Origin of the sequence: Blautia sp. HCP28S3_G10 (assembly GCF_052065235.1) — a bacterium.
GTDB lineage: Bacteria > Bacillota > Clostridia > Lachnospirales > Lachnospiraceae > Blautia_A.
In genome coordinates, this window is the sequence record NZ_JBQHUL010000014.1 from 1 (window position 1) to 57,671 (window position 57,671).

Sequence of the window (57,671 nt, forward strand, 5' to 3'; positions counted from 1 at the left end):
CAATATTCCCCACTGCTGCCTCCCGTAGGAGTCTGGGCCGTGTCTCAGTCCCAATGTGGCCGTTCACCCTCTCAGGCCGGCTATGGATCGTCGCCTTGGTGAGCCGTTACCTCACCAACTAGCTAATCCAACGCGGGTCCATCTTATACCACCGGAGTTTTTCACACCGGGCCATGCGGCCCTGTGCGCTTATGCGGTATTAGCAATCATTTCTGGTTGTTATCCCCCTGTATAAGGCAGGTTACCCACGCGTTACTCACCCGTCCGCCACTAGAAACAAATTAAATCGACCGAAGTTTCAATAATAGGTTTCCCGTTCGACTTGCATGTGTTAAGCACGCCGCCAGCGTTCATCCTGAGCCAGGATCAAACTCTCTGATAAAATGTTTGATTCCGGTCAGACAACACTTGGCTATCTTCCCGTTTTACTGTTTTAAGGTTTGTTCTTAAAAATTTAATTTAAAGAAATTTTCGAGAATCGTATGTGTTTCACTATTTAATTATCAAAGTTGTTTCTGTCTTATGACAGCTTATTTATTTTATCACAGTGTTTTTCATTTGTCAAGAACTTTTTTGAAGTTTTTTAAATGTTTTTCTGTGATTTGTTATCTCGCCGACAACTCGTTTACTTTATCACATTTACAAGTTGTTGTCAAGAACTTTTTTGAAGTTTTTTAAACTTCAAACGGAGAAGGAGGGATTTGAACCCTCGCGCCGGTTACCCGACCTATACCCTTAGCAGGGGCACCTCTTCGGCCTCTTGAGTACTTCTCCTGACTCCGAATTCATAATTCCTTATGCAATTTGAAGGCATTTCACTCCGAAACGCATTGTTAATTATACATAACGCTTTGCACATTGTCAACCACTTTTTTACAATTATTTAAATAAATTTCAGCCTGGGAGAAAATCCCCCAGGCTGTGTGTTTTTTATTACTTCCAACCACCATATTTCTGAATTGTTTCTTCAATTCTTTTCCTTACTTCTGCCGCAATTTCTGTAGATTTCATTTCTTTATACTCATCATACTGCAATGGTTCCAGGAAATGTACCTGTACAGTTAACGGATCTGCCGAACCAGTATCAAATGCCTTATAAGTATCTATCAGTGCAATCGGAACAATCGGGCATCTGGCTTTTATTGCTGCCTTGAAACTTCCCCCTTTGAATTCCTGAGGATGATTTCCATTTTTGCTTCTTGTTCCTTCTGCAAAAATAAGATAATTGCGTCCTTTTTTCACTTCTTTTGTTACATTAATGATCACTTGCATAGACTGCCGTATATCTTCTCTGTCAATTATATATGCTTTCATGCAGGCAAATACCTGTTTCAGAAACGGAACATTGCCAACCTCTTTCTTTGCTACTACAGAAAAAGGTGTCGGGCATACATCCAGAATTGCCAGCACATCATACAGACCCTGATGATTGGGATAAAACATAAATCCATCCTGATCCGGAATATTCTCTATGCCATAAGCTTTCACAGTAATATTACCGCCTTTGTTGGCACGCCGGTCTATTTTTTTCAGAAGAGCATAACGTTCTCCTTCCGTATATCTGTCTACATTTCTGGCATATTTGCACAGCATAAACCAGCCATAAGGAACAAACAGAATATTTCTCAACACCATCAAAATGATTCTTTTCACTCTGCCTACACTCCTTCTGCGCTGCTCATCAATTCAGGGCAGCTTCTTTAATTATTTCAGTTTAGATGCTATCTTCTCTTCATATCCCGGATTTTTCTTGATAAATTTGTCATAATCGGTTGCATACTGCTTATATGCATCTGTCTTCATAAACAATGCATACTTGGTTGCAGCCTGTTTACTCATATCATCTGTAATCTCAGATGTTGAAAGTACATAATACTTATTATTATCTTTTTTCTGTACCATATATGTACTTATGCACGGATAGCTCTGATTCTTATCCAGAACCAGATTATACGTAATATACATATAGGTATAGTTTCCATCTTTGTAGATAGAATCGCACTGACTGATTTCTATACTCTGCGGATTATGTGCCTGGAAATACTTAACCGTAGCATCAATTTCCTGCTGGAGATTATCATCAGCCTTTTTTACTCCATAGCAGTTCCTGATGCGGCTTTCTTTGCCTTTGTCATATGCTTCTATCAGATTCCTGACAACTCCATCTGGTGTTTTATGGTTAACCCCACAGCCTTTGACAGCAAAAATAATAACAATAAGTAAAATAATCAGCGCAACTCCCCCGGCGGCATATCTGCCAGGGATTCTGATATTTGGAAGTTTCAGGCGGGACCGGACTTTTCGCGATGTTTTTGAACTGTTTGTTCTGGAAACTCCTGTTCTTACTGTTCTTCCATTCTGAAGCTTTACATTTTTCATACCGGTTCTGGAATTAGACGGCCTTCTGCCGCCTGTTTCCAGAGCTGATCTTCTTACATTGGATTTTGAATGCCCGGTCTTACGTCTGCCGGCATCAGACCTGCGTCTGATATTTGTTGTGGCATTTTCCCTATCCATGATATTTTATTTTCCCCTTTATTCTTCTGTACTGTCCCCGTTTTCTTCTGTTTCTTCAGAAGAAGTTTCTTCTTCCGCCTGCTGATTGTCTTTATCTTCTTTTTTTTCACGGACTTTTGCAAAGCTTGCTACTGTAACACCATCAGACAGATTGATAAGTTTTACTCCTGATGTGATTCTGCCAAGAATTGAAATATCAGCACACTGCAGACGGATAATAATGCCTTCTGTAGTAATCATCATGATCTCATTTTCTTCGTTTACTGCTTTTGCACCGATAACATTACCTGTTTTTTCTGTTATCTTATAGCACTTGACACCTTTACCGCCTCTGTTCTGAGCAGTAAATTCGCTGATGGAAGTACGTTTACCCATACCGTTCTCAGATACAACCAGCAGATAATATCCCTGTGTATTCAACTGCATTGCAACAACTTCATCGCCATCTGCCAGATTGATTCCGCGAACACCCATAGAAACACGGCCTGTACTTCTGACATCACTCTCATTGAAGCGGATACACTGACCATATTTCGTTACAAGGATAATGTCTTTCTTATTATCTGTAGCTTTTACTTCGATCAGTTCATCATCATCCCGCAGGGAAATAGCTGCAAGCCCGATCTTACGCACATTTGCATAATCCTGAATCGGCGTTTTCTTGACAAGACCTTTTTTTGTAGCCATCATCAAATACTGGCCTTTTTCAAATTTATTGATCGGAATAACCGCTGTAATGCGTTCACCAGGCATAAGCTGAAGCAGATTTATGATTGCCGTACCTCTTGCAGTTCTTCCTGCTTCCGGAATCTCGTATGCTTTGAGTCTGTATACACGGCCGGTATTTGTAAAGAACATTACATAATGATGCGTTGTCGTCATCATCAGTTCTTCAATGTAATCATCATCCAGCGTCTGCATTCCCTTGATTCCTCTTCCGCCTCTGTTCTGGCTGCGGAAGTTATCAATAGTCATACGCTTAATATAGCCCAGTTTGGTCATTGTGATTACGGTATTTTCTCTCGGGATCATATCTTCCATGGAAATATCATAAGCATCAAAACCAATTGCTGTTCTTCTGTCATCGCCATATTTGTCGGCAATAGCAAGGATTTCTTCTCTGATAACACGAAGAAGGGTATTTCTGTCAGAAAGAATTGCTTTTAATTTGCGGATTTTTTCCATTAATTCCGCATATTCAGCTTCCAGTTTCTCTCTTTCCAAACCTGTCAGAGCACGAAGACGCATGTCAACGATTGCCTGTGCCTGCACATCTGTCAGTTCAAAACGATCCATTAATTCCTGTTTTGCAACCTGGACACTTCTTGATCCACGGATAATACGGATAACCTCGTCGATATTATCCAGAGCTTTCAGGAGACCTTCTAATATATGGGCACGCTCCTGTGCTTTATTGAGATCGTACTTTGTTCTTCTTGTAACTACATCTTCCTGATGCGCAAGATAATATTTCAGCATCTCCGGAAGTGAAAGAACCTTCGGCTCCAGATTTCCGTTTGTGGAAACAAGGCAGAGCATGATAACGCCAAAAGTATCCTGCAGCTGTGTATGTTTATAAAGCTGGTTCAGGACAACATTTGCGTTTGCGTCTTTGCGGAGATCAATACAGATACGCATACCTTCCCTGCTGGAATGGTCGTTCAGATCTGTAATTCCGTCAATTTTCTTGTCTCTTACCAGTTCGGCAATTTTTTCAATAAGACGGGCTTTATTTACCAGATATGGCAGTTCTGTAACAATAATACGTGACTTTCCGTTTGGAAGTGTTTCTATATTAGTCACTGCACGTACACGGATTTTGCCTCTTCCTGTACGATAAGCTTCCTCAATGCCTCTTGTACCGAGGATTGTTGCTCCTGTCGGGAAATCAGGTCCTTTTACGATCTCAAGAAGTTCTTCAATCGTAGTCTCTCTCTGTTCCTCAATCGTATTGTCAATAATCTTAACAACTGCATTGATAACCTCTCTCAGGTTATGAGGAGGAATGTTTGTGGCCATACCTACAGCAATACCTGAAGTTCCGTTTACCAGAAGGTTCGGATAACGTGAAGGCAGTACTACAGGCTCTCTTTCTGTTTCATCAAAGTTCGGCTGGAAATCTACAGTATCTTTGTTAATATCTGCAAGCATTTCCATGGAAATTTTGCTGAGTCGTGCTTCTGTATATCGCATGGCCGCAGCACCATCCCCATCCACTGAGCCAAAGTTTCCATGTCCGTCTACCAGTGGATATCTGGTTGACCAGTCCTGCGCCATATTGACCAGCGCACCATAAATAGAACTATCTCCATGCGGATGATATTTACCCATGGTATCACCAACGATACGGGCACATTTACGATGTGGCTTATCCGGACCGTTGTTCAGCTCGATCATGGAATACAGTACTCGTCTCTGTACCGGTTTCAGACCATCTCTTACATCCGGAAGGGCACGGGAAGCGATAACACTCATGGCGTAATCTATATAAGACTTCTCCATAGTCTTCTGGAGATCCACCTCGTGAATCTTGTCAAAAATATTGTCTTCCATTTATTTATTCTCCTAGATATCCAGATTTTCTACAAATTTCGCATTTTCTTCAATAAATTCACGCCTTGGCTCTACCTTATCTCCCATAAGAGTGGTAAATGTCAGATCGATTTCTGAAGTGGCAGCCTCATCCATGGTGACTTTCAGAAGAATACGTTTCTCAGGATCCATAGTTGTTTCCCAGAGCTGGTCCGCATCCATTTCACCAAGACCTTTGTAACGCTGGATTTTGTTATTATTATCTCGTCCGATTTCTTCAAGGATACGGTTCAGTTCCGCATCATCATATGCATACCAGACCTTTTTATTTTTTTCAACTTTGTACAGTGGCGGCTGAGCCAGATATACATATCCCTGTCTGATCAGCTCAGGCATGAATCTGTAAAGGAAAGTCAGCAGCAATGTTGCAATATGTGCGCCATCTACATCGGCATCTGTCATAATGATGATTTTGTGGTAACGAAGTTTGCTGATGTCAAAGTCTTCATGAATACCTGTACCAAATGCTGTGATCATTGCCTTGATCTCTGCATTTCCATAGATTCTGTCCAGACGGGCTTTCTCTACATTGAGGATTTTTCCTCTAAGAGGAAGGATTGCCTGTGTGGCACGATTTCGTGCAGTCTTGGCTGAACCACCGGCGGAATCACCCTCTACAATATAAATCTCACAGTTTTCCGGATTTTTGTCGGAGCAGTCTGCAAGTTTTCCCGGAAGTGACATTCCGTCCAGAGCTGATTTTCTTCTGGTAAGATCCCTCGCCTTACGTGCGGCTTCTCTCGCTCTCTGGGCAAGCACAGATTTCTCTACGGTTGCTTTTGCCACAGCAGGATTCTGTTCAAGGAAAATCTCCAGCTGTCTGCTTACAACAAAATCTACGGCACCTCTTGCCTCACTGTTTCCAAGTTTCTGCTTCGTCTGTCCCTCAAACTGAGGTTCCTCAATCTTGACACTGACAATTGCTGTAAGGCCCTCTCTGATATCGTCACCGCTCAAATTCGGCTCATTATCTTTCAGAAGCTTATTCTTTCTTGCATAGTCATTAAAAGTCTTTGTAAGGGCATTACGGAAACCCACGATATGTGTTCCACCCTCCGGTGTATTGATGTTATTTACAAATCCATAACTGTTTTCTGTATAGGAATCATTGTGCTGCATGGCAACTTCAACCATGACACCATCCTTTTCACCTTCACAGTAAATAATTTCTGGATATAACGCTTCTTTGCTTTTGTTCAGATAGGAAACAAACTCACGAATACCGCCCTCATAATGGAAAGTGGTTTCTTTCTTTGATTCTTCTCTTGTATCTTTCAGTATGATCTTGAGACCTTTTGTAAGAAAAGCCATCTCGCGGAGACGCTGTTTCAGAATATCATAATCATAAACTGTTTCTTCAAAAATTTCTTTGTCCGGAAGGAATGTTACTGTTGTACCGGATTTATCCGCCGCACATTCTCCGATTTCTTTAAGAGGATACATTGTATGTCCTCTTTCATATCTCTGTTTATATTCTTTACCATCACGATAAATCTGAACTTCCAGCCATTCTGATAATGCATTTACAACGGAAGCACCAACACCGTGGAGTCCACCTGATACCTTGTATCCTCCACCGCCGAATTTACCGCCGGCATGAAGAATCGTAAATACAACTTCTACTGCCGGAATTCCTGCTTTGTGGTTAATGCCTACCGGAATACCTCTTCCGTTATCAACAACAGTAATAGAATTATCTGGATTGATTATTACCTGGATTTCTGTACAATACCCTGCCAGAGCTTCATCTACTGCATTATCTACGATCTCGTATACAAGATGATGAAGGCCGCGGCTTGATGTACTTCCAATATACATACCCGGTCTTTTACGAACAGCTTCCAGACCTTCAAGAATCTGGATCTGATCTGCTCCGTACTCTGTATTTTCTCCGCCCATTTGTTTCCTCCTGTTATTCTATATTTGATGCAGCTTTTCTTTTATAACGGCTGCTATTTGATAAATATTATACCTGTTTTTGCGCATAATACGGCACAATAATACTAATTTATTATAGCACAAAAGCTGAGTTGTGTAAAACAAAAAGAAGGATCCGCAGTCAGATCCTTCTTTGTATTTATATGCATTTCTGATTATTTCTGTTTTTTGGTTCTGTAAACAAATACTCCTATCAGAAGCGCAGATCCGATAAGTAATAATCCCCAGAAAGCAGGATTGGAATTATCACCTGTCTTAACCGGTTTCTGTGATGTAGAACCGCTGTTGTCAGTCCGTGCCGGATTTCCGCCATTACCGCTGCCATTGTCACCGGATCCTCCCGGTTCTGTTGTCGGTGTTGCTGTAGCATTTTTATTCTTGCTGTTCGTGATCGTAATACTGCCTCTGTACTGCTTACTTTCTTCCAGTTTCACATCTCCTTCACCGCTGATCTGATATGGAAAATCATCAGCATTCAGGATATTACCATCTTTGTCGGTTTCTTTTACTACATAGGTCACGCTGTCCGGCATCTGATTTTCTTCAAACGGAATTGTTACAGTAACTGTATCATTCTGCTTCAGTTCCACATTCTGTACAAGCTTCATTGAGCCATTTTGGTTACTGAATACACCAGCATAGAATGTATCATCTGTAGTTGTTTCCTGTCCGTCTACGAGTACACGTTTCGTGATGCTGATACGTCCGCTCAGATAGTATCCATCCGGCAGATAGTAATAATTGTTATTTACATAGGAAACAGCCTGTGGTGAAGACTGATCAACTGATGCACTGTTGTTTTCAGTTTCTGATTTATCAGTAACTGTATAATAATAACTTTTTCCACCGGATACTTCCATTGCCTTGTTTATTTCCATCGGCTTGTTATTCTCATCCAGTTCAAAAATATAATATGTGCCATCCGGTACATTATTATAAGTTGCTGTACCTGAATTTGCATTTTTGATATTTATTGATTTGATATAATCACTGCCAAATGGAATCGTGCCCTCTTTATCAAGGAAAAGTCCGATTTTAAATGTCGCATCACTTGCATTCATTGGTATCTGACCAAAATTACTCATATCGATATAATACAGTCTCTTTGTTACTGTAATGCCTGTGCTGAATTTATTAATCTCAGCCTTCGGATAAGCCTGAACATTATAAACCCAACCTTCATCTGTGGCAAATGGAACAGAAAGCAACATAGGTGTTACAGTTGCTGTGCTGTTTGCATCTCCAACAATCAGATACATACCTTCTTCAAGATCAGCGTATGTTATTTTTCCCTGCAGATCTGATACCTTTTCTGTAGCAGTCTGTGATGTTGCAGAAACAGCAGAGACAAGCTTCTCAGCAGCTGAGTACCAGTCACTGGCACTTTTCAGTTTTTCAAAATCAACTCCTGACGATGATAATTCACTGTTGATAATGAAATGCACATTTCCATCAAATGATACACTTCCCACCTTATAAAGTTTCAGTTTTACACCTGCAATCGGTGCGCTGCCTGTTCCTTCAGAATTCTGCTCCTGGATGGTCAGATCAAAGCTGCCTTTTTTTCCCTGTTCATAAGAATCTGCCCGAACGATTCCTGCAAAACAGTTTACCAGTATAAGCATCATTCCCAGACAAGCCAGTATTCTGTTCAAATATTTTCCTTTCCTTTTGCGCTGTTTCACTACGATCGGCCTCCTTGCTGATTCTTATTCTTTATATTCTTCTTTATGTTCTGTATTCTTCTTTTTTCTGCTTTTCCGTCGAACCACCAGATAAATGATGATAATAAGGATTATCAGTACTGCCAGTCCCACAAGCATGATCTTCACCGGATCAATTTTTGCCAGTTTCTGCATGGTCGGTTCTTCTTCGGTTTCTTCTTCCACATAATCCGTACGGATTCCTCTTACAAGAAGTCTGTGTGAGTTTACACCATAAGGAGTACAGGTGACAAGCGTTACATGGTCTTCACCGGGAATCGTGTCCAGTTCACTGGTCTCTTCCGGCAAAACTGTCTTGATCTGATCAACTTTATAGGCAAGAGTCTTGTCCAGTACATGGATCAGGAAAATATCTCCCTCCTCCATCTGGTCAAGATCTGTAAAAATCTTTGCACTCGGAAGTCCTCTGTGACCGGCAAGTACTGCGTGAGTACTTTCTCCTCCGATCGGAAGACTTGTGCCTTCCACATGTCCCACACCTTTTTCCAGGACATCTTTTCCAAGTCCATGATAAATAGCAAGAACCACATCCAATTTCGGAATTTCAATACTTCCCATAAGTCCATCACCATTTGGATCAAGAACTTCATCATAAGGATGACTCAGTACATAATCATCTTCCTCTGAAAAAGCATCTACAATAACGTTTGTCGGATGTTCCGTATTATATTCTTCTGCATCCTGCCAGAGTTTGTCATACTGATCATTGGAAAGATTTTCGACTGATGAATTGTATTTACTGACAAGCAGTGCATTTCTGTACTGATTCCACAGATCACTGATCGTCGGATATGTAAAAATCCCCGCACCTACAAGAAACACCAGTGCAATAAATATATTAACAATCTTCGAACTTTTTTTCTTTGATTTTTTTTTCATACTTTATTTTCTGCGTGTCTTTTTATTTTTATGTTTTTTATTTTCCAGCCTTGATGCTGCTTTTACAATTATAACAGCAATTACTATTCCAATCACTATGCAGAGAAGAAGCATAAATTTGTTCGGATTTCCTGATAATACTGACTTCTGCTCATTCTTTTCGATTTCTTTTGCAGCTTCGTATGTAGTACGATGGCCACGAACCAGAATCCTGTGAGTATTCACTGCATATGGTGTACAGGTAACAAGTGTCACATAATCCTTACCTTCTTCAATTCCAAGAGAATCTGTCTCTTCCGGAAGAACGGTAAGTATCTGATCTACTTCATATGCAAGTGTCTGATCAAGTACATGGAGGTAAAAAACATCGCCTTCTTTGACCAGATTCAGGTCAGTGAATAATTTGGCACTTGGAAGTCCTCTGTGTGCTGACAGAATACAGTGAGTGTTTTCGCCTCCAACAGGAAGACTGCTGCCGAAGAGATGTCCTGCTCCCTTTTGCAGGGATTCTTCTGTTGTATAATGATAGATGGGGATTGTCTCGCCTATAACGGGGATCTCGACATAACCCATCATTCCGTCTCCGTTAAGATTCAGGAGTGACTCGTATTCTGGATCTGTCTGTCCGTCTCTTACGGAAAAAGCATCCGGTACACTTTCCTGTTTTATCTGTTCGTTGTATTTCTGTGCTGCCTCCCACATACTGTTCAGTGTATCTGAATTGTCCTCGGAAACAACACTGCTGCTGTATTTGCTGATCAGAAGTCTGTCTCTGTGTTTATTCCAGGCATCGCTGACCATCGGATACAGCAGTATGGACAGACCTATCAGAAACAGTAATACCAGTCCAATATATTTCCTTTTATTCTTTCTCATAGGGTTCTCCATACTGTTGTATTATTACCGTTTCCGGCCTCCGAAGAGGCCGGCCGGTAAATTGATTATTTATTATGGGGGAATGTTGTTACTGTAACTTATTATTCTTCAGAAGATTTTTTGCGGCTGATGATGAATGCACCTGCTGCGCAAGCCATAAGTACAACACCTGCGATTGTGAAGATGTATGTACCCATACCACCTGTAGAAGGAAGCTGACCTACTTTGGTGTTCTGGATTTCTACACGTTTATTAATGGTTGTAACTTCTTTTGTATAATCACCTATATCAGTTGTTTTTACTATATTTCCATCTTTATCCAGTTCGTCTATAGTGATTTTATAAGATTTAAGTACTTTTTTACCTGTTTCTGCTGCATCACTTTCATATGTAGGTGTAATAGTAATTCTGTATACCGTTGTATTCAGTGTATAAGATGCAGGTGCTTCTGTTTCTGTTAAATAATAAGTTCCTGCTGCAAGGCCTTTGAAAATAATCAGACCATCGCCTCTTGTTGCATCGCCTTTTGTTGTAACATCAGTTTTAATTGGGTTTCTTACTGTCTTGGTTGTTTTGTCATAATCTTTGTATAATGTAAATTTTGCGCCTGCTAATGGTTTTTCGCCAGTTTCATCAACTTTAAGGAACTGTCCGTTGATATCGAAAGTATATGTATTGGTTTTAGTCTCTTTATAAGTTGTAGAGCCATCCGGGTTATTTGTATAATCTACTTTAGCTTCATTCTTTGCAGGATTCCATGTTGTTGCAGCAGCTGTAACTGTTGCGGTATATGTTACTGTTACTGTTCTCTCTGCATCTGTCAGATCTGCAAGACCTTTAATATAAGCTGATTTAAATATGATATTAAATCCTGTTTCTGTTTTTTCAAAACTATATTTGTCTGTTCCAGAAATTTCAGTTTCTGCCAGTTTTACTACAGGAGTGCCTTTGAGTTCCAGATTTGTTAATGTATCTGTGATTTTATAAGTTACATCTGTTGTATATTGTGAGCTGTAAGAAGGAATCACGCCTGTGATTGTAAAGTTTACATCTTCACCATGTGCTGCTGTATCTTTATTTGCGACTTTGTCGATTGTGATGTCAGTTTCTTTTGCGTATGCTACTCCACCAACAAGATCCCATTTTTTATCACTAGCATTAAGAAGTCCACCTGTTACAGTTCCATCCTCAGTTGCATAATAAACACTGACTATCATCGGGTTGTAAACTTTTGTTCCACCGCTAACCAGTAATAACCATGTACCTACAGTTAATTCTTTATTATCTTCAACTTTAAATGTCTCATCAGCCGCAATATTGTTTTTATTAATATAACTAACAATATCAGTTAAATCAGTCTGACTGATATTCAATATATCTGTTCCATCCTTTTCTACAAATAACGGAGCATCTTTTTTACCTGACTTTTTTGCTAAATCAGTCCAGTCAAATCCTATGAATCCATTTCCAGGTTTGTAAACACCATCAACGACCTGATATGCCTTGATAGTTACTCCTGCCTCAAGGCCATTAATTGTTACCTGTGCCGAATCATCTTCGCTTGGTACATCACCAGTTGCTGCAAATACTGCTGTGCACATGGACAGTACCATAATTGCTGCCATTAATAATGCACTGATCTTTTTAAAATATTTTTTCATTATATTGTCCTCCTGACATTTTCTTTTTTGTTTCTCCTTCCGGCAGTCTTAAGTTGTTTCTTAAGACTGCCCTTCAATCAATGGGTGCTTCTGCAGGCTTCGTCCTCCTTTCGTTTATTTTTTATAAACAACAGGAGTGCAGCTGTCAAAATAGCCACGCCACTGATTGTAAACCCGTAAGTTCCTGATCCGCCGGAGCTTGGAAGGCTGTAAACCTTGGTATTTTCAATAGGAAATTCTCCGGTGTCATTTGCTGTTACATTTTTTCCATTAAATGTAATATTAATATCTTTATTATCTTTTACTTCTATCATCCAGTCTTTTGCTGCCAGTGTATATGTTGTTGGAGCTTTTGTCTCTCTTAAAATATACTTTCCTGGCGTAAGACCTGTGACAGTTGCCTGCCCGTTTGCATCTGTAGTGATATTTTCTTTTACCATACCACCCGGCTGGTCATCTCCGTCATTCTTGTAAAGAGTAAATACTGCATTCTGTAATTTAACATTGTGATTATTTGTGTCAACCTTCAGCAGTTTCAGATCAGCAGTAATTAATTCATTTGTTACTGTTACAAGAGCGTTTTTATTTAATTCAATTGTTCCTGAAATTCCCTCTGTATTGTTAGATATTAACGTTGCATTTTCCAGTGTATATTCAGGTGTTGTAACATATTTACTTGCATCAATGCCCGTTTCCTGAACCAGGAATTCCGTACCTGACAGGATCTGTGTAATGGAAGCAGTATAACCTGCAGGAACACCGGAAATAATTCCTTCTGCTGAAGTCTGTCCGCATGGTCCTTCACTTGTTTTTACTAATTTGCCAGAATTATTATAGCAATAATAATTATCATTTGAATCCTGTAAGTAATATGGTCCGACATAAGGTATCAGATTTCCATTTGCATCATTTAACATAACCTTGAAATTAAAGGTATCTGTTACTTCAACATTATTTTTGATTTTCTTTGTAATTCTCAGTTCACGTTGATTCGCTACCGAACAGTTATTTGTGAATAGGATATATGGTCTGTCGGAAACAGAAGCAGCTCCTGATGTTATGTTCCCATCCTGATTTGTAACTGTTGTACCATTAATAGTAACCTTATCATATTCTGCGGACTTTACTCCAATTTCCTCAACCTTGTACTTACGATTTTCCTGTAGTCCGGAGAAAACTGCCTTCTGTCCTGGCTTCAGTTTGAAGGTTCCATTATCTGAGAAAGTTAATGTACCTCCGTCACTTCCGTCCGCATTTACCAACTTTGCATTTGATGTTATAATATCGTAGCTATTCTCATAATATGTTTCATTGTTTGTTTCTGAATCCGTATTTTGAATTCTCTGTGCAGTTAATCTGAACTCAAATTCAACATTTGCATATTTTTCTTTGTCTGTATTGCTCAGCTGCTTCTCCACTGTGACTGATTTTGACGGGATTGTCGGCAGATTAAACTTTACTTTAAGATTAGATGCACCAGCTCCTCGTTCCATATAGAACATTGTCATTGTATGTGCCGTATAATCGTCAAAAATATTTCCGTTCCAACTGACTGAATTTCCTTTATTAGCCTTTTGAAACTGTTTTTTCAAAGTAGTGCTGAGATTTGCTACATTTTGGCCAAGATTTTCCACCCACACTTCACCGGTTGAAAAATCTATATAACCGCTTCGTGCATCGTGGCAGCCACCCATATCCAGCACGAGAACACCATCAATATATACCCACAGGTCATCATCACCTGTAAATTCATATCTCATAGCCTGTCCATTATTTATTCCATTTTTAGCCTGTACAAATTTTGTATCAAGCTGCATTGCAAAATAATAGTCTGGATTCTGATCCGGATAATACAATTTTTCATCATAGCGTGAATATGTTGATGCTAACTTATTTCCACTACTATCATAAAGATTTTTATTTTTACTCTCTACTTTTTTTTCAAATGTATTATATGGGAGGAAATTTCCTCTGTTATAATAAAATTCATCTTTTTTATCTTTTTCCGGAGTTGTTAATTCTGTAAAAACTTTGAAATTTCTATTTTCCTGTAGTGAAGCTCCCGTCTCTCCTGAATTATAATAGAAATATCCCTCTGAGTTATATACATCTTCCAGGAAAAGATGATTCACTGATGATGCATTTTTATAAAGATCTGCAAAATTAGCTCCATTCTTAAATGTAGGATATCCATTTCTTCCCAGTGTGTTACTCAGTATTCCCTGCTTTACATTACGTCCAGCTACACTAGCACTCCATGTATTTCCACTGAACTGCTGGCTTGAGTAATTAACCATTTTCATGGTTACACCTTTGTCTGTTGAATCAATAGTATTCACAGTATGAAGTTTATTGTTATCAGCTGCATATTCTGCTATCTCTTCATTTAACCATGCTACTGTAAATGTAGAAAAGCTGTCTGTTTCAAATTCAGCTTTCTGAACTTCTCCATTTTCATTAGTTTCAATGTTAGCAACTCCGTTCTGAGTCATATCTACGACTTTCTGAACCTGACCATCTGCATCTTCTACAAGATGCATTACAGCAATCTTGGAAGTTGTTGTTGTCTCAGTACCATCTGTTGTTTTTTCAGCAATACTTCCATCTGAAATTTCCTGCTCGTCATTTTCCTCAGCATTGATTTCATTAACTTCTTCCACCTGCTCTGCATTCTGTACTGACTCAGGTGCGGTTGCCTGCAGGTAGGAGATTGAAACTTTTACGGTTCCGTCTGCGGGTTCGATTTTCTCTCCGTCGCTGTTCTGGAAATAAATGTCATAAGCAAGGAATCCGGCAATTTCATAACCATCATTCTGTGCTTTTTCATTTAATCTTGTTTCTGTGTCGGAATACTGATCTGTTCCTTTTTCGATGGTATTTACCATCAGCTCTGCATCTTCCGGGATAACTCCGGCTTCTGTAGTTGCTGTTATTTCCACAAGGTCATTGATTTTCTTTGTGAATGTTAATGTACCAGCTTCTTCTACTTCAACTTCTTCGCTGCCTGTTTCCTTTGTCGTTAATTCTTCTTCCTCTTCTGTCGGTTCTTCTATGATCTCTTCTTCCTGATTTTCTCCAACAACTGCTGCCATATCACTTCTTACGTAAACAATTGTTCCGTCATATGTAACCTTGTACCAGTTACTTCCGTCTTCTGCTGTAACTGTTTCCAGAAGCGGGAGCTGTGTTCCTGTGTTTGCTGTTGCAATCACTTCGGCTTCTGTTGAAGGTGCTGTCCGAAGATTTACTTCGTCAGCTGTGATCTCGATTGTTCCGATCGGAGCCTGTTCCGGTATCTGCTCTGTATTCTGATCCGGTGTTTCGTCCGGCTGTGATTCCTGATTCTGATTTTCTCCGTTATTATCTTCTGCCTGAGCTGTTTCTTTGCTGTTCCATGCAAAAGCTACTGTCGCTGTATCTGCTGACTGAAATTCTGCTTTCTGGAGCTGTCTGCTTTCATTCATTTCAAATGCAAGTTTGTGATCTTCTGCATTCAGCTCAATGAATTCCATTTCAGATGTTTCAGTATTCTTACGGATCTTTACTGCTGTAACTGTTGTGTTTTCCGGATCTGCAAGTTCCGGTGAAACAGGTTCTGTATACTGGAAACTGTACTGAACTGTTCTGTTTGGTTCTACAGGATTTCCTTCACTGTCTGTAAAGGATACATTATAAGTAAGAAATCCGTCCAACTTCGTTTCTTTGTTCTGTGCCAGCGATGTGAGTACATTTTCTACTGCTGTATACTGTTCTGTTTCTTTTTCTACAGGAGTTACATTCAGTTCTGCTCCCTCAGGTAATGTACCGGCTTCTGCTTCTGCTTTGACCTCAACAGTGTCGTTATTGATAAGCTTCGTATAAGTCACTGTTTCCGGCTGAACTGTTTCTTCGTCATCACCCGCAGAAAAATCAGCAGCTTCTTCTGCTGCCTCAAGGTTTTCTTCCTGAACTGTTTCTGCCGGTGTGTCGGTGAAATCATCTTCAAAGTCTACATTAACTTCTGAACTGTCCTGCGATATTTCCTGTGGATATTCTTCTGTACTGCCAGTCTCTGCTGCATTTTCAACAGTATCAACGTTCTCTGTATCCAGCGATATTTCATCGTCAAAAGAATTCGCCCTTGATAAGCCTGTATCAAGAATAACTGTTGAACATACCAGAAGGATCACACACATAAGGCTTATTGCCCTGTACTGCCAACTGTGTTTCCGGCCTCCTGCTCCTTTTTTTACTTTTCTGTTTTTTTCTTTTTTCATATATACATCTCCCGCTTTCTTATAAGAGATTTTTTTCATTTAAATTTGATAAGTTTATTATATCAACCAAACTGTTTCGTAAACTCTTTCGTGACCTCTGTTTTAGATAAATTTAGTAAAATTTTTCTCAGTTCTCGCACTGTTATCAATAATTTTCATCAATTCCAATTCACTGTAAAAATTTTCCCTTTTTCCAGTGTCCACGTAATATACACTTCCCTGCCATGTTGCCTTCTGTCTGAACCTGACATAAACTACAAGTGTATCTTTTTTTCCTCTGTTTTTGAGAATTTTTTCTCTTTCATCTATTTCCGGAAGTTCTGTTTTACATTTTGAACATTTATTGTTTTCATCATTTTTACTATAGGATCTAAGTTTGACAGAATGCTGAGGATAATTAATTCCGTTCATCAGTTCTCCCATCAATCTAAACATCTCATGTACATTTCTGAATTCAATTGCCTCTTCCTTATAAAAGCAGTACATTCTTCCCTGTTTTTCATTTCCGTCTGCACTGTCAATACAGATATTAATCAGATTAGGAGCAGAAATATTAATTGTCTCCTGCATTATTTTTCCTCCATATTCAATGCGCTGTCTATCAGTTTTATCAGTTCCAGTGCGCTGCGAAACTGCTTTTTTCTATTTTCTTCTGCCCAGGTTACTTCTCCCTGCCATGTTGCATTCTCGCAATGTTTTACATGTACTACAAATGTCCCTGTCTGCTTTTTTTCTTTTTTATTATTTTCCAAGTCTGTCCCCCCAATTCAGCCTTCTCATCTATCTCTGTGTTGCTTATAATTCTTTCATAATATGTTATAAATTATAGCATTTACACTCTTTCTTTATCTCTTTCTTTATCTCTTTCTTCTGCGGTTTTCTGACAAAAAGGATTATTTTTTCAATATTACTTAATCCTTAAAAATAAAAAAGCACGCCGTGCTCCTTATTTAAAGAATACACGACATGCTTTCTATATTTATTTATTCAGTTGTTTCGCTCCATGCTACTCTGTTGTCCACAAAATTCTTTATTTCTCTTTCTTTATTTTCGTCACATACTTCTCCGACAGATGCAACGTAATAATTAATCTGAACATTTTTTCTGGAGCCAATTCTCTTTTTGAATCCTCTGTCAATTCTTTTCGAAACCAGCTGACAGTTTTCCTGGTTAATTCCAATCAGCATGATCAGATACTGACGCACATTATATCTTGTATAAAAATCTCCTTTACGTGCAGAATTCTGAATCGTTTCCCTGAGTGTATCTGACATTGACCGTTCTTCTTCTGATGTTGGAATCTGATCCTCAAAATCCAGTGTACACAACATCAGAAAAACAGAAATACCTGTTCTTTCCATCATTCGGCCGAACACATGATACACATCTACAAAACTTGGGAATGCACAGAAGTAAGCTCCCTGAACTGCCTCTTTTTCCTTCAGGCGGTACTTGATATCTTCAATTGCACCTGCTGCCTGAGAAGTTCTTTCACCCATAAGTTTGAATCTTTCCAGCATTTTTTCTGATGGAGATATTCCCATTTCATCAAACAGAAGTTTAGCTGTTCTTTTATATACTTCCATTCCTTCTTTGTATCTTGCCATGCCTATAAGACTGTCGATTTCCCATATCTGCCAGTCATCGAACGGATAAATATCTGCTGCTCGATGTGCAACCTGATGCAGTTCTTCATATTTTTCTTCTGCTTTCAGCCAGTGGCAAAGTTCTTCCACACACATGAAATACATATCTCTGCATCTGACATTTTCGACTGTTACCCAGTCTTCGCCTATCATGTTCGGAAGGAATTCGCCCCTGTATATTTTCCAGGCATTCAGCCAAATATTATTTCTTTCCTGCTCTCTGTTTTCTTTCTGACCAGCTTCTATTTTCTCTTTAAATTCACAAACATCCACACATACTTTTATTTCTGGATCCCACTGGCACATTCCTGCGCTGATATTTATGTAATTGCTTTCCGGAAGTCCTATTGCTTTCAACTGTTTTCTCAGACGAAAAAGCGTATTATTAAGGCTTCCGTTTTTGTTTTCCACTTCTGTTCTTCCATAAAGCTCTTCTATCAGTGCAGCCTTTGAAATGCCACTGCCTTTTGTGTGAAGAAGTATCAGCTGCAAAAGCTGTGTTGTTTTTGAATAGATATTTCTGTCCAGTACCAGTTCTTTACCTTTATATTCCAGAGTAAATCCTCCAAGCATTCTTACTTTCAGTATGTCATGATCCATCATTTCATCCTCACTCTCAGTCTACTTTATAAATTCTTTACTCTATCAGTCTCATATTATATGCCTTATATTTATCATACCCTGTCCTCATTTAAAATACTTCACGCATAAATAGTTAAATTAGCGTCATTCTTCGTCGTTTTTTACATATATATTTTTTTATCTTATATATTATAAAGGACAGTTTTTCGAATTCCTCTCACTTAAAATAAATGCCAGTCTGATTTTATTCAGGCCGGCACTTAAGATGTATTTCTATTCTTTTATTAAATACTGATAAATTTCTCTTTTGGACATACCGCGGTCCTTTGCCACCTGTTTCATCGCATCTTTGCGGGTAAATCCCTGTTTTTCATATATCTCCATGTGCTCTTCTATTGAAATTGTCTCCCAGGATGCTACAGCTTCTTCTTTCAGTTCCTGACGACTTTTTCCTTCTATTACAAGCACACACTCTCCAAGCGGTTTTTCTGACTCATATTTCTCTATAAGTTCGTCAAAAGTTGTATGAAAAGCTGTTTCATGTTTTTTGGTAAGTTCTCTGCACAGAGTCAGCCGTCTGTTTCCCAGCGTTTCTCTTAATTCTTTCAGTGTTCTTACCAGTTTATGTGGTGCTTCATAAATAATGATCGTCCTTGTTTCATTTATGAGTTCATTTAATATTTCTTTTCGTTCTTTCTTTTCCATCGGCAAAAAAGCTTCAAATGCAAACCTTCTTGTAGGAAGTCCTGACAGTGTCAGTGCTGTAATGCAGGCAGCAGGACCGGGAAGCGATGTTACCTCAATTCCTGCTTCATAACACATCGCAGCAAGTTCCTCTCCCGGATCAGATATCCCGGGTGTTCCCGCATCTGTGATCAGTGCTATGTCCATTCCCTCCTGCATTTTTGCTATAAGTGTATATGCCTTTTCGATTTTGTTGTACTCATGATAACTTGTCATGGGTGTTTTTATCTCAAAATGATTCAGTAGCTTAATGCTGTTTCGCGTATCTTCTGCAGCAATAAGATCTACTTCTTTCAATATGCGGAGAACCCGGAGTGTGATATCTTCCAGATTTCCGATTGGTGTTGCACACAGATATAATTTTCCACTCATATTTCCGTAAGTTCTCCTTTTTTGTTTTTATACCATACCATATATTTTAAGAATATTTTCTGTATAAACACCGGGGCTCTCATATACGATCAGAGGTTTTTCCACTGTTATTCTGGAATTACCTCCCTTCATTGCTTCTATCAGAACCATATTCGGTTCTCTGTCTATGTAGGGATAGACCAGCTGCATTCTTTTGGGTTCCAGTTTGTATCTGGTCAGAACCTGAAATATTTCAGCAAGCCTGAACGGCCTGTGAACCATATAAAAACGTCCTCTGTCCTTCAATACTCGTGAAGCCTGGCTTGCAACATCTTCCAGTGTACACAGAATCTCATGTCTTGCAATAGCTTTCGGCATATATGGGTTCTGCAGTCCGTGTTCTCCTATCATATAAGGAGGATTGCTTGTAACTACATTAAAAGAAGCTGCTCCAAAAATATCAGCAGCCTCTTTGATATCTCCACATACAATGTCAATATCTGATTCCAGTTTATTATATCTGATGGTCCGTCCGGCCATTTCCGCACATTCTTCCTGGATTTCGAGACCTGTAAAATGTTTTCCTCTGGTTTTGGATTTAAGAAGTACAGGTATGATCCCTGTTCCTGTTCCCATGTCCAGAACATTTTCATCTTTTTTGATTCTGGCAAATCCGGATAAAAGTACCGCATCCATTCCGAAGCAGAATTTTTCAGGATTCTGGATTACATAAAAACCATTCTGCAGATCATCTACCCGCTCACCCGGTCTTATCAGATCACTCTGATTTCTTTTTTCCATGAGGTTTGGAAACTCCTTCTTTGTCTTCCAGGTCTTCAAGTTCTTTCATTTCTTTTTCGGATACTTTGACCTTTTTCTTTCTTGGTCTGAATTTCAGTTCTTCTACCGGATATTCCTGAATTTCCTTCTCATCATTGACTTCAACTACAACTTTTACTCTCTGTCTCAGAACATTTACACTGTGTACAACTCCCTGCAGTCCATCCGGCAGTGTTACAATATCTCCTGTTCCCGGCAGTTTTTTGTTCAGTTCTTCGTAAGTTTCCTGCTCATTTTTCAGGCAGCACATCAGCCTTCCGCATACGCCGGAAATCTTTGTCTGGTTAAGTGACAGATTCTGTTCTTTTGCCATTTTGATAGATACCGGTGCAAATTCTGAAAGATATGTGTGACAGCAGAGACATCTTCCGCAGATTCCAATACCTCCCAGAATCTTTGTCTCATCTCTTACCCCTATCTGACGGAGTTCAATCCTTGTCTTGAAGATTGCTGCAAGATCTTTTACCAGATGACGGAAGTCGATTCTTCCGTCCGCTGTAAAATAAAACAGTACTTTATTGTTATCAAATGTATATTCTGCATCAATCAGTTTCATTTCCAGTCCGTGTTCACGAATTTTCTTCTGGCAGATTTTAAATGCTTCTTTTTCTTTGATTCTGTTCTGCTGTTCTCTCTCTTCGTCTGCTTCTGTAGCTACTCTCAGAACTTCTTTCAGCGGATGCACCACTTCATCCTCGGCAACTTCCTTCGGGTCCATAACAACTTTTCCGAATTCCACTCCACGGGCCGTTTCCACGATTACATGGTCACCGGTTTTCATTCTGTAATTTTTAGGATTAAAATAATATATCTTTCCGACATTCCGGAATCTGATACCTACTACTTTTGTCATTCTATCTCTCCCTGATGGTCAGGAACAGAAGCTCAAGTGCAAGTTCAAAGTTTACATTTGCACGAAGTCTTACCTTAGTCTTCTCCAATGCCTCCAGAATTTTTTCCAGATTTTCATATGAACGCTGGCTTGCCTGTTCCTTTATATAATTGATTTCCTGTTTAAATACCAGGTTGTCTACTTCGCATGTTGCCTTAAACATCAGAACATCTCTGAACCAGAACTGAAAAATATCCAGATAATCACTTATATTCTGCTTCTCATCTGCGAGTTTCTTAATTTCGTCAGAAAGCTCATATGTTTCCATAGTATTTACATATTTCAGTATCTTCAGTGCATTCTGTGTCATAACAGCAAATTCTTCGGAGGTTGCAGCCTCTTTTGCCTTGCCTATGCTTCCCTGTGCAAAAGATGCATCAATCTCTGCCTGATAATCCGGAATATGAAGACGTTCCATAAGATATTTCTTTACCAGACTGTCATCAACAACTTTAAGGTCAAGCCTTACACATCTTGACTGAATTGTTGGCAGCAATGCATCTACATTGCTTGTAAGCAACATGATAACTGCATATTCAGGCGGCTCTTCTATCGTTTTCAGAAGTGCATTCTGTGCCTGTACTGTCATCATCTCTGCATCTGGAATGATGTAAATCTTATGTTCGCTGTAATATGGTTTAATTGCTACATCATGAATTACCTGTTCTCTTATTTCATCAATAGAAATAGTACCTGGCTTCTCATGAGTCACAAAGATAATATCCGGATGATTTTTACCCATAGCTTTTTTGCAGGATTCACATTTCTGACATGGTTCTGTTCCGCCTGCTTCACACTGAAGTGCCATAGCATATGTGCCGGCAAGAAGCTTCTTCCCTGATCCCGGACGCCCTGTAAAAATATAGGAATGTGAAATTTTTCCTGTTTGCATAGCGTTTTGCAGATGTTTTACTATCTCTTCATGCCCAATTATATTATTGAAACTAACCATTCAGAATCACCTCTCTTGTTTCTAGCTACTGATTCAGTACGAATCTTTGTTCGCTGTGTTCTCATTATACCATACTTTAATTGTCAATAAAAACTATTTTTCTCTAAGATACAGAATTTACATAATTTATAATATGTTTGACACAAATATCAAGATCATCATTTTCGAAACGTACAGTGATTCCTGCATCTTTTATTTTGTCTTCTGAAAAATCTTCCTGATCTGCCAGAAATCTCCGGCACAGTTCCGCATATTTCGGATTATCCTGTTCTTTTTCACGGTTCAGGGCACGTTCCAGTCTTTTGCCGTCTTCTACCTGAATATAAACCGGCACCACTTCATTTTCTCCAAAATATTCTTTCATTTTGCGATACGATTCCAGCGTGCCTATTGCCAGATACCGGTCTTTGCCTGGTGTAATCTGACCGTCATCTGCTGTAAAATATGTCCATATTCCATATATGGTATCGTATGACCTGGATTCTATAAGTTTACCTTTTTCCCTGAATTCTTTCAGTTTCTTATCGTCTGCAAAATAATACTGTACTCCATCCTCCTCGCCATCTCTGCGAGGTCTCGTGGTATATAAGATAAGTTTTTTAAAATTCAGATTCTTATCTCCTGCAAGCCTGGAATAAATTCTGTCTTTTCCTGAGGCACTTTTTCCCATGATATAAAAAATTTTTCCCATCTTTCTGTCTTCCCCTGATTATCATAAATTCTGGATATCCGGTTTATCCTGAAGATTTTCCTGCCTTACTACTTTTATTTTGCTTCCTGTATAATCCTCCAGTCCCTGAAGCTCCAGACCTTTTTCTTTGTATATTTTTAATTTTTTTACAATCTGTCCTGTTATCTGCTCACCGGGAACGATAAGCGGTATTCCCGGTGGATAAAGATAAACAAATTCTGCTGAAATTTTCCCGACACATTCCTCCAGCAGTCTTGATTCACAAGGCATCTCCATGGCATCTGCTATAAGCATTGCCTGATTCATTACCGGATAAACAGCTTTTTCGTCCTGTTCCTCCCATTTCTTCTTTTTTTCTCTTAAGGCCTCTTCTCTGTCGATATCCTCGATAGCTTCACAGAGTCTCTCAAATCCTTCTTCTCTGTCTCCGACTGCCGCTATTGCCAGCGCATAGTATTCAGATTCCATTTCCATCTGAATATGATATTTTTCAAGAAGCATATGATATAATTCCGAACCTGTAATCGATGCATACTTCGTAGAAAATACAAGTTTTGAACGATCATAATCAAAAACTGCTGTTTCTCCCTTCTCAGGATTTACAAGTCTTATATATCGGCATGAGGAAATCCTTTTACGAGTTTTTTCAAGAATTCCTGTGAAATTTCTGAACATCTGCCGGCCTTCTGTCTGCATCTTTTCCATACATGCATCCATACTTGCCATCAGAACATACGAAGGGCTGCTGCTCTGATAAATTCCCATAAAACGCCGGATCAGATTACTGTCTACCCTTTCGCTGCAGTTATGGAGGACTGCTGTCTGTGTCATAGACGGAAGTGTCTTGTGAAGACTCTGAATCACAAGGTCTGCTCCCAGTTCTACAGCAGATACAGGAAAATAGCTGGAAAAATGAAAATGTGCTCCATGTGCCTCATCCACAATCAGCGGTATGCCGTGTTCATGAACAATTTCTGCTATTCTCTTCACATCAGATACAACTCCGTCATAACTTGGAGAGGTGATAAGAACTGCACTGCACTCCGGATATTCTGCAAGAAGTCTTTCCACCTTATTCGGCGAAATTCCGCCGTTTATCCACCATTTTTCATCTACCTGTGGATAAATATAAGAGGGCACCAGATTTCTCAGATATATGGCATGATAAACTGCTTTATGACAGTTTCTGGCCACGAGAATTCTGCCTCCTCTCGGGACCGCAGCAGACACAGCTGAAAGAAGTGCTGCTGTACTTCCGTTTACACTGTAAAAACTTTCTTTTGTTCCGTATATTTTTGATACGGTTTCCTGAGCCTCCTTCAGAATGCCTTCCGGATGATGAAGATTATCAAAACCTTCTATTTCTGTAATGTCTGTTTCTATTGGAAAATTCCCGTTTACAGCGGCTTTGTTTCGCTTATGCCCGGGCATATGAAAAGGATAATAATCACTTTTGCTGTAGTTCTCTAATGCTTTATATAATCTCTCCATATTTTTATCTCTCCATGTTTTACACTTTGAATCGGTATCCAACTCCCCAGATAGTTTCGATGTATTGCGGTTTTGCTGTATTAAATTCGATTTTTTCACGGATTTTCTTGATGTGTACAGTTACTGTGGCGATATCTCCCACTGACTCCATATCCCAGATCTGTCGGAACAGTTCTGCTTTTGTAAATACCCTGTTCGGATTTTCTGCAAGAAAAGTCAGCAGGTCAAATTCTTTTGTTGTAAAACTTTTTTCTTCTCCATTTATCCATACACGACGTGCTGTTTTGTCGATCTTTATTCCACGGATTTCTATGATATCATTTTTTACTGTTCCTGAACCTACAAGTCTGTTATATCTTTCCATATGGGCTTTCACCCTTGCCACAAGCTCACTCGGACTGAACGGCTTCGTCATATAATCATCTGCTCCGAGTCCCAGTCCACGAATCTTATCAATATCATCTTTTTTGGCCGATACCATGATGATCGGCAGGTTTTTTTCCTGACGTACCTGTCTGCAGATGTCAAAACCGTCAACTCCCGGAAGCATCAGATCGAGAATCAGCAGATCAAACTCCTCTTCCATTGCTCTCTTAAGGCCAATATCTCCTCTGTTCGCAATCTCCACCTCAAATCCTGCCAGTTCAAGATAATCTCTCTCAAGATCTGCAATTGCTTCTTCATCTTCTATAATCAGTATTCTGCTCATTTTATCGGTACCTCCTGATATTTTCTCAAAACAAAGTACATGATCGTGCCAATTCCTTCACGACTTGTGGCCCATACCTTACCCCCATGATCTTCAAGTATCTTTCTCACGATGGACAGACCAATTCCACTTCCGCCTTTTGAAGAATTCCTGGACACATCTGTTCTGTAAAAACGGTCAAATATATATGTAATATCCTTAGCTGCAATTCCCTTGCCATTGTCTTCTATCTCAATCTGGACAAAATCTCCGACATCTTTGACTCTGATCTGTATAACACCCTTTGGTTTGTCCATATATTTGATAGCATTGCTTATAATATTATGAATGACACGACGAATCTGCTCTCCATCCGCAATTACAAGAACATCTTTTTCAACGTAATTCGCATAATAAAGCTGTATTCCTCTGGTTTCCAGTTCAAGTCCTATTTCCTCTGCACAGTCCGAAAAATAATCCTCTACATTCAGCTTACTGAATGTATACGGAATTCGATTTGTATCAATCTTGGAATAAAAGGTAAGTTCATTAATAAGATGATCCATTTCGTTTGTTTTATTATATATAGTTCGGACATAACGATTCATTTTTTCGGGTGTATCGGCAACTCCATCCATAATTCCCTCTACATAACCTTTAACTGCAGTGATAGGAGTCTTAAGATCATGAGAAATATTGCTTATCAGTTCTTTATTTTCCTTGTCCATAAGAACTTTTTCTTCCGCCGACTCCTTCAGTCTGCGGCGCATTTCCTCAAAATCACGGCACAGTTCTGCAAATTCATCTGTTCCCTCCGCTTCCATCACAAAGTCCAGATTACCTTCTTTAATGTTCTGTGTCGCCCGTCGGAGTTTTACCAGGGGTGTTGCCACACTTCGATAGATCCACAACCCCACAGAAACGCTGGTAAAAATCAGTATGATCAGTGTCGTAAAAAAAAGATCCTTGGTCATGATCTGTATTCCTGACTGCGTTCCGTCTGTTTCTGCGATAGTTATATCGTAAGTTGTTTCCTGTGCAGTCTGAGATTTCTGTGAACTTCTTACCTGTGTTTCCCTGTATCCATATAATGCTGCAGACAACAGAAGCATAGGCACCAGAATTACCATCAGAAATCCCACAAATATCCTTGTACGTAATTTCATTGAAATTCCCTCATTTCCTGGTAATGAATTTCGGCATACAAAAATAAACGCACATATCCCGAAACTCAGTTCGTTATATATGCGTTCATTATATCATATCATAATATTCTTATCTCTAAATTTTCTATAAAATGATGTCTCACTCAATCATGTTAATCAGAGATATTTCTTAAGATTTTCTACTTTGTCCAGTTTTTCCCACGGAAGGTCTACATCTGTACGTCCAAAATGTCCATATGCGGAAGTCTGTTTGTAGATTGGTCTTCTTAAGTCAAGCATACGAATGATTCCGGCCGGACGAAGATCAAAGTTTTCACGAATGATATCAACAAGTTTTGTATCGGAAAGTTTACCTGTTCCAAATGTGTCAACGCGAATAGATGTTGGTTTTGCAACTCCAATTGCATAGGAAAGCTGAATTTCACATTTGTCAGCCAGTCCTGCTGCTACGATGTTCTTTGCAACATAACGTGCTGCATAAGCTGCGGAACGGTCAACCTTTGTACAATCTTTTCCGGAAAAAGCTCCGCCACCGTGACGGCCTGCTCCACCGTAAGTATCAACAATGATCTTACGTCCTGTAAGTCCACTGTCACCATGAGGTCCACCGATTACAAAACGTCCTGTAGGGTTGATGAAATATTTAGTATCATCATCTACCATATCTGCCGGAATAATTGCATCAAATACATATTTCTTAATATCTTCATGGATCTGTTCCTGTGTTACTTCAGGATCGTGCTGTGTTGAGCATACAACCGCATCAAGACGGATCGGTTTTCCTTCTTCATTGTATTCAACAGTTACCTGTGTTTTTCCATCTGGTCTTAAATATGGCAGAGTTCCGTCTTTACGTACTTTTGTCAGCTGACGTGCAAGTTTATGTGCCATATTGATTGCATATGGCATATATTCTTCTGTTTCATTTGAAGCATAACCAAACATCATACCCTGGTCTCCGGCACCGATTGCATCGATTTCATCTTCGCCCATTTTTGCTTCCAGAGCCTTATCTACACCAAGTGCGATATCAGCAGACTGTTCGTCAATTGCAGTGATAACTGCGCATGTATCTGCATCAAATCCGTATTTACCACGTGTATAACCGATTTCTCTTACTGTATCTCTTACGATTTTCTGAATATCAACGTATGCACTTGTTGAAATTTCTCCCATTACAAGTACAAGACCTGTTGTTGTAGCTGTTTCGCATGCTACACGTCCCATTGGGTCTTTTTCCATGATCGCATCCAGAATAGCATCGGAAATAGCATCGCACATTTTATCCGGATGGCCTTCAGTTACTGATTCAGAAGTGAATAAAATTTTTTCTCTCTCCATTATTTAACCTCTTTCTGTAAAAACTTGTCAAATAGTCAATTACTGTTATACGAATTACTCCATTGCTTCGCAATTCTCGTAATTCTGCAATCATTCGGAATCCACAGATTTTTTCAAAATCGTTACTTCCTCATGATTTGAGTCTTCCAAGTTAAAATGTCTTGCCATGCAAGCATGCCCGACATTTCACCTTTGAATCCTTTGTATAACAAAAAAACAGCCCCAACAACAGGACTGTTTTGAATTTGAATTCAATCCTCTTATTGTTCGATCACTCGCTCAGGTTGGCACCTTCCTCTTACGGAGGGGTTGCCGTGGCTTCACAGATCCTTTGTATCTCCACCACTCTGAATAAAAGGCCGTTTATTTAATTATTGCAGAACATACATTATACTTATTTTTCTTAATTGTCAAGACTTTATCATAACAATTTTTATCATCCTACACGAAGACGGAACTTCTGAATTTCTTTTTCACTGGAAACCTTCTCTATTTCTGCTCCGAGACTTCTCAGTTTCTCCTCGAAATTCTCATATCCTCTCTGGATGTAAACAATATCATCTACCACAGTAATTCCATCTGCTGCAAGACCAGCTATTACAAGTGCTGCTCCTGCACGGAGATCCGGTGCACTGACTCTTGCTCCTGTCAGTTTCTTAACACCATCAATGATCGCAGAATTACCTTCTACTTTAATGTTTGCTCCCATCCTCGAAAGTTCATCTGCATACTTGAAACGATTTTCAAATATACTTTCAGTAACAATACTTGTTCCCTCAGCCAGCGCCAGAGTAACTGCAATCTGCGGCTGCATATCTGTCGGGTATCCCGGATACGGAAGAGTCTTTACATGAGTACGGTGCAGTCTCTTTCCTGCACGGACACGTACTGCATCATCAAATTCTTCTACTTCACATCCGATTTCTTCAAGTTTCGCTGTAGTAGCTTCCAGATGTTTCGGAATAACATTCTTTACTGTTACATCTCCACCTGTTGCAGCTGCCGCAAACATAAATGTACCAGCTTCAATCTGGTCAGGAATAATAGAATATTCTGTACGGTGAAGTTTCTCAACACCTTTTATACGGATAACATCTGTTCCTGCACCTTTAATATTAGCGCCCATACTGTTCAGGAAATTGGCAACATCTACAACATGAGGTTCTCTGGCTGCATTTTCAATCGTAGTACGGCCTGAAGCCAGTGAAGCTGCCATCATAATATTAATAGTCGCACCTACAGAAACAACGTCAAGGAAAATATGACTTCCGTGAAGGTTTTCTGTTTCCGCAACAATTGCACCATGAAGAATATTTACAGATGCACCCAGTGCTCTGAATCCCTTCAGATGCTGGTCAATTGGACGGCTTCCAATGTTACAGCCTCCCGGAAGCGGTACTTCTGCATGTTTGTATTTACCAAGCAGTGCACCAAGAAGATAATAGGATGCACGAATCTTCTTTATATATTCATAGTCCACACTTATATCATTAATTGTAGAACCGTTGATTTTAACAGTAGTTCTGTTGATTCGCTCTACCTGAGCACCAATTCCGGCGATTGCTTCCAGTAATACATTGATATCTCTTACGTCTGGCAGATTTTCAATGAGGATTGTCTCATCTGTCATAATTGCTGCAGACAGAATTGCAAGAGCTGCGTTTTTAGCACCTCCGATTTCGACTTCTCCTACTAATGGATTACCACCTTTAATCACATACTGTTCCATAAAACACCTCTATAATTATTTTCACTCCACCTGCCGGAGCGAATGTCAGAAATTTGTACGTTCCTGTTCAAAATTTCAATATTGTATTATAGCATATATTTAACATTTGTAAAGAAAATTTAATCTGACGCCTTCCGCTCCCCGTTTTCAGTGTTACTGTTCACAGCAACTTTTCAGTTACTTTCTTTCTCTTTAAGTATCTCCAAAACTGCATACAAACTTGCTTCCAGATTTTTCCCCTCTTCATCTACCACAATGTCTGCATACTTTTCATATAATGGTGTTCTTTCTTCATACAGGTCTTTTAAAGTCTGTCCCTCTTTAAGCAGCACTCCTCTTCCCTTCAGATTACCGAGGCGCTTCGACAGAGACTCCAAAGACAGTTTCAGATATACAACAGTTCCGACAGATTTCAGATGTTTCATTGCATCTTCGCAATACACCACACTTCCTCCTGTCGCAATTACCGTATCATCCACATCAATAGCTGCATTTACACGATTTTCAATTTTCATGAATCCGGCATATCCTTCCTGCTCAATAATATCACTCAGCCGTCTTTTTTCCTGTTTCTGAATGAGCAGATCCGAATCAATGAACTGGTATCCGAGAATCTTCGCAAGGACTACTCCTATTGTACTTTTTCCAACTCCCGGCATTCCTATTAATGTTATATTATTCATAAATGGTTTTTCTCCATTATCAGATTTTGTATCGTTTTGTAAATTGCCTAACGTCAATTTTACCATAAAAGGGACTTTTCCGCAATCCCTCTTTGTTTATTCTCACTTTTTCTTAGCTTTACGCTTCTTTTTGACACTATAACCGAAAGTGCCTATTTTCTTGCCTGTTCCAAGGTATTCTCCGTGGGAATATACCAGCGGACCTGCCATATTAAGATCAAACCTGTTTTTTTCATCCATATATGCTTCATCTGCATGGACTGCAAGTACATCTGCCAGAAACATGTGATGTGAGCCAAGCTCTTTCACTTCTCTGACTCTGCACTCAATAGATACAGGTGATTCTTTTATCATCGGAGCCTTTACATGATCTGCCTTTTCCCTTGTAAGCCCTGTATCCTTAAATTTATCTGTATCTCTTCCTGAACGCACCCCGCAGTAATCCGTGGCAAAGGCAAGTTTTTCTGTAGTCAGATTGATAACAAATTCGCCGGTTTCTTTTATCATGTGATAAGAATATCTTTCCGGTCGTACAGAAATATATACCATCGGTGGATTGGTGCACACAGTTCCTGTCCACGCAACCGTTATAATATCATCTTCACCTTTACCATCTGTAACACTGACCATAACTGCCGGAAGAGGATAAAGCATATTTCCCGGTTTCCATGTCTGTTTCAAAACATTTACTCCTTTTCTGGTTGTCTCATGCATACTCTCCGCCCTGCATCTGCGCAGCTTCCATTAATGCCGGAATCAGCTGTTTCTTACGTGAAACCACACCTTTCAGATAGAATGTGCCATTTTCCGGCTCCATCTTAAAGGCGTTTTCTGCCATTTCCTGACTTCCATCGCCATAGAACAACAGTTCTGTAGATCTTTCCATAATGTCTGTGAGCATGAAATAAACTCTGCTGACTCCATGACGTCCGCATTCGCTTACCATGAACGGAATCAGCCTCTCTTTTATTACTTTCAGTTCATCTGCATCCATGGAACTGATCTGACCAACACCAAAGGAAATATCATCTTCTGCAATGAATTTCTTATAATCCTGATAAAAGATTTCTTCAGGAGATTTATCCTTGAGATTGCTTCCTGCTTTAAACATTTCCTTTGCAAATTCCTCAATAGATATATCTGCAATAAGAGCAAGTGCTCCCGCTGCCATTTTGTCCTGAAGTGTACATGTCGGTGAACGGAACATCAGTGTATCAGAAATAATTGCTGCACACAGAAGACCTGCAATTTTTTGCGGTATCTCAAGTTTCTGCTCTCCGTAAATCTGATACATGATTGTACCAGTACAGCCTACAGGCTGATTTCTGAAGCTGACCGGCTGTACAGTCTGAAGTGTTCCGAGTTTATGATGGTCAATAATCTCCATAATATCTGCCTTTTCGATATTATCTACTGCCTGATTCACTTCATTGTGGTCAACAAGTACAACCTTTTTCTTGTGCATATCAAGGAAATTACGTCTTGAAATCGTTCCTATGCATTTTCCTTTTTTATTTATGACAGGGAATGCACGATGACGGTGTTTGATCATTACCTCCTGAATATCATCTGTAAAATCCTCTGTGTTAAAGGTTACAAGATTCTCTGTTTTCATGATATACCTTACCGGTATACTCTGGTTGATCAGTCGGGCAATGGTAAAAGTATCATATGGTGATGAAATAATGACAATATCTTTTTCATGGGCAAGCTTCATTACTTTTTCGGTTACCTTGATTCCAAGTCCCACAATAATGCAGCTTACATTCTGTTCAATTGCCTGGAGATGATCTTCTTCTCTGTTTCCCATAATGATCATATCGTTTTCTTCGATATATTCTTTCATTTTATCAGGATTTGCAGTACCTACCATTACTTTTCCCTCGATAAAATATCCATGGGAATTACCTTCTACTACTTCTCCACCAATTGTCTCAGCAATTCTCTGATACTGGGTTCTTGCTCTGGACAGGAGATAACTGTCAGTTGTATCCATATAGGTTTTGGCAATATCACCGATTGTGATCAGTCCTTCAAGAGTTCCGTCTTTTTCTCTGATCGGGAGTGAAACAATGCTGTTTTCCTGCATAAGATCCCAGGCATTTTTCAATGACATGCTCTTGTTTGCCTCCGGACTGAAACGGATATCCATATCCTTGACCTGTGTTCCTATATTACTCAGGTATCCCGGCGGCTGTACGCCAAAACGATTCAGAACGTATTCTGTTTCTTCATTTATCTGACCTGCTCTTTTGGGAATGTACTGGCTTCCCTGGGTTGTCCTGTTTTTAATATCGCAGTATGCGATTGCAGAGCAGATAGAATCCGTATCCGGATTTTTATGTCCTATTACAAAAATTTTTTCATGATTACTCATTTTTTAACTATTCAACCTCTGTTTTTAATCTAATTTAATGTTTGCAAAAAGTGATCCAAGAGAAGTTGTTGCCTTCTCTCCTGCATCCGGAACTTCATATATCTCTTCTTCGATTTCTTTAGCCATCATGTCTGAGGCTTCTTTTATGCTGAGGCTGATCTTGCCTTCTTTGATCGCTGTAACTTTGACTTTTACTGTATCGCCCACAGCAAGCACCTCGGATGGTTTCTTAATTCTCTTTTCGCAGATCTGTGAAATATGAACCAGTCCGGAAAGGCCATTACCAAGATCAACAAAAGCTCCGTATGGCTGAAGGCTCTCGACTGTTCCCTCTGTCACAAGTCCGATTTCAAGGTTTGAAACTTTCTTTTTGCGCTCTTCTTCTGCTTTTTCTCTGAGGATTTCTTTCGCAGAAAGAATCAGTTTCTTGCTCTCTTTATCTACATCTATAACCTGTACCTGTATCGGTTTATTCAGGTATTCTTCTGTATCTTCCACATAGCCAAGTGCAAGTTTGGAAGCCGGGATAAAGCCACGCACACCTTCTACATATGCGATAACTCCCGCATTTGTAATTCCCTTTACTGTCACATCAAGAACTTCTCCTGATTCCTTCAGTTCTTTCAGTTTGTCCCATGCAAGCACATCAGATGCCTCAACTCTGGAAAGAAGGATATTTCCGTTTCCATCATCTTTTCTTACAACTGTTGCGGAAACCTCATCTCCAGGATGAACTTCTTCTTTCAGACTGAAACCAGGTTCTCTGCTGTAGTCTTCTGCCGGAATAACACCTTCCGCATAGTATTTAAGATCTACAATAACTTCTTTTTCATCTACACTGATAACAGTTCCTGTAAGAATATCGCCTTCTTCAATCATTTTCATGGATTCAGCCAGTTCTTTTTCGTAATCTTTCATGGATTCAGCCATAATTACACTCTCCTTTATGTCATACTCATATTATTCGTCGCATTCAGTATTTTCATTATAGCATAGAATTAAAAGGTGGGAAATAAAAAAAGCCCTTGTACTGATTTAAGGACTTTATAAACGAGGAGTGCCCCGGCAGTGGTTTACCGGGGCGATTATTATGAAAAAATTTATGTGTAATGAAGAACATTACAACGTCTGTTTGTGAAGTTCTCTCGAACTATTTTTATGATAACAATCAATTATGAACGAAGAATGAACAAACAGTAAACCTTTCGTATATCTGCACAATTTTCTTTGTTCTCATCGTGTTTTTTTATAAAAATACCACATATATTTTCCCACTTTAAATTATTAGCGTTGTGTATTTTGTATATTTTAAATAATTTTCTCTTTTTTTAAAGATTTCTTTAATTAAGGATTCCTTTTACGATATCAACTAATTTACCAAGGATTCCCTTTACATCATCTTTTGTTATTCCCATGCTTTCCAGCTTATCATAAACTTTATTGACCTGTGTTCTCAGTTCATCTTTATCCAGGTTCATTGTTTTGAACTTGTTATACAGACTGATAAGAGTACTCTTTTCGGAATCTGTAAGCGTTACACCAAGGCTGCCAGCCGCCGTATCTATTGCAGAACTTATTACATCATCAGATACATCAGCCTGTCCAACAGCTTCCTGTGCAGCAATAATAATGTCAACAACTTTATCCGGATCAGAAAGAAGATCATCTACTCCGTTTTCCTGAAGTACTTCTACAGCCTGGTCTACTGCCGCATCTGTTGTACTGTCTGCATAAACCATAGCCGGTGTGGTACATGCCAGTGTTCCTGCAAGAATAAGTGCGCTTAATTTCTTTATTTTCATTTTAATTACCTCCTGATTAACTAAAAAATTTATTTTTTTGATTCGGGTCCCATTATAACATACTTTTTCAATAATGTTGTAATCTTTTTTTAACTTTTATAATTCTTAAGAATTCCAAAAAGGCCTGCTTCATAAATCTTTTGACATTCGTTCACTATTTTTTCATAACTTAAACACGATTCCATCATATTTTCCGAATATACTAAGACCATAAAAATAATACAGCCAACATTATTTTTATAATTTTTCTTTTTCATACGTTGGTTACCTTAACTGGTAATCAACTCTCCTTCCTTTTAAATTTAATAATAATATATAAAAAGCATCCGACCAGCCATCGGATGCTTTTTATTTTATTATTTTAATTTTGAAAAATTATTTGAAAGCTCAGCAAACTGTTCCAGAGTCAGCGCTTCCCCCCTTATATTCAGAGGAAGTCCGCTTTCTGTTATCGCTGTTTCAACCTGCTCTTTGGAATAGTTCAGTTCCTGTGCATTTTTGAGACTGTTGGAAAGAGTTTTTCTTCTCTGATTAAAAGAAGCTCTGATAAGACGGAACATTAATTTTTCATTATCTACCTGAACCGGCATTTCTTTATGTCTCGTAAGACGGATTACCGCACTTCCTACCTTCGGTCTTGGCATAAAACAGTTCGGCGGAACATTTGCAACAATTTCCGGTTTTGCATAATACTGTACAGCCAGTGATAATGCCCCGTAATCCTTTGAACCAGGACCTGTCTGCATTCTGTCTGCAACCTCTTTCTGAACCATAACTGTGATAGATTCTACAGGTACATGACTTTCAAACAGTCCCATAATAATAGGTGTTGTAATATAATATGGCAGATTTGCCACTACCTTTATGGGTTTTCCCTGATTTTTTTCTTCAGCAATTTTATTGATATCTGTCTTCAATATATCTCCATGAATAACAGATACGTTATCCCATTCTTTCAGAGTATCCTGCAAAATAGGAATCAGCGCATCATCAATCTCAACTGCAGTCACTTCCCTGGCCGCATCAGCCAGATACTGTGTCATTGTACCAATCCCTGGTCCTATTTCCAGCACAAAGTCATCTTTTGTTATCTCAGACGCAGCTATGATTTTGTCCAGAACATGAGTATCGATCAGAAAATTCTGACCAAACCTTTTCTGGAAAACAAATCCGTACTTCTGCAGTACCTCTATGGTATACTTTGGATTCCCAAGATATGGTCTGGTCATAATTTATAAATTCCTCCTCTTGTTCGGCAACAGGTCAGTTTCAGCTGAAATCTTTTTCGAAAAGTACCTGATAACCGTCTGCATTTACTTTTTTCTTGGATATAAGCCTGCGGATTCCGCCTCTTGATTTTGAAATAGCACTGTCTATGATTTCTTTTACAGCACCTACATTCATTGGCTGATCCTCTTTCTGGCTTGTACTGATGAGATTATACAGTGCAAGCATTCCCATCTGATCAATTGTATATCCGTTTTCTCTTGTATAAACTTTTGCAAAGCCTACAAGTTCATCATTTGTAAATACAGGAATATTGATCATCGACGTAAATTTAGATGTGAATTTCGGGAATCTTGCAATAAGTTTGCGCATTCCTATCTTTTCATCTTCAATAATCACGATCAGTCCGTCTGTACGGAATTCCATTGCTTTATTTAACTGAGTTACTGTTTCTTTTGTAAGTTGGTTTGCATTTTCAATAACCAGGAATCCACCGGAAAGTTTGGATACTATCTCTGTGATATTCTTGCCATTTATCTGATCAGCAAACACATAGGCAACTTTTGATGCCTCGATTCCCAGCTCTTTACAGATTGCAGGAATCAGTCCTGAGATCAGTCGTGTTTTTCCTGTCTCACGTCCTCCCATAACAATAACATTACCTGTTTTGGAAGTTTTGTCAGAAGCACAGATCTGTACATCATAAAGTGTATCTACAATCTGCTCTCTTAAGCCTGGGACCTTTGCAAAATATGTAAACAGCTTTTCCTCATCTTCTGTAAGCTTTTTCTCTCTTGGAATAATATCATTATAAACTTTTTCAGGCTGCATGGAATCAATAAATGCTTCCAGCTCTTCCTCTTCGTTCATTTCTTTTGTTTTTCCCGGTTCTTCATAGAAGTCATCCTCCAGATAACTGATGTCATCATCTTCGTATCCGTCTTCTTCAGAAAAATCTTCATCTTCATCATCTTCGTCCATCACAAAAGCTTCCTGCTTTTTATTAGACGGACCGTTCAGGAATTCCTGTTCCGCTTCGCGAAGATCCTCTTCTGTCATATAATCTTCATCCAATTCTTCTGCCGGCTGTTTCTTCTCAGATGAATCAGGTGTTTCTTCCGGAATTTCAATTCCCTGTGCAGTCGCAGCTGCAAGGATCGTGTCTTCCAGGTTGAATTCTTTATCCTCTTCTTCAGGTTTGTCCGTACCTGGCAGACATATATCAGGAGCTTTGGGAACTGCATTATGAAGAGGATTTTCCATTCCCATGTTCTTCATTGCTTCCGGAATCTCCAGCTCCGGAAGTTTAATTTTTTCCTGAACTGTTTTTTCTTCTTCTTTAATTTCTTCCTCTGTTGTTTTTTCTATTGCTTTTTCAATATCATCAACAACAGCTTTATTCACTACAACATCTTCTGCTTCAAGTTCCGGTACATTTGTCGGTTCTGGTTTGTCAGAAATATCACGAATCATCTCATCTTTTATTTCTTCAGATGGATTTCCTTCTTCCTCTTCTTTCAGGAAGTCTTCTTCATCATCTTTTTTCTTATTACCGTTAAAAATATCTCTGATTCCTTTGGATATTTTTTCCTGAAGACTTTCTGCACCGTTAACATCTCTCTCATCGATACTTACACTCTCGATAACCGGAGTTTCCTCTTCGGACGGCGCCTCTTCTTTCTGTTCGGAATTATCTCCCTGTTCTTCAGAAATTTCTTCCGCAGTCTTAAGATTCGGCACAAATTTCTGCTCATATTTTTCTTTTTCAGCACCTGTAAGCTGACCCATCCTGTTTTTAAGGTCCAGAGCCTTCATTACATATTTGCCGTCATTGAACCATATGATCATTTCATTACAGATATCCAGACATTTCTGATTATCTCCGTTCTGGTAATAAAGCTTTGCCAGTTCGTAAGACCATCTTTCTGTAAATTCTTTTTCTTTGTATTCTTCAAGAAGTCTGATCTGCTCTTCCAGCGGAGCCTGACTGGCTTTGTCTATTTTATATTTAAGAATATACCGGGTGCTGTCATTAGGGGCAACCTCCATAAATTCCTCATAAAATTCCATAGCCTCGTCAATATCTTTCATCTTCAGAGAGACTTCTATCAGTCTGTATAATATGTTTTTGCCAATCGGAGCTCTGTGGTATGCAAGAAGAAAAATCTCTTTACTGTCTTCGTAACGCTTGTTTGCTGCATAAATTTCACCAACAACACACAACGTCCGGACATTTTTGACTCTTCTCCAGTCAATGCTGTCTACCACTTCCATGGCATCCTTGTAATTTTTCTTTTCTACAAGGCGATTTATCTCTTCGAGTTTAATCCGAAATTCCTCTTTGTCCAACGTATTCACCAACTTTCCATAATTAAAGACAGTTTAACATATGCCATTATCCTTGTCAAAACAGTAATTATCCAACATTTACAGGATTAAAAACCTCACCTTTTATAACTTTGAAAACTTTGTTTATGTGAAACTGATTACTCACAAAATCATCAAGTCCGGTACAGGTAATCAAGGTCTGAATATCGTGAATACTGTCCAGAAGATACATCTGCCTGCTGCTGTCCAACTCTGAAAGTACGTCATCGAGCAATAATACAGGTGTATCTTTTATTTTCTTTTTGACAAGATATATTTCTGAAAGTTTCAAAGAAAGTGCTGCAGTTCTCTGCTGTCCCTGCGAACCATATTTTCTTATATCGATTCCGTTCACCATGAAACACAGATCATCTCTGTGGGGACCGGCTGATGTCAGTTTCATTTTTGAATCTTTTTCTCTGTTGCGCTGCAGCGTTTCTCCAAATACTTCTGCTTCTACACTGGGTTCATAAATTACTTCAAGATGTTCTTCTCCACCTGTAAGATTTTTATGAATGTCCCGGATCACTTCATTAAGGTCTTTTACATAATCCTTTCTTTTGCGGATTACTTTTTCACCATACTGCACCATCTGCATGTCCCATATATCCAATGTTTCCTGAAGTCCCGGATTCATATAAATATCTTTCAACAGACGGTTCCTCTGATTTACGATATGATTATATCCTGCAAGATCTGTAAGATAAATCTGATCCAGTTGACATAATTCAAGATCCATAAATCTTCTTCTCTCACCGGGACCATTTTTAATAATATTCAGATCCTCCGGTGAAAAAAATACAAGATTCACAATACCAAACAATTCTCGCGCCTTGCGGATAGGCAGTCCGTTTATTGCAACACCTTTTGCCTTATTTTTACGGAGATGCATGTCAATTTTGTAAGTAAGCTCATCTTTTATTACATTCATGCGTATATGAGATTCCTCTTCTCCAAACCTGACGATTTCCCTGTCTTTGCTGCCTTTATGTGATTTGGTCGTACCGCATATATAAACAGATTCGAGAATGTTTGTTTTTCCCTGGGCATTATCCCCATAGAAAATGTTTGTTCCTTTATCCAATTTTAATTCCAGATTTTCGTAATTTCTGAAATTTTTAAGCTGTACAGATTCAATATACATAACTATCGGATAACTCTGATTTCCTGATCTTCAAATGAGATCACATCACCAACATAAACCTTTCTTCCACGACGAGTATCAACTTCTCCATTTACTTTAACGAGTCCATCCTGAATTGCATATTTTGCTTCAACCCCGTCTTCGACAACTCCGGCAAGTTTCAAAGCCTGTCCGAGTTTTATAAATTCATCTCTTATCGTAATCTCCAAAATATTCACTCCTTATCTTTACTTTATCTTGCCTGATTCTGACTGATATTTACAGGTAAAATCAGGTAAGTATATGACTCTTCATCATCTCTTATGAAGCACGGAGCTTTTGGATTCATCAGATACATATGAATAGTCTCATCATCAATAACTTTCAAAGCATCGATCAGGAACTTGGGATTAAACCCAATAACAATATCTTTACCATCTTTTTCGATATCAATATCTTCATTCATGGAACCCATTGCAGAATCAATCTTCAATTCCATTTTGTGGTCAGTTATCTCTATAACAATTGGTTTTTTGTCTCCTTCTCTTACAAGAAGTGTAGCCCTGTCAATACAGTCAAGGAATTCCTTTTTGTTTATACTTATTTTTGTATCATAATCACTTGAAAGCATCTGATCGATCCTGAAATACTCACCTTCAATCAGTCTTGAAACTACCATTGTTGAATCAAATTCAAACAAAATATGATTTTTTGTAAAATAAATACTTACCTGATCATCGATTTCACCAGACAGAATTTTACTGACTTCATTCAGTGTTTTGCCCGGAACAACAATCTTACGGTCTAAATAATCTTTTTTGAGCGGCATCCTGCGGATAGAAATGCGGTGTCCGTCAAGGGAAACTATTTTCAGACAGTTGTCTTTGATTTCAAACAATTCTCCAGTCATCAGACGGTTATTTTCATTCACTGCAATGGAAAAAAGCGTCTGACGAATCATTTCTTTCAAAGTAAACTGAGAAAGAGTCAGTGATTCTTCTCTTTCTATAACCGGAAGATAAGCAAAATCTTCGCCTGCTTTTCCAGGAATTGTAAATTTTGCTTTTTCACAGGTAATTGTAGCTACATAGTTGGAATCAGTTTTGATAGTTACATCATTATCCGGAAGTCGTCTGATGATTTCATAGAAAATTTTTGCATCCAGAGCAACCATACCTTTTTCTTCAATGTGACCGTCAACGATTGTTTCAATACCAAGTTCCATATCATTTGTAGTAAATTTTATCTGATTTGTAGTTGCATCCATGAGAATGCACTCAAGTATTGGCATAGTTGTTTTAGAAGGAACAGCTTTCAAAGAAATATTGACGCTTTTTAATAAATTACTTTTGGAACAGATGATCTTCATGTTGTGTATAACTCCCTTCCTGTTTGAAAATGGCTTTTATAGATAAATAATATAAAAGAAATCCGCAGTAGCCGCCTTAGGGGGGTGTGAATATGTGAAAAAGTCTTTTAAACCTTGAAAATAAAGGATTTCTTTACTGTATAACTGCGTGTACAAGTTTCAAAGTTGCAGGAAATAACCTGTGGAAAACTGCTTTAACCCTGTGGATTAATTTTTTTCTTGAGGGTATCAATAGAGTTTTTGAGGTTATCGTTAGTCTTAAGTTCGTTTTCAATTTTCTCTATCCCGTGCATAACTGTGGTATGGTCACGGTCTCCGAGATTTTTACCGATAGTCTTCAGTGAAGTATCGATAATCTCACGGCAGAGGTACATGGCAATCTGTCTGGGCATAACAATTTTGGAACTTCGTTTATTACCGCAGAGATCTGCAACTGTTACATGATAGTGTTCTGCAACAATCGAAATAATGTATTCCGGAGTGATAATTTTCTGTTCACCCGGAGATATGATATCTTTGAGTGCTTCTTCTGCAAGTTCAAGAGTAACTTCCTTTTTTTCAAGTTTGGAACTTGCCATTACCTTATTAAAGGCACCTTCCAGTTCACGGATGTTGGATTTGATGTTGGTTGCAATGTATTTGATGACTTCTTCGCTGATATTATAACCCTCAAGTTCTTCTTTTTTGTGAAGAATTGCCATACGTGTTTCGTAATCCGGAAGTGTAATATCTGCAATAAGACCCCATTCAAATCGGGAACGGAAACGTTCTTCCAGAATTTCCATGTCTTTCGGCGGTTTATCAGATGAAATAATGATCTGTTTTTTGGCACTGTGAAGACTGTTGAAAGTATGGAAAAATTCTTCCTGTGTAGATTCTTTTCCTATAATAAACTGAATATCATCGACAAGAAGAACATCAATGTTTCTGTATTTCTCACGGAATTTGGACATTGCTGAATTATTACCGTTTCGGATAGTTTCAATCAGTTCGTTTGTAAATTCCTCGCTTGTCACATACAGAACTTTGCTGTTTTCGTCGTGTTCAATAATATAATGTGCAATGGAATGCATCAGATGAGTTTTGCCAAGTCCGGCGCCTCCGTAAATAAAAAGAGGATTATATGTATCCCCGGGAGATTCGGCAACTGCAAGTGCTGCTGCCTGAGCGAATTTATTGTTGTTACCTACGATAAAGGTATCAAAAATATATTTGGGATTAAGGTGAGCTTCTTCGCAGCGGCGGTCTATATCTGACATTCCTGAAGAATCACTATTATTATAAGAAGTAACTTCTTTTTTGGGGACTTCATCAGGAGATATAAATCTGATTTCGCATTCATTCATTCCAGTAAGTTCACAGATTGTAACCTGGAGAAGAAGCTTATACTTTTTATTAAGAACATTAATAAGAACAACCTGTTCGGAAGGAACGAGAATTGTAACCTCATTATCTGAAACCTGATAAACTTTCAGAGGTTTCAGCCATGTGTTAAAGGCAACATCGCCGATATCGTAATCATTTTTTAATTTTTTGAGAATATCATCCCATTTTTCAATAACTTTATCCATGTTTCTATCTCCTGGTTTAAGGTTCTTTGTATTTGAAGTCAAAAGACATAAATATCCTTTTATATATTATAATAAATAAAATTATTTAGCAATGATTATTTGGGAAAATGTAAGGGTTTCAGATGTGTATATAATGGGAAAAAAGAGAAAGTTATCCACGTTGTCCACATGTGGATAAGGCTAAAATTGTGGACAACGCTCAATAAGTTTACATAACATCCCGATTAGTGGATAAATCGCTATGGGGATTGTGTATAAAATTTTCCACTGCAAGAATACTGTAAAATAAAGCAATTTTTAAACATAATGTGTAAAAAAAAGTCGGAAAATGGGGATAAAATTAGTGGGAAACGACGAGTTATCCACAAGTTATCCACAAAATGTGGATAACATTACGTCAACTTCATTTATCCACAGAAGAATACAAAATTATGGGGATTACCAGAAAACATGCATTTTTCCAGCTTTTTTGCATTTTTTTGCTTGACTAAAAGGGGCTTTATGAATATAATTGAAATGATGTTCTATGGTAAAAATACTAATTAAGGGATAATAGATAAAGGAGGTGCTTTACCTATGAAAATGACATTTCAGCCAAAGAAAAGATCCAGAGCGAAAGTTCATGGCTTCAGAGCTCGTATGAGCACAAAAGGTGGCCGTAAAGTATTAGCTGCCAGAAGATTAAAAGGAAGAAAGCAGTTATCAGCGTAAGATATACAAGACCGCAGTTATGTGGTCTTTTCTTCTATAAAAAAAGAAAGGGGATTCTATGAAATATTCAGAGTCCTTAAAGAAAAACAAAGATTTTCAATATGTTTATAAGAATGGAACATCAAAAGCAAATCGGTACCTGGTGATGTACGTACTGAAAAATCAGTACACGAAGAATCGTTTGGGAATATCAGTAAGTAAAAAAGTAGGGAATAGTGTGGTCCGCCACAGAATTACCAGGCTGATAAGAGAAAGTTATCGTTTAAATGAATCTGCGTTTGCAGAGAATCTGGATATAGTAGTAATAGCCAGAGCCGGTGCAAAAGACAGAAGTTACAGTGAAATTGAAAGCGCATTTATGAATCTGGCGCAGAGACATCAGATTGCAGGTGAATTCAATGAAGAAATTAATGATTAAGATGATACGACTCTATCAGATATATTTATCGCCGATGAAGAGAACAAAGTGTCCTTATATTCCCACCTGTTCTCAATATGGTTTAGAAGCAATTGAAAAGTATGGAGCATTAAAGGGAGGATTACTGGCAGTTTGGAGAATTCTGAGATGTAATCCTTTTTCTCACGGCGGGTATGATCCAGTACCCTGAACGAGAGTAAGCTGATGTAAATAGTAAAGACCATACGATCATGCCTTATAGCAGGCATTAAGGAGGAAACAGACTTGGAAATGATTTTAGCTACAAAAAGTGGTACCCCGATCATTGGCCAGATTGCAGTAGTAATGGGCTGGATCATGAACGGTATATACAAGGTACTGGATATGGTAGGTATTCAGAATCTTGGCCTTTGTATCATTATTTTCAGTATTCTGATCTATCTTTTTATGACTCCTCTGCAGATTAAACAGCAGAAGTTTTCTAAGCTGAGTGCTATCATGCAGCCGGAGATCCAGAAGATCCAGAAGAAATACCAGGGAAAAAAAGATCAGGAATCTATGATGAAGATGCAGGAAGAAACACAGGCCGTATATCAGAAATATGGTGTTTCTGCAACAGGAAGCTGTGTTCAGCTGGCAATTCAGCTGCCGATCCTGTATGCTCTGTATCAGGTTATTCAGAATATTCCTGCTTATGTAGGCAGTGTAAAAGCAATCTTTGATGTAGTTTCTACAAAGATTCTTGCAGTAAACGGATTTACAGATATTATCCAGAACTTTATTACAGACAACAAAATGAGCAGAGTAAGACTGGTTCTTGATAATGGAGTTGCAACATCTGATTCTGTTATTGATTTCCTGTATGCGTTATCTCCGACTCAGTGGACAAAACTTTCTGAGATGAGTCAGTTTTCAGGATTCTCAGATCAGATTACAAAGACAGCGGCTGAAATTCAGAAAATGCAGACATTTGGTGTCCTCAATATTGCAGACCAGCCTTTACATTATATAACAACAGGTTCTCTGATAGTTATTATCGCAGCACTTTCAATCCCGGTTCTTTCATGGGCAACACAGATGCTTACCCTTAAACTGATGCCGCAGCCTGCAACACAGAACAGTGGAAATGATCAGGCGAATGCAATGGCAGGTTCCATGAAGACAATGAATACAGTAATGCCGCTTATGTCAGCATTCTTCTGTTTCACTTTCCCTGTAGGTCTTGGTATCTACTGGATCGCAAGTGCAGTTGTACGTAGTATACAGCAGCTGCTTATAAACCGTCACCTGGATAAAATGAACATTGATGATCTTGTAAATGAAAACATGAAGAAGATGGAAGCCAAGAGAGCAAAAGAGGGACTTCCTCCACAGAAGATCACCAATCAGGCGCATCAGAGTGCCAGAAATATTAATAAGGTTGAAAAAGGTATGAGTGGTACAAGCGAAGAAAGCCGTGCAAAGAAAGTAGAAGAAGCTTACGAAAAAGCGACTCATGCAAAAGAAGGAAGTATTACGGCGAAGGCAAATCTCGTCAGGGCATATGACGAACGTAATAAAAAGAAATAAGAAAGGAAGGTCGGGGTTTTATCATGGATGAATATATGCAGTTTTCAGCAAAAACAAAAAATGAAGCAATTACCAAAGCATGTATTGAACTGGGTGTATCCAGTGATCAGCTTGAAATTCAGGTAATAAGTGAAGGAAGTACAGGCCTTTTTGGATTCGGAAAAAAACCGGCAATCATCAAAGCCCGTAAAATCGAAATTTCATCTGAAGAAAAAGAAATCGAAGAGATTGTTGATTCTGTAAAAATTGATGCATTTAAGGCAGAAGAGAAAAAAGAGCAGCCGAAACCTGTTCAGCAGCCTGCAGAGAAATCCGTTTCAGTACCTTCTTATAAAGAAGAAGCAAAGGAAAAACCGGTAAGAGAACCAAAACCGGCAAAAGATAAACAGCCAAAAGAAAAGAAGTTCAAAGAGAAACCGGTAAAAGAAGTAAAGGAAATAAAAGAAAAACCGGCAAAAGCTGCAAAAACTATTGAGATCATCACAGATCCTGAAGAGATTAAAGAAATCGAAGAAAGAGCAGCAGTATTCCTGAAAGACGTATTTACATCTATGAATCTTGGAGATGTAGAAATCAAGTCCGAATATAATACATCTGATGGCTGTCTGGAAGTTGATTTTGAAGGGGAAGACATGGGAATCCTTATCGGAAAGAGAGGACAGACTCTTGATTCACTTCAATATCTGACAAGCCTTGTGGTAAACAAAGGAAAATCCAATTACATTCGTGTAAAGCTGGATACCGAAGATTACCGAAGAAGAAGAAAAGAAACACTCGAAAATCTGGCAAGAGGAATTGCCTACAAGGTAAAGAAAACACGTAAGCCGGTTGTTCTTGAACCAATGAATCCTTATGAAAGAAGAATTATTCATTCTGCGCTTCAGGGAAGTAAATTTGTAGAGACGGTCAGCGAAGGTGAAGATCCATACCGTCATGTAGTAGTAAAACTTAAGAGATATTAATTATAAAGATGTTATTCTAGGTGAAAGCGTGAATAATACGTAGTTGACGTATGCTTTCATCTGGGGTAACATTTTTTATGTAATAGGAAATTAGATAAAAGTCCTGAGGAGAAATAATAATGGATAAGACAATAGCTGCAATATCCACAGCCATGAGTGCTTCCGGAATTGGAATTGTGAGAATCAGCGGTGATGAGGCGATGGATATTATTGCGAAGATCTACCGTTCCAAAAAAGGAAACAAAAATATAAAAGAAGTAAAAAGTCATACTATTCACTATGGTTTTATCTATGATGGTGATGAAGTGGTGGATGAAGTACTGGTTATGATCATGAAAGGACCTCATACTTATACAGGAGAGGACACCGTAGAAATAGACTGTCATGGTGGAGTATATGCCATGAAGAGAGTGCTGGAAACTGTTCTGAAGAACGGTGCAGAGATTGCAGAGCCTGGTGAATTTACAAAAAGGGCTTTTCTGAATGGAAGGCTGGATCTTTCCCAGGCAGAGGCAGTTATGGATGTAATACAGGCAAAGAACTCCATGGCACTGAAAAGTTCAGTAGAACAGCTGAAAGGTTCCGTGCTTCGTGCAGTAAAAGAAATCCGAAGCAAACTGATCTATCATATTGCCTATATAGAATCTGCACTGGATGATCCGGAACATATAAGTCTTGACGGATATCCACAGGAATTACATGAAGTTGTGGAAAAGGAGAGCCGGGAAATCAGTGAGTTGTTGAAAACTGCCGATGACGGACGAATGATTCAGGAAGGAATAAAGACTGTTATCCTTGGAAAGCCAAATGCGGGAAAATCTTCTCTTCTGAATTATCTGGTAGGTGAAGACAGAGCCATTGTTACGGAGATTGCCGGTACAACGAGAGATATTCTGGAGGAATATATATCCCTGAACGGTATTACACTTCGTGTTATTGACACAGCGGGAATAAGAGATACAGAGGACGTTGTTGAAAAAATCGGCGTTGGTAAGGCAAAACAGATGGCTGAAGATGCGGATCTGATTCTTTATGTAGTGGATTCTTCCCTTCCTCTTGATGAGAATGATGAAGAAATCATGGAACTTCTTAACGGAAGAAAAAGTATTGTCATCTATAACAAGACAGATCTGGTATCGGTAGTTGATATGGAAATTCTGAAAAAGAAGACAGGAAGCCCTGTTATTCCTGTATCCGTTGTGGAAGAGACAGGAATCAGTCAACTGGAAGATGATATTAAAAGAATGTTCTTCCAGGGGGAACTCACTTTTAATGATGAGGTATATATTACAAATGCAAGACATAAGGCAGCACTTGAGGAAACGCTTGAAAGCCTTAAACTTGTAGAAAACAGTATAGATATGGGAATGGCAGAAGATTTCTTTTCTATCGATCTTATGAATGCATACGAGAGTCTTGGACGTATTGTCGGAGAATCTGTAGGTGAAGATCTGGTCAATGAGATTTTTTCTAAATTCTGTGTTGGTAAATAATCGGAGGAAACTGAAATGGCAGCAAAAATTCTGGAAAAAAACTGTGACGTAGTAGTTGTTGGAGCAGGACATGCCGGATGTGAAGCTTCGCTTGCATGTGCAAGACTGGGGCTGGATACTGTGATGTTTACGGTAAGTGTAGAAAGTATTGCACTGATGCCCTGTAACCCGAATGTAGGAGGAAGTTCCAAAGGACATCTTGTAAGAGAACTGGATGCACTTGGCGGTGAAATGGGAAAAAATATTGACAAAACTTTTATTCAGTCAAAGATGTTAAATAAATCCAAGGGACCGGCAGTTCATTCACTTCGTGCACAGGCCGATAAACAGGCTTACAGTACGGAAATGCGTAAAACACTGGAAAATCAGCCGAATCTTACTATTAAGCAGGGCGAAGTAACGAAACTTCTGGTAGAAGATGGAAGAATTACAGGTGTAGTTCTCTATTCAGGTGCGATCTATCATTGCAAAGCTGTTGTATTATGTACCGGAACTTATCTGAAAGCCCGCTGTATTTATGGAGATGTAAGCAATTATACAGGTCCTAACGGACTTCAGGCAGCCAATTATCTGACAGATTCTCTGAAAGAACTTGGTATCGAAATGTTCCGTTTCAAAACAGGAACACCTGCCAGAATTGCGGGAAATACGATTGATTATTCTAAGATGGAAGAACAGTTCGGTGATGAGAGAGTGGTGCCATTTTCTTTTTCCACAGATCCGGAAAAAGTTCAGATTCAGCAGAAATCCTGCTGGCTCACGTATACAAATGAAAAAACACATGAGATCATCCGTAATAATCTTGACCGCTCACCATTGTATTCAGGAATGATCGAAGGAACAGGACCAAGATATTGTCCGTCTATTGAGGACAAAGTTGTCCGTTTTGCTGATAAAAACCGCCATCAGGTATTTATTGAGCCGGAAGGACTTTATACAAATGAAATGTATATCGGTGGAATGTCCAGTTCACTGCCGGAAGATGTACAGGATGAAATGTATCATTCTGTTCCGGGACTGGAACATGCAAAAATAGTCAAAAATGCTTATGCAATTGAGTATGACTGTATTAATCCAAGACAGCTTTATCCGACACTGGAATTCAAAAAAATCAAAGGTCTGTTCAGTGGTGGACAGTTTAACGGAAGTTCAGGATATGAAGAAGCTGCCGCACAGGGACTGATCGCAGGAATAAATGCTGCCATGGAGATCAAAGGTCAGGAACAGCTGGTTCTGGACAGATCGGAGGCATATATAGGAGTTCTGATCGATGATCTTGTAACAAAAGAAAACCATGAGCCGTACCGTATGATGACAAGCCGCGCAGAATACCGTCTTCTTCTGAGACAGGATAATGCAGATCTGAGACTTCGCAAAAAAGGTTATCAGGTAGGACTTATTGATGAAGAAACCTATCAGGCTGTACTCAAAAAGGAAAAGGATATTGCGGCAGAAATCGAGAGAACAGAGCATGCAACTATCGGTGGAACACCGGAGGTTCAGAAACTTCTGGAAGAAAAGAAAAGTACACTTCTGAAGTCAGGAACGACAATTGCGGAACTGATAAGAAGACCTGAACTGAATTATGAAGATCTGGCTCCTGTTGATAAAGAGAGACCTGAACTGCCATGGGATGTAAAGCAGCAGGTAGAAATAAACCTTAAATATGAAGGGTATATCAAGAGACAGATGAAGCAGGTAGAACAGTTCAAGAAGCTGGAGGCAAAGAAAATACCGGAAGATCTTGATTATGAAAAAGTAGGCAGCCTGCGAATTGAGGCAAGACAGAAACTGGAAGAGTACCGTCCAATTTCCATAGGACAGGCATCAAGAATATCCGGTGTATCACCGGCTGATATTTCTGTGCTTCTTGTATATCTTGAACAGTACAGAAGAGGATAAAATACCATAATGAAAGGTGGCACACAAATGGCTTATGATCTGACGGTTCTGGAACAGGGAAGTCAGCAGATTGGAATCAGTCTGAATGAAGAACAGAAGAAGCAGTTTATTGCTTTTTATGAATATCTGGTAGAAAAAAACAAAGTTATGAATCTTACAGGAATCACAGAATTTCAGGAGGTACTAGTAAAACATTTCCTGGACAGTCTTGCCTGTGTAAAAGCAGTAGATATGAATGAAGTGAAAACAGTCATGGATATTGGAACAGGAGCCGGATTCCCGGGGGTTCCACTGAAAATTGCATTTCCACATCTGGAAGCCTGCCTTCTGGATTCCCTGAAAAAAAGAGTGAATTTTCTAGAGGAAACGTTTGAACTTCTGAAACTGGAAAATATTACTGCGATACATGGAAGAGCAGAGGAATTTGCAAAGAATAAGGCATACAGAGAAAAATACGACCTCTGTGTCTCAAGAGCGGTATCCAATCTGGCTACTTTATCAGAGTATTGTCTTCCGTATGTGAAGGTCGGAGGAAAATTTATTTCCTATAAATCCGGAACAGTAAAGGAAGAAGTAGAGCAGGCAGAAAAAGCAGTCAGCATTCTGGGTGGAAAAATTCAGGATGTGGTATATTTTAATCTTCCTGATTCAGAAATCCAGAGATCACTTGTAGTGATCAAAAAAATCAAGTCAACTCCGGGTAAATATCCACGTAAAGCAGGAACTCCGTTAAAGGAGCCGCTTGTATAATAACTATAACGTCTATTTGTCCTATTTTCACAAAATAAACACACAATAATCCTACTTTTATCACAACTTTCTCATAGAATATCTTAAAGGAGCGGATTAAAGATCCGCTCCAGGAAAAGATGCTTCCGGGTACCCCCTATCTCTGTTTCTCCCGGGAGCATTTTCTCTTGATATAGCATAAAAAGGAGGAGAGTCTTGTGATTGAAGTAAACAATCTGGTCAAACGATATGGAGACCATACGGCAGTTGATCACCTTTCTTTTAAAATAGAGAAGGGAAAAATTTACGGTTTTCTTGGACCGAACGGAGCCGGTAAGTCAACAACAATGAATATGATCACCGGTTATATTGCATCTACGGAGGGAACGGTTTCCATAGATGGACACGATATTCTGGAGGAGCCTGAGAAAGCGAAGAAATGTATCGGGTACCTGCCGGAGCAGCCACCTCTTTATTTCGATATGACAGTACTGGAGTATATGAACTTCGTTGCTGATCTGAAAAAAATTCCCAAAGATAAGAAAAAAAACATGGTAGAAGAAGTCATGGATATGGTCAAAATCTCTGACATGAGAAACCGACTGATCAAAAACCTGTCAAAAGGTTACCGTCAGAGAGTCGGACTTGCACAGGCTATTCTTGGATATCCGGAAGTGATCATTCTTGATGAGCCCACAGTAGGACTTGACCCGAAACAGATTATTGAAATCCGTGATCTCATTAAGAGTCTTAAGAAAAAACATACAGTAATATTAAGTTCTCATATTCTGTCAGAAGTGAGTGCAGTATGTGATTATGTTCTGATCATTTCTCATGGAAAACTGGTAGCCAGTGATACACCAGATAATCTTGGAAAATTGGCAGCAGGTTCCAATAATCTGAACATCCTTGTAAAAGGTGACAAAGATAAAATAAGAATTATCTTAAATCAGATAGATGGAATAAAAGAAATTTCCATAAATCCGGCAAAAGAAGAAGAAGGATGGGACGTAAATCTTTCTACAAAGGAAGATACAGATGTCCGTGAAGAAGTATTCTTCAAGATGGCAGAAAATCATTATCCAATTCTAGAAATGCAGTCTAAGAAGGTATCTCTGGAAGAAATCTTCCTGGAACTGACTGAGGATAACAAAAAAAGTTCTGTTGAACCGGAAATAAAAACTGCCGCGGAAGCAGAAAAAGTGATAGAAGAGAAGAATCAGGAAGGAGAAAAAGACGATGACAGCAGTTTATAAGAGAGAACTGAGAAGTTATCTCACATCTATGATCGGTTATCTGTTCATGTTTTTTATCCTGCTTTTAACCGGCATTTATTTTTCAGCATATCAGCTGGCAGCAGCATATCCAAAATTTGAGTATACTTTAAGTGCACTGACTTTTGTATTTCTGATCAGTGTACCAATTCTGACAATGAGAGTTCTTGCAGAAGAGAGAAAGCAGAAAACGGATCAGCTTCTTCTGACATCACCGGTGTCTGTTGAAAAGATCGTACTTGGAAAATATCTTGCACTGGTAACTATTTTTGCAATCCCGATGATTATCATGTGCCTGTATCCACTTCTGATGTCAAAATTTGGTACGGTATCTTTTGCAGCAGCATATACTGCAATCCTTGGATTTTTCCTGCTTGGCTGTGCAAATCTTGCTATTGGTGTGTTTATTTCATCGCTTACAGAAAGCCAGGTAATTGCAGCTGTTCTGACTTTTGTATTTTTATTTGCATTTTATATGATGAACGGAATTTCTTCTTTCTTTTCTGAAGGATCCCTTTCTACATGTATTACATTCGGACTTCTGATCCTGGCTGCAGCAATTATTATTTATACAATGATCAAAAATTTCCTTATATCAGCAGTAATCTGTGTAGCAGGAGAGATTGCACTGGTAATTGTTTATATAGTCAATTCCAGTTTCTTTTCCGGAGGAATCCAGAAAGTGCTGAATATATTTAATCTGAGCAGTCATTTTGACAATTTTGCCAATGCCATATTTGATATAAAAGGAATCGTATATTTTCTGTCTGTGATAGTTATATGCATGTTCCTGACAGTACAGTCTATAGTTAAGAGACGCTGGAATTAAGGAGGCCGCAAAAATGAAAATGACTGAAAAGTGGAAAGAAAAAAAAGCCCACAAAGAAGAGAAAAAAGTAAAAGAAAAGAAACCGTTAAAACAAAGAATCAAAGATTCCATGAATAAGAAATATCTGAAAAACGGTTCATACAGTGTGATAATAAGTGCTGTATTTATTGTAATAGTTATTGTAATAAACATGATAGTTGGTGCACTTCCGACAAAATATTCCGAGTTTGATGTCAGTGAACAGAAACTGTACAGTATTGGAGATCAGACAAAATCATTTTTGAAAAAACTGGACAAAGACGTTACAATCTATCAGGTTGTAAAAAGCGGATCAGAAGACGAAACAATCAGTAAACTTCTGGAAAAATATGCAGAAGAGTCTGATCATATCAAAGTTGAAGAAAAAGACCCTGTTGTAAACCCGAAATTTACTTCTGAATATACAAGTGATGACGTGTCTTCCAACAGTCTGATCGTTGTATGTGGGGACAGAAGCAAAGTAGTAGATTACAGTAATATCTATGAATCTTCAATAGACTATAATACTTACCAGTCCCAGACAATAGGATTTGACGGTGAAGGACAGATCACCAGTGCTATTTCCTATGTAACTTCCGAAGACATGCCGGTTCTTTATACTCTGGACGGACATGGTGAAAAAGAACTGGATTCAACTATTCAGGAGGATATTCAGAAAGCAAATATTGATATCAAATCACTGAATCTGATAACAGAAGAAAGTGTTCCGGATGATGCAGCCTGCCTGCTGATCAATGCACCTACTACAGATATTTCTGAAGCAGAAAAAGATGCAATCCTTGAATATCTGGAAAATGGCGGAAAGGCAATGATCTTCTCTGATTACACCACAGAATCCATGGACAATTTTGATGCAGTCCTGAAAAATTACGGTGTAGAAAGAGTAGACGGTATTGTAATTGAAGGCGATACACAGCATTATGCACAGATGCCATATTACCTTGTACCGACAGTAAACAGTACAGACGCAATCTCTGATTTTGCTTCACAGGGTTATTACGTACTGATGCCTTATGCACAGGGAATCAAAAAGACAGATGATATCAGAGATACAGTAACAGTAAACAGCCTTCTGACAACTTCAGACAGTGCTTACTCCAAGGTTGATGTAAACAGTGGAAGTGTTGACAAAGCAGATGATGATGTTGACGGTCCTTTTGATCTGGGTGTCAGCATTACAGAAACCCTTGATGATGACAAAGAGACACAGATTGTTTATTATACAAGCTCCAATCTGATGGAAAGCCAGATCAACCAGATGGTTTCCGGTGGAAATGAGCAGATGATCATGAGCTCCCTGAACTGGATGTGCAGCAATGACGAGACAACAACAATTTCTATTCCATCCAAGAGCCTGGAAGTTTCTTATCTGACTCTTACAGCATATGATGTAAGCTTCTGGAAAATCTGCGTAATGGGTCTTATCCCTGGTGCGTTCCTGGTAATCGGATTTATGGTATGGCTGAAAAGGAGAAAGGCATAAATGAAAAGTAAAACAGTAAAAATGATTTCAGCTGTTATTGCTCTTGGAGTTCTTTGCGGAGCATACGCAGGAGTAAAGACTTATGTTTCTTCTCAGGAAGCAAAAGAGTCCGAAGCGGAAGATAAAAGTGAAACGGTTACGGATATTTCATCAGATGATGTAAAATCTGTAGCTTACACAGCAGATCAGGATAATGTTGAACTTGATAAAGAAGATAATGGCTGGGTAAGAAAAGACGAGACAGATTTTCCTTTAAATCAGGATTCTGTTGACAGTGCAGTGAACAATGCCATTCAGCTCACAGCAGACCAGAAAATTACGGATGTGGAAGATTTAAGTGAATATGACCTTGATTCTCCACAGAATGAGATTAAAATAACCACTGAGGACGGTACAGAGACTGTCCTCCAGGTGGGAATGGAAAACAGTTCAACAAGTCAGTACTATGTAAAGAAAGCTGACGACGATAAGACAGTTTATCTTGTATCTCAGTCTTCGCTGGAGCCATTTATGGGATCTGTATATGACAATATGGCACAGAGCGAAACTTTTCCGACAGTGACAACTGCCACGATCTCAGATGTAAAAGTAGATAAAGAAGACGGATATGAACTCAAACAGGATCCGGATGATCTGTTCTGGACAGTATCTGATGATAAAAATTCAGAGAAAGCAGATACGTCAAAGGCCGGAGAAGTCACATCAGCCATTGGTTCAATGGCATATGATATATTTGTGGATTATAACTGTACAGATGATTCGAAGTATGGCTTTGATAATCCATATGCGGTGATCACAGCAAAATATACGGAAGAAGAAACTACAGAAGATACTACAGATGAGAAAGAAACAGCAGATACATCAGAAGATGAGAATGCAGATACTACAGAGGTTTCCGGCGACAGTGAAAAATCAGCTGATGAAGAAAGCACAGAAGACAATGCAGTTACAGTTGATAAAGAAATCACTATCTATGTAGGTGACGAAACTGACGGTGACCGTTATGTAAAAGTAAATGACAGCGATCAGGTTTATACAGTAACAACAGATTCTCTATCCGCAATACTGGACAGCAATGCTTCTGATTTTTATAGTATGTCTGTAAATTATGTGTCTGTAAATGATCTGGATTCACTTGAAGTGCAGTCCGCAGATGGAACACATACAGTTAATGTGACAAGAGAAACGTCCAAAGAAGAAGAGGATGAAGACAGTGAAGAAACAACAACAACGACTTATTCTCTGGATGGAAAAGATGCAGATGAGACAGCATTCACAACCTTTTATAACAAACTTATAAACATGACTGCACAGGAGCGGGCAGAAGACAGTAAACCGGAAGATGATCCTGCATATACCTTTACCTTTACAAAAACAGATGGGACAACACTGACAACAGAGTATTATGAATATGATACAAACTTCTACGCGGCAGTTGTAGAGGATAAGGTTTATCTGGTAAACAAGATGAATGTACGTGATATGGAAGATGCTTACAAAGAGCTGTTAGGTGATGATTCCGGGAATGCAGAAGATTCGGAGAAAGAAACCGATACAGAAGCAGATCAGACAGAAAACACGGATTCCGAAGAAACAGCAGAATGAGACATGTGCGGAGACGGGGAATGCCAGAGATGGTGTTCCCTGTTTTTTACTTTATAGGAAATTACTCCGTAATGTTCCAATAAAGCAAAAAACGCTCCGCGAGGATGCGACTAGATGCATTTGGAATATGTCTGCTAAAGCAGACTGCATCTAGCGCGCAAAGCGTAGCAAGTCCCTCAAAGCTTGAGGGATTCAGGGAGTTTGAAGCGGACTTGTCCGCTTTGTTCTGCAATTTTCCGGAGAATTTTTTCAGGCAAAAAAGCCGCTACATTTTTGCAGTGTTGTATGATAAAATAAAAAAAGATTACGAAGAAAAAGAGGTATCACAGATGTTAAGCTTTGAAAACGATTATTCAGAGGGAGCGCATGAAATAATACTGAAGCGCCTGATAGATACAAATATGGAACAGTTGTCCGGATATGGAACCGACCACTACTGTGAGACTGCAAAAGAGAAGATAAAAGCAGCATGCGGCTGTGAGGATGCAGAAGTGTTTTTGCTGACGGGAGGAACTCAGACAAACCAGATTATCATAGATACGGTTCTGGCGCCATATGAGGGCGTTATAGCCGCAAAAACGGGACATGTCAGTACACATGAAGCCGGTGCAATTGAATTTACCGGTCATAAAGTGCTGGAGCTGCCACAGAAAGACGGCAAAATACAGGCGGCAGATCTTAAGAATCTTCTGGAAACATTCTATGGAGATGGAAATTATGAACATATGGTATTTCCGGGAATGGTTTATATTTCTCATCCGACAGAATATGGAACTCTGTATACAAAGAAAGAATTGGAAAATCTGTCCGAAATATGCCATGAATACAAAATTCCACTGTACATGGACGGGGCAAGACTGATCTACGGAATTGCAGCAGAAGAGACGGATGTAACACTTAAAGATATTGGAAAATTGTGCGATATTTTTTATATAGGTGGTACAAAAGCAGGTCTTCTCTGCGGGGAAGCGGTAGTTTTTACAGAAAAGACAATGCCTGCACATTTTTTGACAAGGGTGAAGCAGCATGGAGCACTTCTTGCAAAAGGCAGACTTCTTGGAGTACAGTTTGATGCACTTTTTACATATGATCTTTATCTGAAGATCGGTAAAAATGCCATAGAAACAGCTGCTGTTCTTAAAAACGGACTAAAAAAAGCAGGATATGAATTTTATATAGATTCACCGACTAATCAGATATTTATTGTGATTGATAATGGACAGCTAAAAGAACTGCAGAAACATGTGACAGTCAGTTTCTGGGAAAAGAAAGATGATTTGCATACTGTGATACGGTTTGCAACAAGCTGGGCTACCAGAATGGAAAATGTTTATAAAGTTCTGGAAGTACTGCAAGGATTGTAAAAATACTGTTTTTGAAGTATAATACAACTATTCAGAAAATTGTTCAGATGTAAATAAAGGGGGATGCAAATTGAAAAAACATAAAAATAAACTGATCACATTCGCAGTACTGACGGCCACAGCAACAGCCGTGATCCATGTGACAAACAAAATTATTGCAGCATCTGCGTGTCTGAAGGAAATGCTGGATACAGGAACAAGAAATTATTATCACTGGCGTTTCGGTGATATTTACTATACGAAAAAAGGAAAAGGAAGTCCGGTTCTTCTGATCCATGATATGCTTCCAGGTGGTTCAGGATATGAATGGACAAGGATTGAAGATGACCTGGCACTGGAACATACAGTATATACGATAGATCTTCTGGGCTGTGGACGATCCGAAAAGACCGGTATGACGTATACAAACTTTGTATATGTACAGAGTATTTGTGATTTCATAAAAAACGTGATTGGTGAAAAGACAGATGTGATCACCAGTGGGTATTCAGGATCTTTCGTTATTATGGCATGTCATAATGAGAAGCAGCTGTTTAACAAAATTATGATGATAAATCCACCAAACATCAGTACACTGAAAAAGATGCCGGGCAAAAAAGGAAAACTGCTGAAATACTTTATTGAAATTCCAGTATTTGGAACACTTGTATATCATATAGCAGTATCACGAAATGCAGTGACAAACCTCTTTATAGAGAATCTGGCATTTGATCCCTTCCATCCGGATCAGGAACTGATAGATGCTTATTATGAGGCTGCTCACAGAGGCGGAAGCTTTGCAAAATCTGTATATGCAAATAAAACTGCAGGATATATGAATATTGATATAACAAGAGCTTTGAAATCCATAGATAACAGTGTATATATTGTAGAGGGAGAAGCAGAAAACAACGGACAGACAATCACAGAGGCATATCAGGCAGTGAATCCTTCGGTAGAGGCTGTCACGTTAGATGAAACGAAGCATTTTCCTCAGTTTGAAGTGCCGGAAAAACTGCTTGAGCAGATTGGAATCTTTTTCTGAAAATTTCATATATGAGAATAAAAACAGGGCTGGGGAAATTCCTTCAGCCCTGTTTCTGATATCTGGATATCGCAAAGATCACAGCCAGAAGTGCTACAACATAAAGTGCTTCAATCCCCATATATTTCCATATGGTGGAAAGAGTTTCTGCCGGAAGAATATGATACCCTGCAAGTGTGTCGTTGACTTTTTCAAACCAGTAAACCGGAAGAAAC

Annotated in this window: 48 protein-coding genes, 1 tRNA gene, 1 rRNA gene and 1 riboswitch (1 of these 51 running past the window's edge); of the genes, 14 read left to right on the forward strand and 36 right to left on the reverse strand. The window is 38.9% G+C overall.

Annotation, left to right across the window (positions count from 1 at the left end):
* From ACTNB8_RS07445 to dnaA, 35 genes are all read right to left on the reverse strand, one after another.
* Window positions 1–382 (reverse strand): 16S ribosomal RNA (locus ACTNB8_RS07445); the annotation flags it as partial.
* A 304-nt stretch (window positions 383–686) separates the two neighbouring features.
* A tRNA-Ser gene (locus ACTNB8_RS07450) sits at window positions 687–774 on the reverse strand.
* Window positions 775–933: 159 nt separating this feature from the next.
* The gene (locus ACTNB8_RS07455; protein ID WP_441053596.1) at window positions 934–1,653 is read right to left on the reverse strand and encodes a lysophospholipid acyltransferase family protein; all 720 of its coding nucleotides are present in this window, start codon (window positions 1,651–1,653) and stop codon (window positions 934–936) included.
* A 51-nt stretch (window positions 1,654–1,704) separates the two neighbouring features.
* Window positions 1,705–2,517 carry a hypothetical protein gene (locus tag ACTNB8_RS07460; RefSeq protein WP_441053597.1) on the reverse strand — a complete coding sequence of 271 codons (813 nt, stop codon included), beginning with the start codon at window positions 2,515–2,517 and terminating at the stop codon, window positions 1,705–1,707.
* An 18-nt stretch (window positions 2,518–2,535) separates the two neighbouring features.
* Window positions 2,536–5,070, reverse strand: coding sequence for a DNA gyrase subunit A (gene gyrA / locus ACTNB8_RS07465; protein ID WP_441053599.1), 2,535 nt, complete (start codon window positions 5,068–5,070; stop codon window positions 2,536–2,538).
* A 12-nt stretch (window positions 5,071–5,082) separates the two neighbouring features.
* Complete coding sequence (gyrB, locus tag ACTNB8_RS07470) at window positions 5,083–7,008, reverse strand: DNA topoisomerase (ATP-hydrolyzing) subunit B (protein WP_441053600.1); 1,926 nt, start codon at window positions 7,006–7,008, stop codon at window positions 5,083–5,085.
* A gap of 194 nt (window positions 7,009–7,202) precedes the next feature.
* Complete coding sequence (locus ACTNB8_RS07475; protein WP_441053602.1) at window positions 7,203–8,732, reverse strand: pilin N-terminal domain-containing protein; 1,530 nt, start codon at window positions 8,730–8,732, stop codon at window positions 7,203–7,205.
* A gap of 24 nt (window positions 8,733–8,756) precedes the next feature.
* Window positions 8,757–9,650 carry a class C sortase gene (locus tag ACTNB8_RS07480; protein WP_441053604.1) on the reverse strand — a complete coding sequence of 298 codons (894 nt, stop codon included), beginning with the start codon at window positions 9,648–9,650 and terminating at the stop codon, window positions 8,757–8,759.
* 3 nt (window positions 9,651–9,653) lie between these two features.
* Window positions 9,654–10,526 carry a class C sortase gene (locus ACTNB8_RS07485; protein ID WP_441053606.1) on the reverse strand — a complete coding sequence of 291 codons (873 nt, stop codon included), beginning with the start codon at window positions 10,524–10,526 and terminating at the stop codon, window positions 9,654–9,656.
* A gap of 101 nt (window positions 10,527–10,627) precedes the next feature.
* On the reverse strand, window positions 10,628–12,187 hold the full coding sequence (locus ACTNB8_RS07490; RefSeq protein ID WP_441053608.1) for a SpaA isopeptide-forming pilin-related protein: 1,560 nt from the start codon (window positions 12,185–12,187) through the stop codon (window positions 10,628–10,630).
* Between the two features lie 77 nt (window positions 12,188–12,264).
* Window positions 12,265–16,443: a SpaA isopeptide-forming pilin-related protein gene (locus ACTNB8_RS07495; RefSeq protein WP_441053610.1), complete on the reverse strand. Its 4,179-nt coding sequence runs from the start codon at window positions 16,441–16,443 to the stop codon at window positions 12,265–12,267.
* Window positions 16,444–16,545: 102 nt separating this feature from the next.
* The gene (locus tag ACTNB8_RS07500; RefSeq protein ID WP_441053612.1) at window positions 16,546–17,013 is read right to left on the reverse strand and encodes a hypothetical protein; all 468 of its coding nucleotides are present in this window, start codon (window positions 17,011–17,013) and stop codon (window positions 16,546–16,548) included.
* A complete protein-coding gene (locus ACTNB8_RS07505; protein ID WP_441053614.1) occupies window positions 17,013–17,195 on the reverse strand; it encodes a hypothetical protein in 183 nt (60 codons plus the stop codon). The genes ACTNB8_RS07500 and ACTNB8_RS07505 overlap by 1 nt, the downstream gene beginning before the upstream one ends.
* 231 nt (window positions 17,196–17,426) lie before the next feature.
* Window positions 17,427–18,692, reverse strand: coding sequence for an AfsR/SARP family transcriptional regulator (locus ACTNB8_RS07510; protein ID WP_441053616.1), 1,266 nt, complete (start codon window positions 18,690–18,692; stop codon window positions 17,427–17,429).
* A 252-nt stretch (window positions 18,693–18,944) separates the two neighbouring features.
* Window positions 18,945–19,787 carry a 16S rRNA (cytidine(1402)-2'-O)-methyltransferase gene (gene rsmI / locus ACTNB8_RS07515; protein ID WP_441053618.1) on the reverse strand — a complete coding sequence of 281 codons (843 nt, stop codon included), beginning with the start codon at window positions 19,785–19,787 and terminating at the stop codon, window positions 18,945–18,947.
* A gap of 27 nt (window positions 19,788–19,814) precedes the next feature.
* Entirely contained in the window at window positions 19,815–20,567 is a 753-nt protein-coding gene (locus ACTNB8_RS07520) for a tRNA1(Val) (adenine(37)-N6)-methyltransferase (RefSeq protein ID WP_296156958.1), read from the reverse strand.
* A complete protein-coding gene (locus ACTNB8_RS07525; RefSeq protein WP_441053620.1) occupies window positions 20,545–21,459 on the reverse strand; it encodes a PSP1 domain-containing protein in 915 nt (304 codons plus the stop codon). Before ACTNB8_RS07525 ends, ACTNB8_RS07520 begins: the two co-directional genes overlap by 23 nt.
* Window position 21,460: 1 nt before the next feature.
* Window positions 21,461–22,450 (reverse strand): DNA polymerase III subunit delta', encoded by a 990-nt coding sequence (holB, locus tag ACTNB8_RS07530; protein ID WP_441053621.1) that lies wholly within the window; start codon window positions 22,448–22,450, stop codon window positions 21,461–21,463.
* A gap of 103 nt (window positions 22,451–22,553) precedes the next feature.
* Window positions 22,554–23,141 carry a guanylate kinase gene (locus ACTNB8_RS07535; protein ID WP_441053623.1) on the reverse strand — a complete coding sequence of 196 codons (588 nt, stop codon included), beginning with the start codon at window positions 23,139–23,141 and terminating at the stop codon, window positions 22,554–22,556.
* 21 nt (window positions 23,142–23,162) lie between these two features.
* On the reverse strand, window positions 23,163–24,632 hold the full coding sequence (locus ACTNB8_RS07540) for an aminotransferase class I/II-fold pyridoxal phosphate-dependent enzyme (RefSeq protein ID WP_441053625.1): 1,470 nt from the start codon (window positions 24,630–24,632) through the stop codon (window positions 23,163–23,165).
* Window positions 24,633–24,651: 19 nt separating this feature from the next.
* Entirely contained in the window at window positions 24,652–25,341 is a 690-nt protein-coding gene (locus ACTNB8_RS07545) for a response regulator transcription factor (RefSeq protein WP_441053627.1), read from the reverse strand.
* Window positions 25,338–26,486, reverse strand: coding sequence for a sensor histidine kinase (locus ACTNB8_RS07550; RefSeq protein ID WP_441053628.1), 1,149 nt, complete (start codon window positions 26,484–26,486; stop codon window positions 25,338–25,340). The genes ACTNB8_RS07545 and ACTNB8_RS07550 overlap by 4 nt, the downstream gene beginning before the upstream one ends.
* A gap of 156 nt (window positions 26,487–26,642) precedes the next feature.
* Window positions 26,643–27,827 carry a methionine adenosyltransferase gene (metK, locus tag ACTNB8_RS07555; protein ID WP_441053630.1) on the reverse strand — a complete coding sequence of 395 codons (1,185 nt, stop codon included), beginning with the start codon at window positions 27,825–27,827 and terminating at the stop codon, window positions 26,643–26,645.
* 257 nt (window positions 27,828–28,084) lie between these two features.
* Window positions 28,085–28,185, reverse strand: a riboswitch (SAM riboswitch).
* A gap of 78 nt (window positions 28,186–28,263) precedes the next feature.
* Entirely contained in the window at window positions 28,264–29,556 is a 1,293-nt protein-coding gene (locus ACTNB8_RS07560) for a UDP-N-acetylglucosamine 1-carboxyvinyltransferase (protein WP_296156966.1), read from the reverse strand.
* Window positions 29,557–29,729: 173 nt separating this feature from the next.
* Window positions 29,730–30,239, reverse strand: coding sequence for a shikimate kinase (locus ACTNB8_RS07565; RefSeq protein ID WP_441053632.1), 510 nt, complete (start codon window positions 30,237–30,239; stop codon window positions 29,730–29,732).
* A gap of 102 nt (window positions 30,240–30,341) precedes the next feature.
* A complete protein-coding gene (locus ACTNB8_RS07570) occupies window positions 30,342–30,893 on the reverse strand; it encodes a flavin reductase family protein (RefSeq protein ID WP_441053689.1) in 552 nt (183 codons plus the stop codon).
* Window positions 30,894–30,945: 52 nt separating this feature from the next.
* The gene (locus tag ACTNB8_RS07575) at window positions 30,946–32,616 is read right to left on the reverse strand and encodes a putative manganese-dependent inorganic diphosphatase (RefSeq protein ID WP_441053634.1); all 1,671 of its coding nucleotides are present in this window, start codon (window positions 32,614–32,616) and stop codon (window positions 30,946–30,948) included.
* Window positions 32,617–32,640: 24 nt separating this feature from the next.
* The gene (locus tag ACTNB8_RS07580; RefSeq protein ID WP_441053636.1) at window positions 32,641–33,546 is read right to left on the reverse strand and encodes a S1 RNA-binding domain-containing protein; all 906 of its coding nucleotides are present in this window, start codon (window positions 33,544–33,546) and stop codon (window positions 32,641–32,643) included.
* Window positions 33,547–33,956: 410 nt separating this feature from the next.
* On the reverse strand, window positions 33,957–34,418 hold the full coding sequence (locus ACTNB8_RS07585; RefSeq protein ID WP_441053638.1) for a DUF1002 domain-containing protein: 462 nt from the start codon (window positions 34,416–34,418) through the stop codon (window positions 33,957–33,959).
* Between the two features lie 356 nt (window positions 34,419–34,774).
* Complete coding sequence (rsmA, locus tag ACTNB8_RS07590) at window positions 34,775–35,647, reverse strand: 16S rRNA (adenine(1518)-N(6)/adenine(1519)-N(6))-dimethyltransferase RsmA (RefSeq protein ID WP_441053640.1); 873 nt, start codon at window positions 35,645–35,647, stop codon at window positions 34,775–34,777.
* Window positions 35,648–35,687: 40 nt separating this feature from the next.
* Window positions 35,688–37,994, reverse strand: coding sequence for a hypothetical protein (locus ACTNB8_RS07595; protein WP_441053642.1), 2,307 nt, complete (start codon window positions 37,992–37,994; stop codon window positions 35,688–35,690).
* Window positions 37,995–38,061: 67 nt separating this feature from the next.
* On the reverse strand, window positions 38,062–39,156 hold the full coding sequence (recF, locus tag ACTNB8_RS07600) for a DNA replication/repair protein RecF (RefSeq protein ID WP_441053644.1): 1,095 nt from the start codon (window positions 39,154–39,156) through the stop codon (window positions 38,062–38,064).
* A 2-nt stretch (window positions 39,157–39,158) separates the two neighbouring features.
* A complete protein-coding gene (locus tag ACTNB8_RS07605; protein ID WP_296157005.1) occupies window positions 39,159–39,368 on the reverse strand; it encodes an RNA-binding S4 domain-containing protein in 210 nt (69 codons plus the stop codon).
* Between the two features lie 20 nt (window positions 39,369–39,388).
* Window positions 39,389–40,504, reverse strand: coding sequence for a DNA polymerase III subunit beta (dnaN, locus tag ACTNB8_RS07610; RefSeq protein WP_441053645.1), 1,116 nt, complete (start codon window positions 40,502–40,504; stop codon window positions 39,389–39,391).
* Window positions 40,505–40,698: 194 nt separating this feature from the next.
* Window positions 40,699–42,075, reverse strand: coding sequence for a chromosomal replication initiator protein DnaA (gene dnaA / locus ACTNB8_RS07615; protein ID WP_441053646.1), 1,377 nt, complete (start codon window positions 42,073–42,075; stop codon window positions 40,699–40,701).
* A gap of 576 nt (window positions 42,076–42,651) precedes the next feature.
* Between dnaA and rpmH the strand changes: the two genes are divergently transcribed.
* The 14 genes from rpmH to ACTNB8_RS07685 all read left to right on the forward strand — a co-directional run bounded on the left by rpmH (window position 42,652) and on the right by ACTNB8_RS07685 (window position 57,456).
* A complete protein-coding gene (gene rpmH, locus ACTNB8_RS07620; RefSeq protein ID WP_005423866.1) occupies window positions 42,652–42,786 on the forward strand; it encodes a 50S ribosomal protein L34 in 135 nt (44 codons plus the stop codon).
* Window positions 42,787–42,844: 58 nt separating this feature from the next.
* Window positions 42,845–43,204 carry a ribonuclease P protein component gene (gene rnpA, locus ACTNB8_RS07625; protein ID WP_296156978.1) on the forward strand — a complete coding sequence of 120 codons (360 nt, stop codon included), beginning with the start codon at window positions 42,845–42,847 and terminating at the stop codon, window positions 43,202–43,204.
* Window positions 43,185–43,394 carry a membrane protein insertion efficiency factor YidD gene (gene yidD, locus ACTNB8_RS07630; RefSeq protein ID WP_296156979.1) on the forward strand — a complete coding sequence of 70 codons (210 nt, stop codon included), beginning with the start codon at window positions 43,185–43,187 and terminating at the stop codon, window positions 43,392–43,394. The genes rnpA and yidD overlap by 20 nt, the downstream gene beginning before the upstream one ends.
* Window positions 43,395–43,474: 80 nt before the next feature.
* Window positions 43,475–44,752, forward strand: a complete 1,278-nt coding sequence (locus ACTNB8_RS07635) for a YidC/Oxa1 family membrane protein insertase (RefSeq protein WP_441053691.1) — start codon at window positions 43,475–43,477, stop codon at window positions 44,750–44,752.
* A gap of 23 nt (window positions 44,753–44,775) precedes the next feature.
* Complete coding sequence (gene jag / locus ACTNB8_RS07640) at window positions 44,776–45,714, forward strand: RNA-binding cell elongation regulator Jag/EloR (RefSeq protein WP_441053647.1); 939 nt, start codon at window positions 44,776–44,778, stop codon at window positions 45,712–45,714.
* Window positions 45,715–45,833: 119 nt separating this feature from the next.
* The gene (mnmE, locus tag ACTNB8_RS07645; RefSeq protein WP_441053649.1) at window positions 45,834–47,207 is read left to right on the forward strand and encodes a tRNA uridine-5-carboxymethylaminomethyl(34) synthesis GTPase MnmE; all 1,374 of its coding nucleotides are present in this window, start codon (window positions 45,834–45,836) and stop codon (window positions 47,205–47,207) included.
* 15 nt (window positions 47,208–47,222) lie between these two features.
* Entirely contained in the window at window positions 47,223–49,109 is a 1,887-nt protein-coding gene (mnmG, locus tag ACTNB8_RS07650; protein ID WP_441053650.1) for a tRNA uridine-5-carboxymethylaminomethyl(34) synthesis enzyme MnmG, read from the forward strand.
* A 27-nt stretch (window positions 49,110–49,136) separates the two neighbouring features.
* Window positions 49,137–49,859 carry a 16S rRNA (guanine(527)-N(7))-methyltransferase RsmG gene (gene rsmG, locus ACTNB8_RS07655; protein WP_441053652.1) on the forward strand — a complete coding sequence of 241 codons (723 nt, stop codon included), beginning with the start codon at window positions 49,137–49,139 and terminating at the stop codon, window positions 49,857–49,859.
* A gap of 197 nt (window positions 49,860–50,056) precedes the next feature.
* Entirely contained in the window at window positions 50,057–51,094 is a 1,038-nt protein-coding gene (locus ACTNB8_RS07660) for an ABC transporter ATP-binding protein (protein ID WP_441053654.1), read from the forward strand.
* Window positions 51,078–51,941, forward strand: coding sequence for an ABC transporter permease (locus ACTNB8_RS07665; RefSeq protein WP_441053656.1), 864 nt, complete (start codon window positions 51,078–51,080; stop codon window positions 51,939–51,941). Before ACTNB8_RS07660 ends, ACTNB8_RS07665 begins: the two co-directional genes overlap by 17 nt.
* Before the next feature lie 13 nt (window positions 51,942–51,954).
* Window positions 51,955–53,463, forward strand: coding sequence for a GldG family protein (locus ACTNB8_RS07670; protein WP_441053658.1), 1,509 nt, complete (start codon window positions 51,955–51,957; stop codon window positions 53,461–53,463).
* The gene (locus ACTNB8_RS07675) at window positions 53,464–55,068 is read left to right on the forward strand and encodes a DUF4340 domain-containing protein (protein WP_441053660.1); all 1,605 of its coding nucleotides are present in this window, start codon (window positions 53,464–53,466) and stop codon (window positions 55,066–55,068) included. It abuts the gene before it with no gap.
* Between the two features lie 329 nt (window positions 55,069–55,397).
* A complete protein-coding gene (locus ACTNB8_RS07680; RefSeq protein WP_441053662.1) occupies window positions 55,398–56,432 on the forward strand; it encodes a threonine aldolase family protein in 1,035 nt (344 codons plus the stop codon).
* Window positions 56,433–56,502: 70 nt separating this feature from the next.
* Window positions 56,503–57,456 carry an alpha/beta fold hydrolase gene (locus tag ACTNB8_RS07685; RefSeq protein WP_441053664.1) on the forward strand — a complete coding sequence of 318 codons (954 nt, stop codon included), beginning with the start codon at window positions 56,503–56,505 and terminating at the stop codon, window positions 57,454–57,456.
* A gap of 43 nt (window positions 57,457–57,499) precedes the next feature.
* Here the strand turns inward: ACTNB8_RS07685 and ACTNB8_RS07690 are convergent, their stop codons facing one another.
* Window positions 57,500–57,671, reverse strand: the end of a protein-coding gene (locus ACTNB8_RS07690) for an ABC transporter permease (protein WP_441053666.1). The gene runs 977 nt beyond the window's last position; the window shows 172 of its 1,149 coding nt (coding positions 978–1,149); its start codon lies off the right edge, out of view; the stop codon is at window positions 57,500–57,502.

Bases quoted from the DNA above. Each gene is read 5' to 3' on its own strand.
- rsmA (WP_441053640.1), bottom strand. From the start codon at position 35,647: ATGACCAGACCATATCTTGGGAATCCAAAGTATACCATAGAGGTACTG.
- ACTNB8_RS07535 (WP_441053623.1), bottom strand. From the start codon at position 23,141: ATGGGAAAAATTTTTTATATCATGGGAAAAAGTGCCTCAGGAAAAGAC.
- ACTNB8_RS07520 (WP_296156958.1), bottom strand. From the start codon at position 20,567: ATGGAAAAAAGAAATCAGAGTGATCTGATAAGACCGGGTGAGCGGGTA.
- ACTNB8_RS07525 (WP_441053620.1), bottom strand. From the start codon at position 21,459: ATGACAAAAGTAGTAGGTATCAGATTCCGGAATGTCGGAAAGATATAT.
- ACTNB8_RS07510 (WP_441053616.1), bottom strand. From the start codon at position 18,692: ATGATGGATCATGACATACTGAAAGTAAGAATGCTTGGAGGATTTACT.
- ACTNB8_RS07460 (WP_441053597.1), bottom strand. From the start codon at position 2,517: ATGGATAGGGAAAATGCCACAACAAATATCAGACGCAGGTCTGATGCC.
- ACTNB8_RS07585 (WP_441053638.1), bottom strand. From the start codon at position 34,418: ATGAAAATAAAGAAATTAAGCGCACTTATTCTTGCAGGAACACTGGCA.
- holB (WP_441053621.1), bottom strand. From the start codon at position 22,450: ATGGTTAGTTTCAATAATATAATTGGGCATGAAGAGATAGTAAAACAT.
- ACTNB8_RS07670 (WP_441053658.1), top strand. From the start codon at position 51,955: ATGAAAATGACTGAAAAGTGGAAAGAAAAAAAAGCCCACAAAGAAGAG.
- rpmH (WP_005423866.1), top strand. From the start codon at position 42,652: ATGAAAATGACATTTCAGCCAAAGAAAAGATCCAGAGCGAAAGTTCAT.
- dnaN (WP_441053645.1), bottom strand. From the start codon at position 40,504: ATGAAGATCATCTGTTCCAAAAGTAATTTATTAAAAAGCGTCAATATT.
- ACTNB8_RS07545 (WP_441053627.1), bottom strand. From the start codon at position 25,341: ATGAGCAGAATACTGATTATAGAAGATGAAGAAGCAATTGCAGATCTT.
- recF (WP_441053644.1), bottom strand. From the start codon at position 39,156: ATGTATATTGAATCTGTACAGCTTAAAAATTTCAGAAATTACGAAAAT.
- ACTNB8_RS07635 (WP_441053691.1), top strand. From the start codon at position 43,475: ATGATTTTAGCTACAAAAAGTGGTACCCCGATCATTGGCCAGATTGCA.
- ACTNB8_RS07540 (WP_441053625.1), bottom strand. From the start codon at position 24,632: ATGGAGAGATTATATAAAGCATTAGAGAACTACAGCAAAAGTGATTAT.
- gyrA (WP_441053599.1), bottom strand. From the start codon at position 5,070: ATGGAAGACAATATTTTTGACAAGATTCACGAGGTGGATCTCCAGAAG.
- rsmI (WP_441053618.1), bottom strand. From the start codon at position 19,787: ATGAGTGGAAAATTATATCTGTGTGCAACACCAATCGGAAATCTGGAA.
- mnmG (WP_441053650.1), top strand. From the start codon at position 47,223: ATGGCAGCAAAAATTCTGGAAAAAAACTGTGACGTAGTAGTTGTTGGA.
- ACTNB8_RS07495 (WP_441053610.1), bottom strand. From the start codon at position 16,443: ATGAAAAAAGAAAAAAACAGAAAAGTAAAAAAAGGAGCAGGAGGCCGG.
- ACTNB8_RS07580 (WP_441053636.1), bottom strand. From the start codon at position 33,546: ATGGCTGAATCCATGAAAGATTACGAAAAAGAACTGGCTGAATCCATG.
- ACTNB8_RS07675 (WP_441053660.1), top strand. From the start codon at position 53,464: ATGAAAAGTAAAACAGTAAAAATGATTTCAGCTGTTATTGCTCTTGGA.
- gyrB (WP_441053600.1), bottom strand. From the start codon at position 7,008: ATGGGCGGAGAAAATACAGAGTACGGAGCAGATCAGATCCAGATTCTT.
- ACTNB8_RS07565 (WP_441053632.1), bottom strand. From the start codon at position 30,239: ATGAATAATATAACATTAATAGGAATGCCGGGAGTTGGAAAAAGTACA.
- rnpA (WP_296156978.1), top strand. From the start codon at position 42,845: ATGAAATATTCAGAGTCCTTAAAGAAAAACAAAGATTTTCAATATGTT.
- ACTNB8_RS07680 (WP_441053662.1), top strand. From the start codon at position 55,398: ATGTTAAGCTTTGAAAACGATTATTCAGAGGGAGCGCATGAAATAATA.
- ACTNB8_RS07570 (WP_441053689.1), bottom strand. From the start codon at position 30,893: ATGCTTTATCCTCTTCCGGCAGTTATGGTCAGTGTTACAGATGGTAAA.
- ACTNB8_RS07665 (WP_441053656.1), top strand. From the start codon at position 51,078: ATGACAGCAGTTTATAAGAGAGAACTGAGAAGTTATCTCACATCTATG.
- ACTNB8_RS07500 (WP_441053612.1), bottom strand. From the start codon at position 17,013: ATGCAGGAGACAATTAATATTTCTGCTCCTAATCTGATTAATATCTGT.
- ACTNB8_RS07560 (WP_296156966.1), bottom strand. From the start codon at position 29,556: ATGGAACAGTATGTGATTAAAGGTGGTAATCCATTAGTAGGAGAAGTC.
- yidD (WP_296156979.1), top strand. From the start codon at position 43,185: ATGAAGAAATTAATGATTAAGATGATACGACTCTATCAGATATATTTA.
- mnmE (WP_441053649.1), top strand. From the start codon at position 45,834: ATGGATAAGACAATAGCTGCAATATCCACAGCCATGAGTGCTTCCGGA.
- ACTNB8_RS07575 (WP_441053634.1), bottom strand. From the start codon at position 32,616: ATGAGTAATCATGAAAAAATTTTTGTAATAGGACATAAAAATCCGGAT.
- ACTNB8_RS07490 (WP_441053608.1), bottom strand. From the start codon at position 12,187: ATGAAAAAATATTTTAAAAAGATCAGTGCATTATTAATGGCAGCAATT.
- ACTNB8_RS07550 (WP_441053628.1), bottom strand. From the start codon at position 26,486: ATGAAATTACGTACAAGGATATTTGTGGGATTTCTGATGGTAATTCTG.
- ACTNB8_RS07485 (WP_441053606.1), bottom strand. From the start codon at position 10,526: ATGAGAAAGAATAAAAGGAAATATATTGGACTGGTATTACTGTTTCTG.
- ACTNB8_RS07480 (WP_441053604.1), bottom strand. From the start codon at position 9,650: ATGAAAAAAAAATCAAAGAAAAAAAGTTCGAAGATTGTTAATATATTT.
- dnaA (WP_441053646.1), bottom strand. From the start codon at position 42,075: ATGGATAAAGTTATTGAAAAATGGGATGATATTCTCAAAAAATTAAAA.
- metK (WP_441053630.1), bottom strand. From the start codon at position 27,827: ATGGAGAGAGAAAAAATTTTATTCACTTCTGAATCAGTAACTGAAGGC.
- jag (WP_441053647.1), top strand. From the start codon at position 44,776: ATGGATGAATATATGCAGTTTTCAGCAAAAACAAAAAATGAAGCAATT.
- rsmG (WP_441053652.1), top strand. From the start codon at position 49,137: ATGGCTTATGATCTGACGGTTCTGGAACAGGGAAGTCAGCAGATTGGA.